General features: G+C 63.0%; 45 protein-coding genes and 2 pseudogenes. 32 read left to right on the plus strand and 15 right to left on the minus strand.

What is annotated here, in order from left to right:
* The first annotated feature begins 73 nt into the window (after nt 1–73).
* From ctrA to JC607_RS25790, 4 genes are all read left to right on the plus strand, one after another.
* Entirely contained in the window at nt 74–787 is a 714-nt protein-coding gene (gene ctrA / locus JC607_RS10165) for a response regulator transcription factor CtrA (RefSeq protein ID WP_198836815.1), read from the plus strand.
* Nucleotides 788–940: 153 nt separating this feature from the next.
* Nucleotides 941–3,223 carry an NAD-dependent DNA ligase LigA gene (gene ligA, locus JC607_RS10170; protein ID WP_198836816.1) on the plus strand — a complete coding sequence of 761 codons (2,283 nt, stop codon included), beginning with the start codon at nt 941–943 and terminating at the stop codon, nt 3,221–3,223.
* A complete protein-coding gene (recG, locus tag JC607_RS10175; protein WP_198836817.1) occupies nt 3,220–5,310 on the plus strand; it encodes an ATP-dependent DNA helicase RecG in 2,091 nt (696 codons plus the stop codon). Before ligA ends, recG begins: the two co-directional genes overlap by 4 nt.
* 150 nt (nt 5,311–5,460) lie before the next feature.
* Nucleotides 5,461–5,583, plus strand: coding sequence for a hypothetical protein (locus tag JC607_RS25790; protein ID WP_255532451.1), 123 nt, complete (start codon nt 5,461–5,463; stop codon nt 5,581–5,583).
* A gap of 160 nt (nt 5,584–5,743) precedes the next feature.
* On the opposite strand, the gene JC607_RS10180 is transcribed toward JC607_RS25790, so the two are convergent.
* Nucleotides 5,744–6,184, minus strand: coding sequence for an iron-sulfur cluster assembly scaffold protein (locus tag JC607_RS10180; protein ID WP_198836818.1), 441 nt, complete (start codon nt 6,182–6,184; stop codon nt 5,744–5,746).
* Nucleotides 6,185–6,275: 91 nt separating this feature from the next.
* Here JC607_RS10180 and hisI point away from each other — a divergent pair, with 91 nt between their 5' ends.
* A complete protein-coding gene (hisI, locus tag JC607_RS10185; RefSeq protein WP_198836819.1) occupies nt 6,276–6,635 on the plus strand; it encodes a phosphoribosyl-AMP cyclohydrolase in 360 nt (119 codons plus the stop codon).
* A gap of 29 nt (nt 6,636–6,664) precedes the next feature.
* On the opposite strand, the gene gluQRS is transcribed toward hisI, so the two are convergent.
* The 4 genes from gluQRS to gyrA form a co-directional block, all read right to left on the minus strand.
* Nucleotides 6,665–7,498, minus strand: a complete 834-nt coding sequence (gluQRS, locus tag JC607_RS10190; protein WP_198836820.1) for a tRNA glutamyl-Q(34) synthetase GluQRS — start codon at nt 7,496–7,498, stop codon at nt 6,665–6,667.
* On the minus strand, nt 7,486–8,814 hold the full coding sequence (gene trmFO, locus JC607_RS10195) for a methylenetetrahydrofolate--tRNA-(uracil(54)-C(5))-methyltransferase (FADH(2)-oxidizing) TrmFO (protein ID WP_198836821.1): 1,329 nt from the start codon (nt 8,812–8,814) through the stop codon (nt 7,486–7,488). Before trmFO ends, gluQRS begins: the two co-directional genes overlap by 13 nt.
* A 40-nt stretch (nt 8,815–8,854) precedes the next feature.
* Nucleotides 8,855–9,205: a DUF6614 family protein gene (locus tag JC607_RS10200; RefSeq protein WP_198836822.1), complete on the minus strand. Its 351-nt coding sequence runs from the start codon at nt 9,203–9,205 to the stop codon at nt 8,855–8,857.
* 99 nt (nt 9,206–9,304) lie between these two features.
* Nucleotides 9,305–12,097, minus strand: a complete 2,793-nt coding sequence (gyrA, locus tag JC607_RS10205; protein ID WP_198836823.1) for a DNA gyrase subunit A — start codon at nt 12,095–12,097, stop codon at nt 9,305–9,307.
* Between the two features lie 255 nt (nt 12,098–12,352).
* Between gyrA and JC607_RS10210 the strand changes: the two genes are divergently transcribed.
* The gene (locus JC607_RS10210; protein WP_198836824.1) at nt 12,353–12,667 is read left to right on the plus strand and encodes an usg protein; all 315 of its coding nucleotides are present in this window, start codon (nt 12,353–12,355) and stop codon (nt 12,665–12,667) included.
* Between the two features lie 45 nt (nt 12,668–12,712).
* Nucleotides 12,713–13,765, plus strand: coding sequence for a lysine-2,3-aminomutase-like protein (locus JC607_RS10215; protein ID WP_198836825.1), 1,053 nt, complete (start codon nt 12,713–12,715; stop codon nt 13,763–13,765).
* A 132-nt stretch (nt 13,766–13,897) separates the two neighbouring features.
* Here the strand turns inward: JC607_RS10215 and rocF are convergent, their stop codons facing one another.
* The gene (rocF, locus tag JC607_RS10220; protein ID WP_198836826.1) at nt 13,898–14,821 is read right to left on the minus strand and encodes an arginase; all 924 of its coding nucleotides are present in this window, start codon (nt 14,819–14,821) and stop codon (nt 13,898–13,900) included.
* Nucleotides 14,822–14,971: 150 nt separating this feature from the next.
* Here rocF and JC607_RS10225 point away from each other — a divergent pair, with 150 nt between their 5' ends.
* The 5 genes and pseudogenes from JC607_RS10225 (at nt 14,972) to ndk (ending at nt 18,736) form a co-directional block, all read left to right on the plus strand.
* Complete coding sequence (locus JC607_RS10225) at nt 14,972–17,095, plus strand: heme lyase CcmF/NrfE family subunit (protein WP_198836827.1); 2,124 nt, start codon at nt 14,972–14,974, stop codon at nt 17,093–17,095.
* The gene (locus tag JC607_RS10230; RefSeq protein ID WP_198836828.1) at nt 17,092–17,553 is read left to right on the plus strand and encodes a cytochrome c-type biogenesis protein; all 462 of its coding nucleotides are present in this window, start codon (nt 17,092–17,094) and stop codon (nt 17,551–17,553) included. The genes JC607_RS10225 and JC607_RS10230 overlap by 4 nt, the downstream gene beginning before the upstream one ends.
* A 117-nt stretch (nt 17,554–17,670) precedes the next feature.
* Nucleotides 17,671–17,979, plus strand: a complete 309-nt coding sequence (locus tag JC607_RS10235; protein WP_198836829.1) for a hypothetical protein — start codon at nt 17,671–17,673, stop codon at nt 17,977–17,979.
* Nucleotides 17,919–18,131 (plus strand): annotated as a pseudogene (locus JC607_RS26005) (2-(1,2-epoxy-1,2-dihydrophenyl)acetyl-CoA isomerase); the annotation flags it as partial. The gene JC607_RS10235 and the pseudogene JC607_RS26005, both read left to right, overlap by 61 nt.
* Nucleotides 18,132–18,313: 182 nt before the next feature.
* The gene (gene ndk / locus JC607_RS10245; RefSeq protein ID WP_112309394.1) at nt 18,314–18,736 is read left to right on the plus strand and encodes a nucleoside-diphosphate kinase; all 423 of its coding nucleotides are present in this window, start codon (nt 18,314–18,316) and stop codon (nt 18,734–18,736) included.
* A 102-nt stretch (nt 18,737–18,838) separates the two neighbouring features.
* On the opposite strand, the gene cueR is transcribed toward ndk, so the two are convergent.
* Both cueR and JC607_RS10255 read right to left on the minus strand, forming a co-directional pair.
* Nucleotides 18,839–19,252 (minus strand): Cu(I)-responsive transcriptional regulator, encoded by a 414-nt coding sequence (gene cueR / locus JC607_RS10250; protein WP_198836830.1) that lies wholly within the window; start codon nt 19,250–19,252, stop codon nt 18,839–18,841.
* Nucleotides 19,249–21,660, minus strand: a complete 2,412-nt coding sequence (locus JC607_RS10255) for a copper-translocating P-type ATPase (RefSeq protein ID WP_233092841.1) — start codon at nt 21,658–21,660, stop codon at nt 19,249–19,251. Before JC607_RS10255 ends, cueR begins: the two co-directional genes overlap by 4 nt.
* A gap of 169 nt (nt 21,661–21,829) precedes the next feature.
* On the opposite strand from JC607_RS10255, the gene JC607_RS10260 reads away from it, so the two are divergent.
* The 3 genes from JC607_RS10260 to JC607_RS10265 all read left to right on the plus strand — a co-directional run bounded on the left by JC607_RS10260 (nt 21,830) and on the right by JC607_RS10265 (nt 22,996).
* On the plus strand, nt 21,830–22,021 hold the full coding sequence (locus JC607_RS10260) for a heavy-metal-associated domain-containing protein (RefSeq protein ID WP_233092842.1): 192 nt from the start codon (nt 21,830–21,832) through the stop codon (nt 22,019–22,021).
* 214 nt (nt 22,022–22,235) lie between these two features.
* Nucleotides 22,236–22,370, plus strand: coding sequence for a hypothetical protein (locus JC607_RS25795; protein ID WP_255532453.1), 135 nt, complete (start codon nt 22,236–22,238; stop codon nt 22,368–22,370).
* A 209-nt stretch (nt 22,371–22,579) separates the two neighbouring features.
* A complete protein-coding gene (locus tag JC607_RS10265; protein WP_198836831.1) occupies nt 22,580–22,996 on the plus strand; it encodes a TfoX/Sxy family protein in 417 nt (138 codons plus the stop codon).
* A gap of 25 nt (nt 22,997–23,021) precedes the next feature.
* On the opposite strand, the gene JC607_RS10270 is transcribed toward JC607_RS10265, so the two are convergent.
* Nucleotides 23,022–23,456: an Rrf2 family transcriptional regulator gene (locus tag JC607_RS10270; protein WP_198836832.1), complete on the minus strand. Its 435-nt coding sequence runs from the start codon at nt 23,454–23,456 to the stop codon at nt 23,022–23,024.
* Between the two features lie 208 nt (nt 23,457–23,664).
* Between JC607_RS10270 and JC607_RS10275 the strand changes: the two genes are divergently transcribed.
* The 9 genes and pseudogenes from JC607_RS10275 to JC607_RS10315 all read left to right on the plus strand — a co-directional run bounded on the left by JC607_RS10275 (nt 23,665) and on the right by JC607_RS10315 (nt 38,693).
* On the plus strand, nt 23,665–26,070 hold the full coding sequence (locus JC607_RS10275) for a glycogen/starch/alpha-glucan phosphorylase (protein WP_370584782.1): 2,406 nt from the start codon (nt 23,665–23,667) through the stop codon (nt 26,068–26,070).
* Between the two features lie 24 nt (nt 26,071–26,094).
* Nucleotides 26,095–28,278 (plus strand): 1,4-alpha-glucan branching protein GlgB, encoded by a 2,184-nt coding sequence (gene glgB / locus JC607_RS10280; RefSeq protein WP_198836833.1) that lies wholly within the window; start codon nt 26,095–26,097, stop codon nt 28,276–28,278.
* Nucleotides 28,279–28,318: 40 nt separating this feature from the next.
* A complete protein-coding gene (gene glgC / locus JC607_RS10285) occupies nt 28,319–29,587 on the plus strand; it encodes a glucose-1-phosphate adenylyltransferase (protein ID WP_198836834.1) in 1,269 nt (422 codons plus the stop codon).
* Between the two features lie 67 nt (nt 29,588–29,654).
* On the plus strand, nt 29,655–31,106 hold the full coding sequence (glgA, locus tag JC607_RS10290; protein ID WP_198836835.1) for a glycogen synthase GlgA: 1,452 nt from the start codon (nt 29,655–29,657) through the stop codon (nt 31,104–31,106).
* Nucleotides 31,103–33,166 carry a glycogen debranching protein GlgX gene (gene glgX, locus JC607_RS10295; RefSeq protein WP_370584783.1) on the plus strand — a complete coding sequence of 688 codons (2,064 nt, stop codon included), beginning with the start codon at nt 31,103–31,105 and terminating at the stop codon, nt 33,164–33,166. Before glgA ends, glgX begins: the two co-directional genes overlap by 4 nt.
* 30 nt (nt 33,167–33,196) lie before the next feature.
* On the plus strand, nt 33,197–34,822 hold the full coding sequence (locus JC607_RS10300) for an alpha-D-glucose phosphate-specific phosphoglucomutase (protein WP_198836836.1): 1,626 nt from the start codon (nt 33,197–33,199) through the stop codon (nt 34,820–34,822).
* Between the two features lie 1,061 nt (nt 34,823–35,883).
* Nucleotides 35,884–36,113: pseudogene (locus JC607_RS10305) on the plus strand (transposase); the annotation flags it as partial.
* A 227-nt stretch (nt 36,114–36,340) separates the two neighbouring features.
* Entirely contained in the window at nt 36,341–37,711 is a 1,371-nt protein-coding gene (locus tag JC607_RS10310) for a class II 3-deoxy-7-phosphoheptulonate synthase (protein ID WP_198836837.1), read from the plus strand.
* Nucleotides 37,712–38,507: 796 nt separating this feature from the next.
* Nucleotides 38,508–38,693 (plus strand): hypothetical protein, encoded by a 186-nt coding sequence (locus JC607_RS10315; protein ID WP_198836838.1) that lies wholly within the window; start codon nt 38,508–38,510, stop codon nt 38,691–38,693.
* Nucleotides 38,694–38,835: 142 nt separating this feature from the next.
* Here the strand turns inward: JC607_RS10315 and JC607_RS10320 are convergent, their stop codons facing one another.
* From JC607_RS10320 to JC607_RS10335, 4 genes are all read right to left on the minus strand, one after another.
* Nucleotides 38,836–39,348, minus strand: coding sequence for a polymer-forming cytoskeletal protein (locus JC607_RS10320; protein ID WP_198836839.1), 513 nt, complete (start codon nt 39,346–39,348; stop codon nt 38,836–38,838).
* Entirely contained in the window at nt 39,338–40,678 is a 1,341-nt protein-coding gene (locus JC607_RS10325; protein ID WP_198836840.1) for a M23 family metallopeptidase, read from the minus strand. The genes JC607_RS10320 and JC607_RS10325 overlap by 11 nt, the downstream gene beginning before the upstream one ends.
* Nucleotides 40,679–41,105: 427 nt before the next feature.
* Nucleotides 41,106–41,945 carry a ferritin-like domain-containing protein gene (locus JC607_RS10330; RefSeq protein WP_198836841.1) on the minus strand — a complete coding sequence of 280 codons (840 nt, stop codon included), beginning with the start codon at nt 41,943–41,945 and terminating at the stop codon, nt 41,106–41,108.
* A gap of 7 nt (nt 41,946–41,952) precedes the next feature.
* Nucleotides 41,953–42,429, minus strand: a complete 477-nt coding sequence (locus JC607_RS10335; protein ID WP_233092843.1) for a peroxiredoxin — start codon at nt 42,427–42,429, stop codon at nt 41,953–41,955.
* Between the two features lie 455 nt (nt 42,430–42,884).
* Between JC607_RS10335 and JC607_RS10340 the strand changes: the two genes are divergently transcribed.
* The 8 genes from JC607_RS10340 to tsf all read left to right on the plus strand — a co-directional run bounded on the left by JC607_RS10340 (nt 42,885) and on the right by tsf (nt 53,815).
* Nucleotides 42,885–46,526 carry a hypothetical protein gene (locus JC607_RS10340; RefSeq protein WP_198836842.1) on the plus strand — a complete coding sequence of 1,214 codons (3,642 nt, stop codon included), beginning with the start codon at nt 42,885–42,887 and terminating at the stop codon, nt 46,524–46,526.
* Nucleotides 46,527–46,538: 12 nt separating this feature from the next.
* The gene (gene queA / locus JC607_RS10345; RefSeq protein ID WP_198836843.1) at nt 46,539–47,576 is read left to right on the plus strand and encodes a tRNA preQ1(34) S-adenosylmethionine ribosyltransferase-isomerase QueA; all 1,038 of its coding nucleotides are present in this window, start codon (nt 46,539–46,541) and stop codon (nt 47,574–47,576) included.
* A gap of 65 nt (nt 47,577–47,641) precedes the next feature.
* Complete coding sequence (locus JC607_RS10350; protein WP_198836844.1) at nt 47,642–49,033, plus strand: MFS transporter; 1,392 nt, start codon at nt 47,642–47,644, stop codon at nt 49,031–49,033.
* A 63-nt stretch (nt 49,034–49,096) separates the two neighbouring features.
* The gene (locus JC607_RS10355; protein WP_198836845.1) at nt 49,097–49,684 is read left to right on the plus strand and encodes a DUF924 family protein; all 588 of its coding nucleotides are present in this window, start codon (nt 49,097–49,099) and stop codon (nt 49,682–49,684) included.
* Nucleotides 49,685–49,789: 105 nt separating this feature from the next.
* A complete protein-coding gene (gene lpdA, locus JC607_RS10360; RefSeq protein WP_198836846.1) occupies nt 49,790–51,187 on the plus strand; it encodes a dihydrolipoyl dehydrogenase in 1,398 nt (465 codons plus the stop codon).
* A gap of 19 nt (nt 51,188–51,206) precedes the next feature.
* The gene (locus JC607_RS10365; RefSeq protein ID WP_198836847.1) at nt 51,207–51,785 is read left to right on the plus strand and encodes a methyltransferase domain-containing protein; all 579 of its coding nucleotides are present in this window, start codon (nt 51,207–51,209) and stop codon (nt 51,783–51,785) included.
* A gap of 252 nt (nt 51,786–52,037) precedes the next feature.
* Nucleotides 52,038–52,799 (plus strand): 30S ribosomal protein S2, encoded by a 762-nt coding sequence (gene rpsB / locus JC607_RS10370; RefSeq protein ID WP_198836858.1) that lies wholly within the window; start codon nt 52,038–52,040, stop codon nt 52,797–52,799.
* A 104-nt stretch (nt 52,800–52,903) separates the two neighbouring features.
* Nucleotides 52,904–53,815 (plus strand): translation elongation factor Ts, encoded by a 912-nt coding sequence (gene tsf / locus JC607_RS10375; RefSeq protein WP_198836848.1) that lies wholly within the window; start codon nt 52,904–52,906, stop codon nt 53,813–53,815.
* A 161-nt stretch (nt 53,816–53,976) separates the two neighbouring features.
* Here the strand turns inward: tsf and JC607_RS10380 are convergent, their stop codons facing one another.
* Both JC607_RS10380 and JC607_RS26010 read right to left on the minus strand, forming a co-directional pair.
* Complete coding sequence (locus JC607_RS10380; RefSeq protein ID WP_198836849.1) at nt 53,977–54,765, minus strand: LuxR family transcriptional regulator; 789 nt, start codon at nt 54,763–54,765, stop codon at nt 53,977–53,979.
* A 397-nt stretch (nt 54,766–55,162) separates the two neighbouring features.
* Nucleotides 55,163–55,591 carry a hypothetical protein gene (locus tag JC607_RS26010; RefSeq protein WP_198836850.1) on the minus strand — a complete coding sequence of 143 codons (429 nt, stop codon included), beginning with the start codon at nt 55,589–55,591 and terminating at the stop codon, nt 55,163–55,165.
* Nucleotides 55,592–56,354: the final 763 nt, after the last annotated feature.

Genomic DNA, 56,354 nt, shown 5'->3' on the forward strand with positions numbered 1-56,354 from the left:
AACCATGCATTAACCAGGGGATGCGAGTGTCGTTAACGAAAATGACCTGACAGCCCGGACCGGAGATTTCCATATGCGTATTTTACTTGTCGAAGACGATCCAACAACATCGCGCAGTATCGAACTGATGCTGACCCATGCCAACCTGAATGTCTATTGCACCGATATGGGCGAGGATGGGATAGATCTCGCCCGCCTCTATGATTACGACCTGATCCTGCTTGATCTCAATCTGCCTGATATGAGCGGGCATGAGGTTCTGCGCCAGATCAGGCTCGCGCGGGTGGAAACGCCGATCCTGATCCTGTCCGGATCGGACGATACCGAGAGCAAACTCAGGGGTTTTGGCTTTGGCGCCGATGATTATCTGACCAAACCTTTCCATCGCGAAGAACTGGTGGCGCGGATCCATGCGATCATCCGCCGCTCAAAAGGACATAGCCAGTCCACGATCCGGACCGGGCTGATCACGGTTAATCTCGATGCCAAAACCGTTGAATCCGAAGGAAAGGCCGTTCATCTGACCGGCAAGGAATATCAGATGCTTGAGCTGCTTTCGCTGCGCAAGGGAACCACTCTGACAAAAGAGATGTTTCTTAATCATCTTTATGGCGGCATGGATGAGCCGGAGCTTAAAATCATTGATGTGTTTATTTGCAAATTGCGCAAGAAACTGAGCGAAGCCACCGGCGGCGAAAGCTATATCGAGACCGTCTGGGGGCGCGGATATGTGCTGCGCGATCCGGAAGGGGACCGCAGCGACGGACGGCTCGCGGCAACGGCCTGATCGGGCACGCACCAGATTTGCCCGGGCAAGGCCGCTGTCCTGCGCTCGCGGAGTGACGGGGTTCGGCACGGCTGAGCCGGTGCCAGGCGCGTGAGGTGCTTTACCTCCTGATGGTCAGGTCCTAGGTTCGGGCCGAGCCGGGCGGAGGGGGCAATGGAAGCCAGAGCAGTCGAAGATCTCAGTGAAGCAGAGGCCCTGGCCGAGCTGAATGTGCTGGCGCAACAGCTTGCCGGCGCGAATCATGCCTATCACGCCGAAGATGCTCCGGTGATCAGCGATGCGGAATATGATCAGCTGAAGCGCCGCAATGCGGCGATCGAGGCGCGCTTTCCCGCGATGAAACGGGCTGACAGCGCCAGTGATCAGATTGGCGCGGCGCCGGCGGAAGGGTTTGGCAAGGTTTCGCATCGCGTCGCAATGCTCAGTCTCGAAAATGCGTTCGATGACAGCGATGTCTCGGATTTCGACGACCGGGTGCGGTCTTTCCTCAACCATTCCGGTGGGGTGAACTATACTGCAGAGCCGAAGATCGACGGGCTCTCGCTTTCCTTGCGCTACGAATCGGGTCGGCTGGTCCAGGCCGCGACCAGGGGCGATGGCGCAACGGGCGAGAACGTGACCGCGAATGCCCTCACGATTGCCGATATCCCGCATATGGTTTCCGGGGCCCCGGAGATTATGGAGGTGCGGGGCGAGGTCTATATGTCCCATGCCGATTTCGCGGCGCTGAACAGCCGCCAGGCAGAGCTGGGGGAGAAAACCTTCGCCAATCCGCGCAATGCGGCCGCGGGCAGCCTGCGCCAGCTCGATGCGCGGATCACCGCGAGCCGCCCGCTCAAATTCTTCGCCTATGCCTGGGGGGAGGTGTCGGCGCCGCTCGCCAACAGCCAGTCGGGCGCGATCCGGCGCCTCGCGGAACTGGGGTTCCAGACCAATCCCCTGACGCGGCTTTGTGCCGGGCCAGAGGACATGCTGGCGCAGTATCGCCATATCGGTGAATTGCGGGCCGGGCTTGGCTATGACATCGACGGCGTGGTCTATAAGGTTGACGATCTGGCGCTGCAGGCGCGGCTGGGGTTTCGCTCGACCACGCCCCGCTGGGCGATTGCGCATAAATTCCCGGCTGAACTGGCCTGGACCTGGCTTGAGGCCATCGACATTCAGGTTGGCCGCACCGGCGCGCTCTCGCCGGTTGCGCGACTGGTGCCGGTGACGGTGGGGGGCGTGGTGGTCTCGAATGCCACGCTGCATAATGAGGATTATATTCATGGCCGCAATTCGGCCGGCGAAGAGATCCGCGGCGGCAAGGATATCCGGATCGGCGATTTCGTCCAGGTCTACCGCGCCGGTGACGTGATCCCGAAAATCGCGGATGTCGATCTGGCGAAACGGCCCGAAGGCGCGATCCCCTATCTCTTCCCTGAGACCTGTCCGCAATGCGGCAGTCCGGCGATCCGTGCCCCCGAAGATTCCGTGCGCCGCTGTACGGGGGGGCTGATTTGCCCGGCGCAAGGCGTTGAAAGGCTCAAGCATTTTGTCAGTCGCAACGCGTTTGACATCGAGGGTCTCGGCGCGAAACAGGTAGAGCTGTTCTATCTCGACGACCTTTTGCCGGTGAAAACGCCGGCTGACATCTTTACGCTGGAGGCCCGCGACACCGCCAACCCTTTGCAAAAGCTGAAAAACCGCGATGGTTTTGGCGAGACCTCGGTCAGAAAGCTCTGGGCCGCGATCGACGAGCGCCGGACGATCGGATTTGAACGCTTCCTCTTCGCGCTCGGCATCCGCGATGTCGGTGAGGTGGCCGCGCGGGATCTGGCCCGGCATTACCAGTCCTGGACCGCCCTGGCATCCGCCATCGACATCGCCCATCCGGCTGCTTTGCGCCAGATCGCGGCGGATGAGGCCGAGGCGGAAGAGCGTATCGCCGCCCGTGCTGCGGGGCGGCGGGCGCAGCCGGCAAAGGCCCGTGCGGTGATCTGGGATCAGGATCCGCTGGACCCGGCGACGCTTGCCGCCTGGCAGGAGCTTTTGTCGATCGATGGGATCGGCGCGGTTCTGGCGGTCTCACTGGTGACCGCGCTGGCGCCAGGCGGGCATGAACGCCAGGCGGTCGATGATCTCGTAGCTCAGCTTAAAGAGATCACGCCGCCTGCGAAACGGGCGAGTCAAAGCCCGGTGGCGGGCCTGACCGTCGTTTTTACCGGCTCGCTTGAGAAAATGACCCGGGCCGAGGCTAAGGCCCGTGCCGAATCGCTCGGGGCGAAGGTTGCGGGTTCGGTTTCAGCCAAAACCGATCTTCTGGTGGCCGGGCCCGGCGCCGGCTCCAAGCTGAAGGAAGCGGCAAAGCTGAACATCCGCACGCTCGACGAGGATGGCTGGCTCGTGTTGATCGGTGATCTGGCGGCTGCTCAGCCAGGAGAGACCGGCGCATGAGCCGTCCGGAGGCGCTCTTTCCGCTTTTCGCGGATCTGGAGACGCTGGACGGCGTCGGTGCGAAAAGCGCGAAGGCGTTTGAGGGGCTGGCGGTCAGCCGCCCGAAGGATCTCCTGTACCTGCTGCCTTACAGCGGCATCGACCGCAGTCTGCGCGCCGGCATTCGCGACTATATTTTGCCCACAACGGTGACCATCGCGGTCGAGGTGCTGCGCCATCAACCGGGGCGCACCCGTTCGGCGCCGACAGTGGTGCAGTGCCGCGACGATGAGGGCGCGGCGCTGGAGCTGGTCTTCTTTCACGCGCGTGGCGACTACTTGCAGCGCATCCTGCCGGAGGGCGCGCGCCGGGTGATTTCCGGCAAGGCCGAGGCCACTGATTTTGCGATCCGCATCGTGCATCCTGATCACATGCTGGCCCCGGAAGAAGCGGGGAACCTGCCGGGATGGGAGCCGGTCTATCCGCTGACGGCAGGTATCACGCAGAAAACAGTGCAAAAAGCGGTGGCGTCGGCGCTGGCGCGGCTGCCGGATCTGGCGGAATGGATCGACCCCGGGCTGATGGCGCGCGAGGGCTGGCCCGCCTGGTCGGCGGCGATCGCGCAGGCCCATCGTCCCGCAAGCGCGCAGGATCTGGCGGCGGAAGATCCGGCCCGGGCGCGGCTCGCCTATGATGAACTTTTCGCGCATCAGCTGACGCTGTCACTTGCGCGGGCGCGGATGCGGCGCGGGCGTGGGATGCAGAGCCGGGGCGATGGAGGCCTGCGCGCGCGGCTTTTAGCCGGCTTTCCCTATCGGCCCACGGCCGCGCAGGAGCGTGCGGTCACCGAGATCGCCGCAGATATGGCCGCGCCTTTGCGGATGAACCGGCTGTTGCAGGGCGATGTCGGTGCCGGGAAAACGCTGGTGGCACTGATGGCGCTGGCGGTTGCGGTCGAGGCGGGCGGGCAGGGTGTGCTGATGGCTCCGACCGAGATCCTCGCGCGCCAGCATTATGAGGGGCTGGCGGATCTTGCAGGCCAGGCCGGCATCCGGATGGAACTTCTGACCGGACGCGACCGGGGCAGTGATCGGGCGGCCAAACTGGCGGCTCTTGCGGCGGGAGAGATCCAGATCCTGGTCGGCACCCATGCGGTTTTCCAGAAAGACGTGGTTTTTCATAATCTTCGTCTCGCGGTGATCGATGAACAGCATCGGTTCGGCGTGGCGCAGCGGATGGAGCTGGGCGCCAAGGGCGAGGCGGCGGACGTGCTGGTGATGACCGCGACCCCGATCCCGCGCAGCCTTGCTTTGGCCTCTTACGGCGATATGGATGTCTCGGTGCTGGATGAAAAACCGCCGGGCCGCAAACCGGTCAGGACAGTGCTGGTCACCACAAGCCGGATTGACGAGGTGGTGGCTCATCTGGCCCAGGCGGTGGCGGGCGGGCGTCAGGCCTATTGGGTCTGCCCGCTGGTCGAGGAAAGCGAGCTCGTTGATCTGGCCTCGGCCGAGGAGCGGTTTGCCCATCTGCGCGCCGCTTTGGGTGAGGGGCGGGTCGGGCTGGTTCATGGTCAGATGCCGCCCGCGGCCAAGGATGCCGCGATGGCGCGGTTTGTCGCTGGCGAGACCGGCGTTCTGGTCGCGACGACGGTGATCGAGGTGGGCGTGAATGTGCCCAATGCCTCGATCATGGTGATCGAACGCGCCGAGACCTTTGGCCTTGCGCAACTGCATCAGCTCCGGGGGCGGGTCGGTCGGGGGGCGGCGGAATCGACCTGCCTGATGATGTATCAGCCGCCGCTGAGCGAAAGCGGCGAGCGCCGTCTCAAGACCCTTCGCGATACCGAAGACGGCTTCCGCATCGCCGAGGAAGATCTCGCGATGCGCGGTGCCGGGGATCTGATCGGCACCGCGCAATCGGGCCTGCCCAGGTTCCGCGTCGCCGATCTGGAACGGCAATCGGCGCTGATGGCGGTGGCGCAATCGGATGCGCGCAAGCTTTTGCACGATGATCCGACGCTCGACAGCCCGCGCGGCAAAGCGGCACGACATCTTCTATGGCTGCTGGATCAGGACCGGGCGATCCGGCTTTTGACGGTTGGCTGAACCCGTATTCGGGGGCGTGGAGGCAGCCTCTGCATAAGGTACAACACCTGATACCTGTTATGTTCCCTAATGTTCTACTTTAGTTCTTTACAACTCATGAATCATATGAGAACAATAGGGCAACAAAACAGAGAGCAGGAGGAAGTGAAGATGATCGCCCGACTGAAAGCCGTTCGCCGCAGCGCAGATATCCGTGCGGCCGAGGATATTCTTGGCGTCGTCGCCCTCTTCGCGCTTTTGTTTGTTGCCCTCGCGCTGCCCGTCGCTGGTTAAGCGCATCCGAGTTTCTGCCTGCGGTCTGACCCCTGACATGCACCGGCCTTCTCTGTCCCGATCCGAAGGCCCCTGATCTGCACCTGTCCCGCAGATCCCCGCATGTCCCAGACACGCTTGACTTCCGCCGCCGTCGCATCCCGACGCGCGGCGGTTTTTTTTAGGCCTGCCGGGCTTTGTCGACGGCTTCGCAGGCGGCGTCGAGCACCAGCAGGATCGAGGCGTGACGATTGCGGAACTCCCGCGCGGGGGTCAGCACCGCGTAAAGATCGAAAGGCGCGGGCGGCGGTTCGGCACCGTCTTTCAGCATGGCAGCAACGGCATCGCGGGCCTGATGGAGCTCCTGAGCGCTGCGCCCGATCACGGCACGGCCAAAAATCGCGGCAGAGGCCTGGCCGAGGGCGCAGGCCCGCACCTCTTGCGCATAATCCGCAACCCTTCCGTCCTGCAGCGTCAGATCGACCGTCACTGTCGAGCCGCAGGTGGGAGAGCGCTTTTTCGCGCTGCCCTGTGGCGCTGCAAGCCGCCCGGCCAGCGGGATATTCGCCGCCAGGTCGAGGATCTTACCGGAATATAGCGAGATCAGATCGCTGTCGCTCATAGCAGTCGCCTTTGCCGATAGGCTGCCCTTGTGGCTTGCCTTGCCTGACGTCTATGTAATCGGACAGAGCGCCCGCGCCAAGGAGAAGACCATGAGCTTTGATCCCGCCAGTCTGAAATTCGATGCCAATGGGCTGGTGGCCTGCATCGCCCAGCAGCATGACACAGGCGAGGTGCTGATGCTGGCCTGGATGAACGCAGAGGCGGTGGCGAAGACGCTGGAGACGGGCAGGGTCACCTATTGGTCGCGCTCGCGCCAGGCGTTCTGGATCAAGGGAGAAAGCTCGGGCCATGTGCAGCGGCTGGTCGGGCTGCGGGTGGATTGTGATCGTGACTGTCTGCTGGCGCTCGTGGATCAGACCGGACCGGCCTGCCATACCAACCGGCGGTCGTGTTTTTATACCGGGGTCGAGACCGGGGATGAGGTCGAGTTGATGCAGCCGGTCCGCTGAGGCTGGCCTGCGCCTCCGGCGGGAGTATTTCAGTCAAGGGGAATGGGCAGGCCGAGCATCTGGCGGATGTCAGCGGGCGTGGCGCCATCCTCGCGGTATTTTGCCAGCGCCCGGGCGTCATCGCGCTTGGCGAGCCGTTTGCCGCTGTCGTCTCGGATCAGGCGGTGATGATGCCAGAGCGGTTCTGGCAGGCCGAGCAGGCGGATCAGGAGCGCATGGATGAAGGTGGCCTCGAACAGGTCTTCGCCACGGGTGATTTCGGTGATGCCCTGGGCGGCATCATCGGTCACGACGGCAATGTGATAAGAGGTCCCGATGTCGCGGCGCGCCAGAACAATATCGCCGATCTCAGCGAGCATCTGCGCAGCGTTGCGGCGATGAAGGCCCGGCCGGAGACCGGTATCGGTGAAGGTGGCCTCTCCGGCGCGCGCCATGGCTTTCGCCATATCGAGGCGGATCGCGCCGTTCTGATGGCCGGCATGGCGGCAGGTGCCGGGATAGACCGGTCCATCCGGCCCGATCACAGGTGCGCCTTCCTGTGGTGCCGAAAGAGAGGCGCGAATATCACCCCTGGTACAGATGCAATGATAGGTCAGGCCGGTTTCTGTCAGTTTATCAACGGCTTGATGGTACAGGCTGAGGCGCTCAGACTGCCGCAGGACCGGGGTTTCCCAGTGCAGCCCCAGCCAGCGAAGATCTTCATAAACGGCGGCCTCATAATCGGGCCGCGCGCGGGCGGTGTCGATATCTTCGATCCTGAGAAGAAAGCGATCGCCGCGCGCGGCGGCGGTCAGCGCGGCGAAAGCATGGCCCAGATGGAGCGGCCCGGTTGGCGATGGCGCGAAGCGGGTTACCCGAGCCATTCGGTGAAAGCGTCTTTCGCGCGATCGGTATAGGCCTTGTAGCGATCCTTGCGACCCCGGCGCCCGCCTTTGGCGTCAATCGGGGGGAAGAGGCCGAAATTGACATTCATCGGCTGGAAGGTCTTCGCCTCGGCGCCACCGGTGATATGGGTGATCAGCGCGCCCATCGCGGTATCGGCAGGGGGCGGCGGCAGATCCTGGCCCTTAATCTCAGCCGCGGCCATACGGCCGGCGAGCAGGCCCATTGCCGCAGATTCGACATAGCCCTCGACCCCGGTGATCTGGCCGGCGAAACGGATATTCGGCCGCGATTTCAGGCGCATCCGGTCGTCCAGCAGCGTGGGAGAGTTGATGAATGTATTGCGATGGATGCCGCCAAGACGGGCAAATGAAGCATTCTCAAGACCGGGAATCATTTTGAAAACAGCGGTTTGCGCGCCGTATTTCATCTTGGTCTGGAAGCCCACGATATTATAGAGCGTTCCGAGCGCATTGTCGCGGCGCAGCTGAACCACCGCATAGGCTTTGGTTTCGGGATCATGTTCATTGGTCAGGCCGACCGGCTTCATCGGCCCGAAGCGCAGCGTCTCGCGCCCGCGTTCGGCCATGACCTCGATCGGCAGGCAGCCATCGAAATAGCCCGCCGTTTCGCCTTCATGGAATTCGGTTTTCTCGGCGGCGAGCAGCGCGTCGATGAAAGCCTCATATTGCTCCCGCGTCATCGGGCAGTTGAGATAGGCCTTTTGTTCCTCTTCGGTCTCGCCCTTGTCATAGCGCGACTGGCGCCAGGCGACCGACATATCGACCGATTCCGCGTAAACGATGGGCGCGATGGCGTCGAAAAAGGCAAGGCTGTCCGCCCCGGTCTCGGCGCGGATTGCCTCGGCCAGAGCACCTGAAGTCAGTGGGCCGGTCGCGATGATCCAATGGCCGTCTTCGGGCAAGGCGCGGATCTCGCCGGGGGCGAATGAGATCATCGGATGCGCGCGCAGCCGTTCTGTCACCGAAGCCGAAAAGGCGTCGCGGTCAACGGCAAGCGCGCCACCTGCCGGCAGGCGGTGACGGCGGGCCATTTCCATGATCAACCCGCCCGCCGCCTGCATTTCCCAATGCAGCAAGCCGACGGCGTTCCGTTCGTCATCATCTGAACGGAACGAGTTCGAACAGACCATTTCGGCAAAATCGCCGGTGCGATGCGCGAAAGTGCCCAGAGAGGGACGCATTTCGTGCAGGACGACCGGGACGCCGGCCTCGGCCGCCTGCCAGGCGGCCTCGGATCCGGCCATGCCGCCGCCGATGATGTGGAGCTTTTCCATGGCTCGCGATGTAGCCCTGCCAGGGCGACAGTTCAACTCCTCAGATCAGGGCGATACGTTCGCGTTGCGCAGGATCGGGCCAGGGCCGGTAGAGGCCGACATCTGCATGGGCGATCATGCCATGCATCTGGTCGTAACGGCGCAGCGCCTCGTCATCGGTGGCGGCGAGACCGGCGAAAGCCGTGTCGAGGCCGGCAAGGCCAGGCAGCTCAATCTCCAGCAGGAAATCGGTATGCTGCCCCGAGGCCAGCCCCAGTTTTCGACGCAGGAGCCGCCAGTCGCTCACCAGGCCCTTGCCGCGCAGATGATCCATCCAGGCGGCAACGGCAGCCGCGAATGCCAGGGCCCGCGCCTCTGGCCGCAGCTCGATCAGGCAATGGTAGAGATGCACCGCTTCCTCCCTCGGGCCATCTGCCCGGATCGAGTGGAACAGCGAAAATTTACCATCAGGTTAAAATGAAACGGCCCGCCAAAGGGGCGGGCCGTCACATCATTCCGGATCGGTCCCGGGCGGCACGTCAGGGGCCGGCGTATCGGAGGATGGCGTATCGGGAACCGTCATGTCCGGTGCCTCGACACCCTCCTGCTCGGCGATGCGGGCGACCGAAACCACCTCTTCTTCGCCGCCGGTGTTCAGCACCTTCACGCCACCAGCCGACCGCGAGCGGAAAGAAATCTGGTCCACCGGCACCCGGATCGACTGGCCGGACGAGGTCGCGAGCATGATCTGATCGGAGAGATCGACGGGGAAGGAGGCCACCAGCGGCCCGCCGGGCATGGATTTGGCGAAGGCGGTCACGCCCTGGCCGCCACGTCCGCGCACCGGGTAGTCATGGCTGGACGAGAGCTTGCCGAGACCGCGCGCTGTGATGGTGAGAATCAGATCCTCGGCCGCCGACATTTCAGCATAACGCTCGGGCGAAAGCTGGCCCGCTGCGGCCTCTTCCTCGTCATCCGCCTCGATCTCTTCGGTCACACCCGCGACAAGGCGGCGCTGCTTCAGATAGGCGGCGCGTTCGGCCGGATCTGCCTCGAAATGGCGGATGATCGACATCGAGACGACCTTATCCTCGCCATTCAGGCGGATGCCGCGCACGCCGGTCGAGCCGCGCGATTTGAAGACGCGGATCTCTTGCGTCGAGAAACGGATGGCGCGGCCCGAAGCCGTCACCAGCATGACATCATCATTCTCATCGGCGATGGCTGCGTTCACAAGTGTAACGTTTTCAGGCAGTTTCATCGCGATCTTGCCATTGCGCATCACATTGGTGAAGTCCGACAGATCATTCTGCCGCACATCGCCATCCGAGGTCGCGAAGACAATTTGCAGCTTGTCCCACTCGTCTTCCGGCACATCGACCGGCATCAGCGCGGCGATGGAGACGCCGGGTTCGATCGGCAGGATATTGACCAGTGCCTTGCCTTTGGCATTGCGGCCCGCCACCGGAAGCCGCCAGGTCTTGAGCTTGTAGACCATGCCGGAGGTTGTGAAGAACAAGAGCCAGGTATGCGTATTCGCTACGAAAAGCGTCGTGACGACATCGTCTTCCTTGGTCTGCATCGAAGACAGACCCTTGCCGCCCCGGTTCTGTTGGCGGAACTCGGCCAGCGGCGTGCGCTTGATATAGCCGCCCGAGGTGATGGTCACGACCATATCCTCGCGCTCGATCAGATCCTCATCATCCATATCGCCTTCCCAATCGGCGATCTGGGTGCGGCGCGGCACGGCAAAGAGCGAGCGCACCTCGGTCAATTCATCGGAAATGATCCCCATGATCCGATCACGAGACGAGAGAATATCGAGGAAATCCTTGATCTTACCGGCAAGTTCTTCCAGCTCGTCGGTGACTTCCTTGACGCCGAGCGCGGTCAGACGCTGCAGGCGCAGCTCAAGGATTGCGCGGGACTGGGCCTCCGAGAGATTATAGGTCCCATCCTCGTTCATCTTATGGCCGGGATCGTCGATCAGCCGGATATAGGGCGCGATATCATGCGCGGGCCAGTTGCGGGTCATCAGCCGCTCGCGCGCCTCGGCCGGGTCAGCAGAGGAGCGGATCGTCGCTACAACCTCATCGACATTCGACACCGCGACCGCGAGACCGCAAAGGATATGGCTGCGTTCGCGCGCTTTCCGCAGCTCGAAAGCGGTGCGGCGTGCAACAACTTCTTCACGGAAGACAAGGAAATGGCTCAGGAAATCCCGAAGCGTCAGGGTCTCGGGCTTGCCACCCACCAGGGCCAGCATATTGCAGCCGAAATGCACCTGCATCGGCGAGAACCGCCAGAGCTGGTTCAGCACCACATCCGGCGTGGCATCGCGTTTCAGCTCGATCACCACCCGCACGCCGACCCGGTCCGACTCGTCGGCGATAGAGGAAATCCCCTCGATCCGCTTGTCGCGCACCGCTTCGGCGATCTTCTCGATCATCGAGGCCTTGTTGACCTGATAGGGGATCTCATCGACGATGATCGCCCAGCGGTCCTTGCGCAGCTCTTCGACATGGGTCTTCGCCCGGATGATCACCGAGCCGCGCCCTTCAAGATAGGCCTTGCGCGCGCCCGAACGCCCAAGGATCAGACCCCCGGTCGGAAAATCGGGCGCCGGAAGCATTTCCATGAGCGATTCCATGGAGATATCCGGGTTTTCTATCATCGCCAGCGTGGCGTCGATCACCTCGCCGAGATTGTGCGGCGGGATCCGCGTCGCCATGCCGACCGCGATGCCTTCGGTGCCGTTGACCAGCATGTTGGGGTAGCGGGCCGGCAGCACCGTCGGCTCGCGGTCCTTGCCGTCGTAATTGTCCTGGAAGTCGACCGTATCCTTGTCGATATCGGCCAGCAGAAAGGCGGCGGGCTTGTCCATCCGCACTTCGGTATAGCGCATCGCCGCCGGCGGATCGCCATCCATCGAGCCGAAATTCCCTTGTCCATCAAGGAGTTTCAGCGACATGCTAAAGGGCTGCGCCATCCGCACCAGCGCGTCGTAGATCGAGCTGTCGCCATGCGGGTGGTATTTCCCCATCGTATCGCCGACCGGACGGGCCGATTTGCGATAGGCCTTGTCATGGGTGTTGTTGCTTTCGTGCATGGCAAACAGCACGCGGCGGTGAACCGGCTTCAGCCCGTCGCGCAGATCGGGGATCGCGCGGCTGACAATGACCGACATCGCATAGTCGAGATAGGCGGTCCGCATCTCCTGGGTGATATCGACCTGCGGGCCGTGATAGACCGGCTTCTCAGGAGTTTCACCTGCGTTTTCAATATCTTCCGGAGTGTCTGACACGGTACGCCTTCTTTGTCACGGCCGGGCCTTTCGGGGACATGTCCCCTGGCCCGCATTTAGTTGGGCAGAAGTTACACCATACCAGCCATTGGGTGCAATGGTGGGAGCAATGGTCGGTGCAATGGACGGGGAGGTCTCCTGCCATCTCTGTTGTCATCACAGGGGCAAGGTGAGTGACAGATCATTGATTTTATTGACCTTATATTCATCTCTGTCATGCTTTCCTGAACGGGAGGACGAACGGAGGCAGAGGAAATGAAAGAAGGCGACAGGCGGATTGGCGACGGGCGGGCCGGTCAGGGGCTGGAAAGCGAAACCAGCCTCATGCTGAAAGGCTACGGGCTCACCACGGCCGAGATTTTCTACCGGATGCCGGATTACCGGTCGGTGCTCAACACGTTCATCTGGCAGACCTATGATCTGGCGCCGGATTACCCGGAGCTGTTTCGCTTCATCGAATACTGGCAGACGAATATCGAGGGGCCGCTGCATTCGGTGCGCTTCACCCATCGCCGGCAGATCGGGCCGGCGGAATGGCGCAAGGTGACGGCGGAACTGCGGCTGCAGTAAAGCCCGCGCTTGCCGGGAGGCGCGGGTGAGGCTATTGCCCGCGCCATGAATGACCAGTCTCACCCCGGCAAGGCGCAGGCTCAGGGCGCGCTGACCACTGTTGACGGGCTGATCCGCGAGGGTCTGAGCCCCGGGGCCCAACGGGCTGAGCTCGAACAGGTCGCGGCGGAATTCCGGGTGCGGCTGAGCCCCGGGATGCGGCAGATCGGATCTGAGGCTGTCCGGGCGCAATTTCTCCCTGATCCGCGCGAGCTGACCATCCTCCCGGAAGAGCTGATCGACCCGATCGGGGATGACGCGCATCGCCCGGTGCCCGGCCTGACGCATCGTTACCCCGACCGGGTGATCCTGCACACGACCCAGATCTGCGAGGTCTATTGCCGCTTTTGCTTCCGACGCGAGGCGGTGGGGGAAAACGGTCAGCTGGAGGAAGCGGAATTCGTCCGCGTGCTCGACTATCTGCGCGACCATCCGCAGATCTGGGAGGTGATCCTGACCGGCGGCGACCCGCTGACCCTGTCCGCACGGCGCCTGAAGGATATGCTGGCGCGGCTGGCAGAGATCCCAAGTGTCGAGGTGATCCGGTTCCATACCCGCATCCCGGTCGTGGCACCGGAGAAGATCACCGACGACCTGACGCGGGCGATGCAGATCCGCCCGGTGGTCTGGCTGGTGCTGCATACGAACCATGCCGACGAAATTACCCCTGCCGCCAGCGCGGCACTCGCACGGCTGACCCGGGCGGGCGTGCCGCTCCTGTCACAGACGGTGCTCCTGAAGGGGATCAATGCCGATCCCGACACGCTGGAACAGCTCTTCCGCGCTTTGATCCGCAACCGGGTGAAGCCCTATTACCTGCATCACCCCGATCTCGCAAAAGGAACCGGCCATTTCCGTCTGAGCCTGCAAGAGGGTCAGGAGATCATGGCCGCGTTGCGCGGACGAATCTCTGGCACAGCGCTGCCGACCTATGTGCTGGATATCCCCGGCGGCTTTGGAAAGGTTCCGGTTGGCCCTGGCTATCTGCAAGACCATGGGGATGGCAGCTGGACCGTAACCGACCCCCAGGGGCGCGACCATTCCTACCGGGATCTCTGACCCCTGGCCGGGGAAGCCTCCGGCGGGGATATTTAAGGACAGAAAATATGCTGTTTCATTTTCTGTCTCTAAATATCCCGGGGGCGTCCTCGCGAAGCGAGGACGGGGGCAGCGCCCCCTTTCCGGCGTAAGTCAGGTGGTGCGTGTGGGTCTGTCGAACACTTTCCTGCCCATCAGCGAGCCGACCAGATCTACCATCAGCCGCGTGGTCATGCCGCGATCATCGAGGAAAGGGTTCAGTTCCACCAGATCGAGCGAGGTCACCAGCGCCGATTCATGCAACAGCTCCATCACCAGATGCGCCTCGCGGAAGGTGGTGCCGCCGGGCACGGTCGTGCCGACAGCCGGCGCGATGGCGGGGTCGAGGAAGTCGACATCGAGGCTGACATGCAGCATCCCCTTGACTGCGCGCACATGGTCGAGGAATTCCCGCAGGGGCGCCACGATGCCGCGCTCGTCAATCACCCGCATATCGTTGATCTGAATGGCGCGTTCCTGCATCGCCGCCTGTTCCGCCTGATCGACCGAGCGGATGCCGAACATGCAGATCCGCTCGGCAGGCACCGGTGCGGGGAAGGGCGGGAAGCCATCAAAGCCATCGCGCCCGTTGATATAGGCCAGCGGTGTGCCATGCAGATTGCCGCTGGTTGTGGTCAGGGGCGTGTGGAAATCCGAATGCGCATCCAGCCAGAGGAGGAAGAGCGGTCGCGCTTCCGCTGCGGCCCAGGCGGCCGCTCCGGCGACCGAGCCAAGCGCCAGGGAATGATCGCCCCCCATGATCACCGGAAGGCCGCCATCCTTCAGCGCATCCTCCACGGCCACCTTCAGCGCCATGGTCCAGCCGACGGTTTCGGTCATCTGATCCACGGCAGGATTGGCGCAGGGCACCGCCGCCAAGGGCGTCGCCGTGACATCGCCGCGATCTTCGACCTCATGGCCCTCCGAGGCAATCGCGCGCGCGAGCCCCGCCACACGGTAAGCCGGGGGGCCCATCAGGCAGCCTGGCCGGCGCTGGCCCGAATCGACCGGGGCTCCGATAAGAATGATGCGGGTCATGTGGCCTCCGGTGAGTTTGCGCTATCCTGGCACCTCCTGCGGCCTCATTCCAGCCGGGGCGCGACCGATAAGCGCAGGAAGGTGATGCGACCGGGTATTGGAGCCATGCACCGGGACGGTTAGGATGCCCGCCGATAGGGAGACAGCCAGATGTTGATCGAGCTGGGGCATTTTGCCCTGATCCTGGCGCTGATGGTGGCGCTGATACAGACCATTCTGCCGCTTTGGGGGGCGCATCGGGGCAATCATATGCTCATGGCGCTGGCCGGGCCTGCGGCGGTGGTGCAATTCGCGCTGGTCGGCTTTGCCTTTGCGGTACTGGTCCATGCCTTTGTCACCTCGGATTTCTCGGTGGCGCTGGTGGTGTCGAATTCGCATTCGCTGAAACCGATGCTTTACAAGGTCTCGGGCACCTGGGGGAATCATGAGGGCTCGCTGCTTTTGTGGACGCTGATCCTCGCGCTGTTCGGGGCCTCGGCGGCCTGGTTCGGTGCTGGCCTGCCCGAGCGGCTCCGCGCCCGCGTTATCGGGGTCCAGGGCTCGATCGGGGTGGCGTTTCTTGCCTTTATGATCCTGACCTCGAACCCGTTTCTCAGGATGGTCGAGGCGCCGATGGACGGGCGCGATCTGAACCCGTTATTGCAGGATCCCGGCCTCGCCTTCCATCCGCCGTTTCTCTATCTCGGCTATGTCGGGCTTTCGATGTCTTTCAGCTTTGCCATTGCGGCGCTGATCGGGGGCAGGGTCGATGCGGCCTGGGCACGCTGGGTCCGGCCCTGGACGCTGGCCGCCTGGATTTTCCTGACCATCGGCATCGCGCTTGGGTCCTGGTGGGCCTATTACGAGCTGGGCTGGGGCGGGTTCTGGTTCTGGGATCCGGTCGAGAATGCCAGTTTCATGCCCTGGCTCCTCGCCGCCGCGCTGTTGCATTCCGCCATTGTGGTCGAAAAGCGCGAAAGCCTGAAAGCCTGGACCATTCTTCTCGCGATCCTCGCCTTCGGGTTTTCGCTGATCGGCACCTTCATCGTGCGCTCCGGCGTGATCACCAGTGTGCACAGTTTTGCCTCGGACCCCGAGCGCGGCGTGTTCATCCTTGCGATCCTTGGCTTTTTCACCGGCGGCGGCCTGGTCTTGTTCGCCTTGCGCGCCGGCACGATGGAGGCGAAGGGCGTCTTTGGCCTCGTCTCGCGCGAAAGCGCGCTGGTGGCGAATAACATCCTGCTCGCGGTGGCGGCTTTCGTGGTCTTTGTCGGCACCATGTGGCCGCTATTTGCCGAACTGGTGCTCGGCCGCGTGATGTCGGTGGGCGAGCCCTTTTTCAATGCTGCTTTCACGCCGTTCTTTGTGGCACTGGCGCTGATCCTGCCCTTTGGCGCCATACTGGCCTGGAAGCGAGGCGATTCCGGCCGGGTCATGGCCGACCTTGGGCCGGCGGCGCTGGCGGCGACCGGGGTCGCGGTGCTCTCGCTTGCCCTGCTGGCGGGCCAGGGGATGATCGCGGCTGTGGCGCTGGTGGGGGCGGGCGCAGGGCTGGCCACTGTCTGGAAACAGATCCCCGCGCGGTTTCGGGCGCGTCTCCCGCTTCTGATGCTGGCGCTGGCGGTGCTGGGGCTCGTCTGGGCGGTGCAGACCGGGCGCTCGGCGCTCGGGCCTTTGGGCGTGATGCTGGGCTCCTGGGTGGTCTTTGGTGCGCTGACCGATCTTTGGGGGCGCAGCGGGCGCGGCGGTGACCGGCTTGGCCGCCTGCTGCGGCTGCCGCGTTCGGAATGGGGCAAGGTCATGGCCCATGCCGGAATGGGGGTCACGGTTTTCGCCGTCTCAGCCCTGCTGGCCTGGAAGGTCGAGGAAATCAGTGTCGTCAAAGAAGGCGAGAGCTTCCGCCTTGGCCCGTATGATGTGCAGCTGGCCGATGTGCGCGAGGTGCGCGGCCCGAATTACATCTCGACCATGGCCGAGATGGTGGTGACGCGGGGCGGCGCGCGGGTTGTGGTGCTTTACCCGGAAAAACGGGCCTATCCGGTGCAGGGGATGCCAACGACCGAGGCCGGGATTGATTATGGCTGGTTGCGCGACATCTACCTGGTGATCGGCGACCCGCAGGAGGGCGGCGGCTGGGCGGTCCGCGCCTATATCGAGCCCTTTGCCAACTGGCTTTGGGGCGGCTGCCTGATGATGGCATTTGGCGGTCTGATCAGCCTGACCGACCGGCGTTACCGGGTGGCCGCGAGCGGGGCAAAGGCTGCGCCCAAAGCCGCAAAGGTGCCAGCGGAATGAGGCTTAGGGCGTTTTTCATCGCGGTGCTGATGCTCCTGGCGGGGCCGGTTCTGGCAGTACAGCCCGATGAGATCCTGCAGGATCCGGGCCTTGAAACCCGGGCCCGCATGATCAGCCGCGAGATCCGCTGCCCGGTCTGCCAGGGCGAGACCATTGACGATTCCACGGCGCCGATCAGCCGGGATCTGCGGCTGATCATCCGTGAAAGGCTGCTGGCGGGCGACAGCAATGATGAGGTCATCGACTTCGTGGTGGAGCGCTACGGCGAATTCGTGCTGTTCAAGCCGCGCGCCTCGGGCTGGAACTGGGTTTTATGGCTCTCGGGGCCGGTGGCGCTGCTGGCTGCGGCGGGCGGGATCTGGCTGTCACGCCGCCAGCGCCAGGCTGCGCCGCCCGGTCCGCCAGTGCCGCTGAGCGCCGAAGAAGAGGCGCGTCTGGCCGAGATTCTGAAGGACTGACGCGGCGTCCCGCTCGCTTTTTGCCTGGCCCTGACTTCGGCTTGCGTGCCTCGCAGATGGCCGCAAAGGTGCTCCTTCGACCGGTCGCAGCAGCTGCTAAAGCGGCGAGTGACACTCATGCTGAACCGACCCTGGGTGATGACTTTCATCGAAGATGCGGCGCAGGGGGCGCGTGTCATCGTACTGACCGGCGAGGGCCGCGCGCTTTGTTCCGGTCCGGATCTGCCCGATACCAAGGACATTGCGGCGGCGGATTTCGGGATCGTTCTCAATGAGGCCTATATGCCGCTCCTGCGCCGGACCATCGACGCGCCCTTGCCAGCGGCACCCCTTGGCTGCCGGGTCAGATCGGGTTTGCCCCTGCGATGGCAGCGGCGCTTTGTGCCGAAAGGATCACCGCGCGCCAGGCAGCTGACCGGGGCATGACCCGGGAGGCGGAGCCGGATGTCAGTTTTGCTGCCATGGCGGCGGCGCGGGCGGCGCATCTCGCCAACCAACGGATCCGGGCCTGTCATGCGGTGAAACAGGCGCTCCTGGCGAGGTTCTTGCCTGATCTTGCGCCGCCGCCGGAGAACCAGATGCGGCTGCGGGGCGATCCGGGCCAGAGCGCAGATGTCCGCGACGGGGGGCGACGTTTCTGGAAAATCTCCTGGTGCGCTTTGGTGGAGCGCGAGCGCCACTTTCCTTTGATACATTCCCATGCTAGCAGCGCGCCCACACACGGGCCGCATCTATGGCCCCCCAGAATTTGGAGAGCCCCATGGCCCTTGAGCGCACCTTCTCGATCATCAAACCCGATGCCACCAAACGCAACCTCACCGGCAAGATCGTCGCGAAATTCGAAGAGGCCGGCCTGCGCGTCGTCGCGTCGAAACGCGTGCAGCTGACCGCCGCCCAGGCTGGCGAATTCTACGGCGAGCACCGTGAGCGCCCCTTCTATGGCGAACTCGTCTCTTTCATGATCTCGGAGCCGGTGGTTCTGCAGGTGCTGGAAGGCGAAGGCGCGATTGCGAAAAACCGCGAAGTGATGGGCGCAACCGATCCGGCCGCTGCGGCTGACGGCACCATCCGCAAGGAATTCGCGCTGTCGAAAGGCGAGAACTCGGTTCACGGCTCGGACAGCCCGGAATCGGCTGCCCGTGAGATCGCCTTCTTCTTCTCGGGTCTTGAACTGGTCGGCTGAGCCGCCGGTGGAACAGGAGCCGAAATCTTAATTAAGATTTCGGCACAAATTCCTGCTCAGGAATTTGAGCGCGCCTCTGGTTCAGGGGCGCGCCTTTTTTGCTCAGGCACAGCAGTCTTTGCCGGATGACCTGTCTGAGGCGAGGCCCGCGAGGATCGGGCAATCGGGCCGGTGATCCCCGGCGCAGGCGCTGACAAGGTCTGTAAGCGTTGCCTGCATCGCCTTCAGCTCTTCGATTTTCGCCGCGATCTGCGCGAGATGGCTTTGCGCCAGCGCTTTTACATCGGCGCTGGCCCGCGACTGATCCTCATACAGCGCCATCAGCGCCCGGCATTCCTCGATGGTGAAGCCAAGCGAGCGGGCGCGGCCCAAAAAGGCGAGCTTGTGCAGGTCGCTTTCGCGAAACGCGCGATAGCCATTGGCGGCGCGCAAGGGGCGGATCAGGCCGATTTCCTCGTAATAGCGGATGGTTTTTGCGGGCAGGCCGGCACGTGCGGCCACATCTTTGATGTTCATTGCACAGCCCTCACAAAGCGCAGCCGCAGCGCATTGGTCAAAACAAAGACCGACGACAGAGCCATTGCCCCCGCCGCCAGCATGGGCGAAAGCTGCGGGCCGCCGAAGGGCACCAGCACCCCCGCCGCCACCGGGATCAGCGCGGTATTATAGCCGAACGCCCAGATCAGGTTCTCGCGGATATTTTTCATCACCGCGCGGCTGAGCCGGAGCGCCGAGGCCACCGCCAGCGGATCGCCCCGCATCAGCACGACATCGCCCGCCTCGATCGCCACATCGCTGCCCGATCCCATCGAGATCCCGACCCCGGCTGCCGCCAGCGCCGGCGCGTCATTGATGCCATCGCCGACAAAAGCGCCACCGATCCGGCTGACGATCTCTTGCTTGCCTTCCGGCAACACGCCGGCATGGACCTCTTCGATGCCGAGCCGGGCGGCGACATGGCGCGCGGCCGCTTCGGTATCGCCCGAGATCATCGCCGGCGTCACGCCCATCTCTTTCAGCGCCGCAATGGCGCGGGCCGAGCTGGGTTTCAGCTGATCCGCCACCCGGATCAGAGCGGTCACCTCGCCGTCTTTTGCGACAAAGACAAGGCTTTCGCCGCGTGCGGCGGCCGCATCGGCACTGGCCGTCAGCGCCTCGGGAATATGGTCGAACATCCGTGCGGCACCGACGGCGATGCGGCTTTGCCCGACAAGCGCCTCGGCACCGTAGCCGGGGCGGGTGGCGAAGTCGCGCGCGTCCGGGATGGCACCCGCGGCGGCGGCGAGGATCGCATTTGCCAGCGGATGTTCCGAGCCGCGCTCGACCGCCGCCGCGAGGGGCAGGAGGGTCGCGTCGCCCTCGATCCCGACCACACGCGGGCGGCCTTCGGTCAGCGTGCCGGTCTTGTCAAAGCTGATCCGGCTTTGATCGGCAAGCCGTTGCAGCGCCTCGCCACGCCGGAACAACACGCCCATCTGTGCCGCGCGGCCCGTGCCGACCAGGATCGAAACCGGGGTTGCGAGGCCCATCGCACAGGGGCAGGCGATGATCAGGACCGAGACCCCCGCCACCAAAGCCCGGGCCACATCGCCGGTCAGCGCAAGCCAAAGACCAACCGTCACCGCAGCCACCGCGAGCACCGCCGGCACGAACCACATGGTCACACGGTCGATCAGCGCCTCGACCGGCAGTTTCGATCCCTGGGCTTCCTCGACCATGGCGGTGATGCGGGCCAGCACCGTATCTGCCCCCACCGCTGAGACCTCGATCACCAGCGCACCATTGCCGTTGACGGTGCCGCCGGTCACGCGGTCGTCAGCCGTTTTGGCCACCGGAAGCGGCTCGCCGGTGAGCATGCTTTCATCCACCGCAGACATGCCCGAGATCACCCGCCCGTCGACCGGCACCCGTTCCCCGGCGCGCAGTGCAACCCGCATCCCGGGGGTGAGATCCGCGACCGCAATATCGGTCCCATCTTCAAGCCGCGCGGTTTTGGGCTGCAGGCCGATCAGGCCGGCAATCGCGGCACCGGCACGACCACGCGCCCGCGCCTCCATCGCGCGCCCGGCAAGGATCAGCGCCACGATCACGGCGGCGGCTTCGAAATAGACGGCGCGGGCGCTTTCGGGAAACAGCCCGGGCAGGGCCAGAACCAGCACCGAATAGGACCAGGCCGCCAGCGTGCCAAGCGCCACGAGGCTGTTCATATCGGGGGCCGCCCGCAACAGCGCCGGGATGCCTTTGACGAAAAACCGCCTGCCGGGGAAGGCCAGCACAAGGCTCGCCAGCACGAATTGCATCAGCCAGATCCAGGTCGTGCCAAAGGTCATATGCAGCCAGTGATGGAAGGACGGAACCATATGGCCGCCCATCTCGGTCACAAAGACGGGCAGGGTGAGCCCCACCGCAATCAGCGTATCGCGCCAGAGGATCCGTTCGTCCCGTCCCGGATCCGCCGGGGCCGCCGTTTCCAGCGGAACCGCTTTATAGCCCGATTTCGTGACTGCGCGCGCAAGGGCGGCCGGGTCGGTTGCCTGCCAAAGCTCGACCGTCGCGCGCCGTGTCGCCAGATTTGCCGTGGCCGAGATCACGCCCGGCTGCGCCTTCAGCACCCGCTCCACCCGGCCGGTGCAGGAGGCGCAGGTCATGCCCTCGACCGAGAGCTCGACCGTCACGGGTTTGACCGGATAGCCGATTTTCGCGACGCTGGCTGCAAGGGCCTCCGGATCGGCCGGGGCGTGATAGCGCACCTGCGCCTCGCCGGTGGCGAAATTGGCGCTGGCCTCTTCGACGCCAGGCACGGCTTTCAGCGCGCGCTCGACCCGGCCGGTACAGGAGGCGCAGGTCATGCCCTCCAGCTGCAGGCGGGCGAGGCTGGTCGCGTCGGCTTCGGAATGGCGCGGGGGTGTCAGAGTACTGGTCATGGAATAATCCCTTTCGGGCAAGACATATGAGGCTTCCCGTCACGGGAAGGTCAAGGCCCCTGGCCAGGAAAATGTCATGCGGCTTTTGCATGGCTGGTTTGCGCCATTCCGGGGCTTGACCTTACCCCTGCGGGAAGGCGCATATCACCGTGAAAGACAGGAGATCCCCATGATCAGACTTTCGGTTCCCAATATGAATTGCGGCCATTGCAAAGCCTCGGTGGAGGCGGCGCTGAAGCCGATTGCGCAAAGCGTCGAGGTCGATCTGACCCTGCGCGAGGTGAAGGTTGAGGGCGCAGATGCCGGTGCGGCGATGGCGGCGCTGGACGAGGCAGGCTTTCCGGCGACGATGCTTGCCTGAGCCGGGCCTGACGCGGCTGGCGCCGTTAACGGGACGCCAGCCGTGCGTATTTTCCTCATTTTGCCCGTCTGAGTGGCACTGACTGTGGCGAATGCCGCACATGTGAACATTCACGGGGGATTGGTGCCGAATCACCCACTTGTATAGTGTTTCGCGAAAGCGCAAATGAGGGTTCAGAGCAGCCTCGCTGCTTTGTACCTCGTGGAGCAGTAAAATGGCGACGAAACAACAACCTCAGCAGGGTGGAAGCCAATCCCCCGCACCCCAGCAGCAACAGCAGCAGCAGCAGGGCAGCAGCCCGCAGCAGCAGGGCGGGAAAACGATATTCACGGACTGGGCCTCGATCTGACCCCATCCGGCTGATCGGTGGGATGACCTTTGGTCGGAACGCCGGAACAGAGAACAGGGTCGGCCCCGGGGGGCCGGCCCTTTTGCGTTTCGCAAGGGTAGTGCCTGCGCGTGCATCTCGGGCGTCCTTTTCGGGCAGGGCGGTTTTGGCCCTGGCCTGGATCAGAGGCGGGGCTTGCGGCTCGCCGTCGGGGCTGCGAAACTTGCGCCATGACACAGCCAGAGCCTGAACAGTCCAGTCCTGAATGCTCCGGTCCTGAACGGGGCGGCCCTGAGCGGGGCGCTGGCGGGGACGCCGTCTCGTCGATTCCAAATCTTGGGCCGGCGACCGAGGCCGCTTTCGCGCGCGCCGGGATCCACAGCGCCAGCGAATTGCGCGCGCTTGGGGCGGATGAAGGCTATCGCCGCCTGCTGCTGTCAGGCAGCAAACCGCATTTCATCGGCTATTATGTCATCGTGATGGGCCTGCAGGGGCGGCCCTGGAATGATTGCAAGGGCGATGAGAAAAAGGCCCTGCGCAAACGGTTTGATGCGATCTGCAAAGAGACGCGCAATTCCGACAGCGGCCGCAATCTGGCGCTGGATCAGGCGCTGCGCGATATCGGCGTGGTCGCGAAAGCGGGCTGAGCGAAGCCCCCTGCGCCGTTTTGCTTCAGGCGACGCGCAACTGGCGGGCGAGGGCGTCATTGCCATCCACAAGATCACTGAGCCGCGTGGCATCGAGCTTTGCATAAAACGCATCCAGAGCCGCGTTGAGCACACAGGTCAATCGGCAGGTTCCGGCCAGCGGGCAGTCGCCCTTTTGCGGACCGATGCAATCGCTGAAGGCCAGAACGCGTTCGAATTTGCGAAACACTTCGCCGACCGTCACCTCTTCGGGCGGGCGCGCCAGGGTCAGCCCGCCCGACCGCCCCCGAATGGTCTTCAGGAACCCCTGTTGCGCCAGCAGATAAATGACCTGGGCGAGATGGTTCTCCGAGGCATTGCAGGCCTGGGCGATCTCGGTCCGCCGGACAATCCGGCCGGGGTTCACGGCACAAAACATCAGGGTCTTCATAGCGAGGCTCGTGCGCGTGGTCAGATGCATTCCCGGGTCTCCTGGATGATGAATAGCCCGTAGTTTCGGGGCTCGGGACCGGGCCGCGCCATGACATAGATCAGATATGCCTTTTTGAGTGGCGTTTTTTCAGGCCAGGGAGGGGCAGAACTGGCTCAATATGCAGATGCAGCATTGCGCTTGAACTGCGCCGTCTGTTCATATGGGCCGTAACCGTTAGCGAGACAGGTGTTCCCAGGTGACCGACTCCAGCCATTCTTTCAGCGAGCTTCTGCCCGGCGACCTCTCGTCCGACATTTTGCGGCATCTGACATTCACCCTGGGCAAAGATGGCGCCAATGCGAGCCTCTATGACTGGCGGATGGCGCTGTCTTACGCGGTCAGGGACCGGATCGTTGAGCCCTGGTTCAAATCGACCCGCAAGACCTGGGCCACAGGGCATAAGCGCGTCTGCTATCTGTCGATGGAGTTTCTGATCGGGCGGCTGCTGGAAGATGCGATCACCAATCTCGGGCTTTACGACCAGGCCGATCAGGCGATGGCGGCGGTGGGGATGGATCTGCGCGCGCTGATCGGGAACGAGCCGGATGCGGCGCTCGGGAATGGCGGGCTCGGGCGGCTTGCGGCATGTTTCATGGAATCGATGGCGACAGTGGGTTGCCCGGCTTACGGCTATGGCATCCGCTATGAACATGGGCTGTTCCGCCAGCTGTTCGAGGGAGGCCGCCAGGTCGAGACGCCGGAAGACTGGCTGAGCCAGGCCCATCCCTGGGAATTTCCGCGCCCCGAAAGCGCCTATCTGATCGGATTCAAGGGCGAGATCACCAGGAAAGACGGCAAACAGGTCTGGATCCCCGGTGAGACGGTTCTGGCCGAGGCGCATGATACGCCGGTGATCGGCTGGCAGGGCAAATGGGCCAATACGCTGCGCCTTTGGGCGGCGAAACCGACCACGCAATTTGACCTGGAACGGTTCAACCGCGGCGACTACGCCGCCGCCGCCGAGCCCGAGGCCCTGGCGCGCACGCTTTCGCGCGTGCTTTACCCCGATGACACCACCTATCAGGGCAAAGAGCTGCGGCTGAAACAGGAATTCCTGCTGACCTCTGCGGCACTTCAGGACATCATCCGCCGCTTCCTCACCGCAAACAGCAATCTGCGCGATCTGCCGAAACATGTGGCGATCCAGATGAATGACACCCATCCCGCGATTGCGGGGCCAGAGCTGATCCGGCTTTTGACCGACGAACACGGGATGGATTTCGCCGATGCGCTGGAAACGGCACAGGGCTGCCTCGGCTATACAAACCACACGCTGCTCCCCGAAGCGCTGGAACGCTGGGCGACATTCACCTTCGGCAATGTCCTGCCGCGCCATATGCAGATTGTCGAACGCATCGATACCTGGCACCGCGATACCTATAATCCGCCGCATTATATTGGCATCGTGAAGCACCACGAAGTCCGGATGGGAGAGCTGGCTTTCATCACTTCGCATAAGGTGAACGGGGTTTCGGCGCTGCATTCGGAACTGGTGAAAAAGAACCTCTTCTCCGAGTTGAACGCGCTGCATCCTGGGCGGATCATCAATGAAACCAATGGTGTAACCCCGCGTCGCTGGCTGAAAATGTGCAACCGCCCGCTGGCCGGCCTGATCACCGACACCATCGGCGAGGGCTGGGAGGATGATCTCGACCGGCTGAAGGATCTTGAGCCGCATGTCGAAGATGCCGGGTTTCGCGGGGCCTTCCATGAGGCCAAGCGCCTCAACAAGATCCGGGTCTCGAACCGGATCGGCGAGGCTTACGGGATCAGGGTCTCGCCGGATGCGATGTTCGATGTCCAGGTGAAGCGGATCCATGAATATAAGCGCCAGTTGCTGAACATCCTGGAAACCATCGCGCATTGGAACAGGCTCCGGACCGGGCAGATTGCCAGTCCGGTGCCGCGGGTCAAGATCTTCGGCGGCAAGGCGGCGCCCGGCTATGCGGTGGCGAAAGAGATCATCCGGCTTATCAATGACGCCGCAGAAGTCATTAATAATGATCCGAAAACCGGCGATCTTCTGAAAGTGGTCTATCCGCCGAATTACAATGTCTCGATGGCGGAATGGCTGGTTCCCGCGGCTGATCTGTCGGAACAGATCTCGACCGCCGGCAAAGAGGCCTCTGGCACCGGTAATATGAAATTCATGATGAATGGCGCGCCGACCATCGGCACGCTGGACGGCGCCAATGTCGAGATATTGCAGGAGGTGGGCGCGGAGAACTTCTTCCTCTTCGGCCTGACCGCCGAAGAGGTGATCGAACGGCGCAAGGAGGCGGACCATGAGCGCCACGCCATCGAGGCAAGCCAGGAGCTGCAGGACGCGCTGCAGATGATCGCCGAGGGGCGTTTCTCTCCCGATCAGCCCGACCGCTATCACGGCATCGTCCATGGCGTCTGGCACCATGACTATTTCCTCGTCTCGTCGGATTTCGCCTCTTATCACGCGGCGCAATCCCGGGTGGATGCGGCCTTTGCTGACCCGGAGCGCTGGACCCGCATGGCTGCCTTAAATACGGCACGCAGCGGATTTTTCTCGTCAGACCGGACAATCCGTGGCTACATGAAAGATGTGTGGAATGTGACTTCGGCATTGTAAGCCGGTTGAAGGGAAGGCCCAGCGATGGGAACAGAGGCCGGATTGCCCGATGATGTGGATGCCCGTGCGATAGCCGAGGGCCGTCACGGCGATCCTTTTTCCGTTCTCGGGCTGCATGATTTTGCGGGCCGCTGGGTCCTTACTGCGTTCATGCCCGATGCCGCGCGTCTGATCGTGGTGACACCGGGGGGCGAGTATCGGGCCAAAGCCTGGCCTGGCGTTCCGGGGGTCTTCACCTGCGAGGTGCCGGGCTGGTCGGGTTACCGGCTCCGGGCCGAAGGTGCGGGCTGGTTCTGGGAATATGACGACCCCTATGCCTTCGGGCCGGTGCTGGGCGAGATGGACGAATATCTCCTGGGGGAAGGCAGCCATCAGCGGCTCTGGCAGGCGCTTGGCGGCCATCTGATCACCCATGAGGGCGTTGAGGGCGCGCATTTCGCGGTCTGGGCGCCCTCGGCGGAACGGGTCTCGGTGGTCGGCGCCTTCAACACCTGGGACGGCCGCCGGCATGTGATGCGGCAGCGCGGCCAGACCGGCATCTGGGAGATTTTCATCCCCGGACTGAAAGAGCGCGAGAGCTATAAATACGAGATCCGGGGCCAGGGCGGCCAGATCCTGCCGCTGAAATCCGATCCGGTCGGTTTTGGCTCGGAACATCCGCCGGCGAATGCCAGCGTCTTGCGGCGCCTGCCGGGCGCGCATGAAGAGGGCGCCTGGCCTGAGATCCGGGCAAAGCGGAATTCCGTCGACGCGCCGATTTCGATCTATGAGGTTCATGCAGCCTCATGGCGGCGGGCAGAGGGCGGGCGGATCCTGTCCTGGGCGGAACTTTCCGAACAATTGCTCGGTTATGTCGAATGGATGGGCTATACCCATATCGAGCTTTTGCCGGTTTCCGAATATCCGTTCGACGGATCCTGGGGCTATCAGCCGATCGGGCTTTTCGCCCCAACCGTGCGCCATGGCACGCCCGACGAATTCCGCGCTTTCATCGCCGCTGCGCATCGGCGTGGCATTGGCGTGATCCTCGACTGGGTGCCCGGCCATTTCCCGACCGATCCGCATGGGCTGGGCCAGTTCGACGGCACCGCGCTTTATGAGCACCAGGACCCGAAGGAGGGCTTTCACCAGGACTGGAACACGCTGATCTATAATTACGGAAGGGCAGAGGTCTCCAACTACCTGATATCAAACGCACTTTACTGGCTGGAGGTCTACGGCGCCGACGGGCTGCGCGTCGATGCCGTGGCCTCGATGCTCTATCGCGACTATTCGCGCGAGGCCGGGCAGTGGGTCCCGAACAAGGATGGCGGGCGCGAGAATTATGAGGCCATCGCGATGCTGCGCGCGATGAACTCCGCCGTCTATGCCCATTGCCCCTGGGCGATGACGGCCGCCGAGGAATCGACCAGTTTCCCCGGCGTCTCACGGGCGGTGGATCAGGGCGGTCTGGGGTTCGGGTTCAAATGGAATATGGGCTGGATGAATGACAGCCTGGATTACATGCAGCTCGACCCGGTTTACCGGAAATATGACCACAATAAGATGACCTTTGCCTCAAGCTATGCTTACAGCGAAAATTTCGTGCTGCCGATCAGCCATGACGAGGTGGTGCATGGCAAAGGTTCGATGATCGGCAAGATGCCGGGGGAAGGTGAACAACAGTTCGCCAATCTGCGGGCGTTTTACGGCTTCATGTGGGGGCATCCGGGCAAGAAACTGCTGTTCATGGGCCAGGATTTTGCACAAGGCCGTGAATGGAACCATGATCGTGGCCTTGACTGGGATCAGGAGACGATCCCGGCCCATCGCGGCGTGCAGCTCTGGTTGCGCGACCTGAACCTCCTCTATCGCGACACGCCGGCGCTTTACCGCCATGACACGCGGCCCGAGGGGTTTCGCTGGCTCCTGGCCGATGAGGCGGAGGCATCGGTCTTTGCCTGGGCCCGCTTTGGCGATGCCGGGGACGCGCCGGTCGTGGTCGTCTGTAACATGACCCCGGTCGAACGCAGGGTCAGGCTGGGCCTGCCCGGCGATGGCTTCTGGCGCGAAAGGCTCAACAGTGATGCGGCGGCCTATGGGGGCCAGGATCGCGGCAATCTCGGCGGTGTGGTCACTGAGGAAATCCCGGCTCAGGGCGAACCGGTTTCGGCCATGGTGACCCTGCCGCCCCTGTCATCTGTGTTTTTGGAACGAGTGATCGCGTAACGGCCCGGTCTGACAAACCGCCATTTCCGGGGAGGGGAATATGAAGGCAAGAGTGAACAAGAGACTGTCGGCCCAGGCCATGGCCTTCGTGCTGGCAGGGGGGCGGGGATCGCGGCTGAAAGAGCTGACTGACCGGCGGGCGAAACCGGCGGTCTATTTTGGCGGCAAGCAGCGGATCATCGATTTCGCGCTGTCGAATGCGCTGAATTCCGGCATCCGCAAAATGGCGATTGCCACACAATACAAGGCCCATAGCCTGATCCGCCATGTCCAGCGCGGCTGGAGCTTTTTCCGCGCCGAGCGCAATGAATATCTTGACGTTCTTCCTGCCAGCCAGCGCATGGATGAGGTGAACTGGTATCGCGGCACCGCCGATGCGGTGGCGCAGAATATCGACATCATCGACAGCTATAACGTCCAGTATGTGGTGATCCTTGCCGGGGATCATATTTACAAAATGGATTACGAGATCATGCTGCAACAGCATGTCGATACCGGCGCCGATGTGACGATCGGCTGTCTGACCGTGCCGCGCGAAGAGGCCTCGGCCTTTGGCGTGATGGCGGTTGATGGCCAGATGCGGATCACCGATTTTCTGGAAAAGCCCGCCGATCCGCCGGGGATCCCCGGGGATGAGGCACATGCGCTTGCCTCGATGGGGATCTATGTTTTCGACTGGGCCTTCCTGCGCGATCTTTTGCTGCGCGATGTGGTCGACAGCAATTCCAGCCATGATTTCGGCAATGATCTGATCCCGGCGATTGTGAAACATGGCAAGGCGATGGCGCATCGATTTGCCGACAGCTGTGTTACAACGGGGATCGAGGATGAGCCCTACTGGCGCGATGTGGGCACGATTGACGCCTTCTGGCAGGCCAATATCGACCTGACCGAATTCGTGCCCAAGCTGGATCTTTATGACCGCGACTGGCCGATCTGGACCTATGCCGAGATCGTGCCGCCGGCGAAATTCATCCATGACGAGGATGGGCGGCGCGGTCAGGCGATCTCGTCGCTGGTTTCGGGGGATTGTATCGTCTCGGGGTCTGAGGTGCGGAATTCGCTGTTGTTCACCGGCTGCCGGGCGCATAGTTTTTCGGTGCTGGAACATGTGGTTGCGCTTCCGCGGGTGGATATCGGGCGCAAGGCAGAGCTGCGGAATTGCGTGATCGATTCCGGGGTGATGATCCCGGAGGGGCTGGTTGTTGGCCACGATCCCGACGAGGATGCGCGCTGGTTTCGCAGGAGTGAAGGGGGCGTTGTGCTGGTGACACAGGCGATGCTCGACCGGCGGGCGCGCGCGATGTGACGGGTGACGCCGGGGGTTTCACACCCCCGGACCCCCGTGGAGTATTTCAGTCAGGAGGAAGATCCGGATGGGCGGTCGGGTTTTGTCAGTGGCCTCGGAGGCGGTGCCTTTGATCAAGACCGGCGGGCTGGCCGATGTGGTCGGCGCGCTGCCGGCGGCGCTTGCGGGGGCGGGCTGGGAGATGCGGGTGATGCTGCCGGCCTATCGGGCATTGCGCGGGCTGTTGGCCAAAGGCGGCGGCTTTCGCGAGGTGATGCGCGAAGAGAGGCTTTTTGGCGGCGAGGCCCGGGTTTTTGCCGGTGAGGCGGGCGGGCTTTCGTTGTTCTTGCTGGATGCGCCGCACCTGTTTGACCGGGAGGGCGGGCCTTATCATGGCCCGGGCGGCGATTGGAGCGATAATCCGCAACGCTTTGCGGCTTTGTCTTTTATGGCGGCGCGGGTGGCGCGCGAAGGCGTCCAGCTGGCCCGCGGCAAATCCTGGAAGCCGGATGTCTTGCACGCCCATGACTGGCAGGCGGGGCTGGCGCCGGCCTATCTGGCCTATCACGGCTCGGGCGGCTGCGCCTCGGTGATCACGGTGCATAATATCGCCTTTCAGGGCCATGCACCGGCGCGTCTTTTGAGCGAATTGCGGCTGCCGGCGGCGGAATTCCATGCCGATGCGCTGGAATATTACGGCGGCCTGTCTTTGCTGAAGGCCGGGCTGATCACGGCGGACCGGATCACCACGGTCTCGCCAAATTACGCAGCTGAGCTGATGCGGCCGGAATTCGGGCTGGGGTTGCAAGGCGTGCTGGCGGCCCGCAGCGCCGTGGTCTCGGGGATTCTAAACGGGATCGATACCGAAATCTGGTCGCCGGAGGCCGAAGTCGTGAACGCCTATTCGGCGACATCTCTGTCCGGCAAGGCAAAAGCGCGGGCGGAGTTGCAGTCCGAATTCGGGCTCTCGGTGCCGGGGCCACTTGCGGCGCTGGTCTCGCGGCTGACCGATCAGAAGGGGGTGGATCTGCTGCCGGCCGCCTTGCCGGATTTCATCGAAGGCGGCGGCGGACTTGCGGTGCTTGGCTCGGGCGATGCCGAAGCGGAGGCGCAGATGCTCTCGCTTGCGGCGCGCTGGCCAGGCCGGGTTTCGGTCAGGATCGGTTATGATGAGGCCCTGTCGCACCGGATGTTTCAGGGCGGCGACGCAGTTCTGGTGCCCTCCCGGTTCGAGCCATGCGGGCTGACGCAGATGTATGGGCTGCGCTATGGCACGATCCCGGTCGTCGCCGCCGTGGGCGGGCTGGCCGATACGGTGATCCCTGCCTCGCCTGCGGCGCTGAATGCGGGTGTGGCGACCGGGATCACCTTCTGGCCGACCGATGTTCTGGCGCTGGCCCAGGCGCTCAGGCGGCTGAACGCGCTTTATGCGGATCAGAAAATCTGGAGCCAGCTGCGCCGCAACGCGATGGCCCAGGAAAACGGCTGGGCCGGATCTGCGAGCGCCTATGCTGCGCTTTATGAGGGGATGCTGCGGTGACGGACTTCGTCACCGGCGCCGGGCAGCCCTTTCCGATGGGGGCAAGCCTGACCGCAACCGGGGTCAATTTCGCGAGCTTTTCCGCCAATGCGACGGCGATTGAGCTGTGTTTGTTTTCGCCCGACGGCAGCCGCGAAGTCGCGCGGCTGCCCTTTGTCGAACGCAATGGTGATATCTGGCATCTTCATGTCGGGGGCCTGGGCGCGGGCGCGCTTTATGGTTTGCGCGTTCATGGTCCCTGGGCGCCGGAGGACGGGCATCGCTTTAACGCCAATAAACTGCTGATCGACCCCTGGGCGCGGGGGCTGCATGGCCGTTTCCAATGGGATGATGCCGTTTTTGGCTATGTGACCGGCGATCCGGCGGGGGATCTCAGTTTTGACAGCCGCGACAGCGCGGCGTTCATCCCGAAATCGGTGGTGACCGCGCCGCTGCCGGTGGCGGATCATCCCCGGCCCGGTCACAGCCTGGCCGACAGCGTCATCTGTGAGGCACATCTGCGTGGCGCGACCATGCTGCATCCGGGTGTGGACGAGGCGCTGCGCGGCACCTGCGCGGGGTTCGCATCGGATATGGTGATCGGCCATCTGACCCGCGCGGGTGTGACCGATGTCGAATTCCTGCCGGTCCATGCCATCGCCGATGAGCGGTTCCTGATCGCGAAAGGGCTGAGGAATTACTGGGGCTATAACACGCTGAACTGGTTCGTGCCCGAGCCGCGTTATACCGGCCCGGGGGGGATGCAGGCCTGGCGCGAGATGGTCACCCATCTGCACCGCGCCGGGATCGGGGTGATCCTTGATGTCGTCTATAACCATTCGGCGGAAAGCGACGAGCATGGCCCGCATCTGTCGCTGCGCGGTCTCGACAATGCGAGCTTTTACCGGCTCGCGGGCGGGCGCCATTATGCCAATGACGCAGGGACCGGGAATACGCTCGATCTGACGCATCCGATGGTGTTGCGGCTGGTGATGGACAGCTTGCGCTACTGGGTCGAGACCGGGCTGGTCGACGGCTTCCGCTTTGACCTTGCAACCGTGCTGGCGCGCGAGCCGGGGGGCTTTGACCCGGGCGCGGGTTTTCTGGATGCGTTGCGCCAGGATCCGGTTTTGGCAAAGGTGCGGCTGATCGCCGAGCCCTGGGATATCGGACCCGGAGGCTACCAGCTGGGGGGCTTTCCGCCGCCCTTCAGCGAATGGAATGACCGTTACCGTGACGGGGTGCGCCGGTTCTGGCGCGGTGAGCCAGGGCGCGCTGCCGACCTGGCCGGGGCGCTGCTGGGATCGGCGGGGGTGTTCGATCATTCAGCAAGGCAGGCAACGGCTTCGGTCAATTTCCTCACAAGCCATGATGGCTTCACGCTGCAAGATCTTGTCAGCTATAGTGCAAAGCATAATGAGGCCAATGGCGAGGGCAATCGTGACGGCCATTCCGACAATCACTCCGACAATATGGGTGTCGAGGGGCCGAGTGATGACCCGGTGATCCGGGCCGCGCGGGATTTGCGCAAACGCAACCTGCTCGCGACGTTGTTCCTGTCGCAAGGCGTGCCGATGTGGCTGATGGGCGATGAGATCGGCCATAGCCAGGGCGGCAATAACAATGCCTATGCCCAGGACAATGCCATCACCTGGGCAGACTGGAGCAAGGCAGATCAGGCGCTGACCGCTTTTGTCGGTCGTCTCGCCGCACTGCGCCGCGCGCATCCCGAACTGCGCCAGCATCGCTTCCTCCATGGCAAGATCCGCGCCGATGGGTTTCGCGACGTGATCTGGCGCCGTGCCGATGGGCAGGAGCCGTCGGCCGGGGATTGGCAGGATCCCGAATTTCGCTGTCTTTGCCTTGAGTTGCGCATGACAGCGGAGGGTGGAGAGCCGGGCCCCGGGCCGCTTTTTCTGGTCTTCAACCCGGGCGGGGACTTGCCGCTGAGATTGCCCGCAACGCAGCAGGGCTGGCAGCTGGTGCTTGACACCACGCGCCCGGATCTTACAGCTGGTGCGGCACCGGATACGGTGCCGGCGAATGCGGTTCTGGTAATGATTCCAGCCTCTTCCGTCTGAAAGCGCCCGTATTCCCCGAGGAGAGAGCGGATGAAACTGACCGTTGCGACCACGCCCATTGCAGGCCAGAAGCCCGGCACCAGCGGGTTGCGCAAAAAGACCCGTGTTTTCATGGGCCCGCATTACCTGGAGAATTTCATACAGGCGCTGTTCGATGTGATTGGTGCCGAGGGCAAGACCTTTGTGCTTGGCGGCGACGGGCGCTATTTCAACGACCGTGCGGCTCAGGTTATCTTGCGGATGGCTGCGGCCAATGGCGCGGCGAAAGTGATCATCGGCCAGGATGCACTTTTGTCAACGCCGGCCGCCAGCCATCTGATCCGGCTGAACAAAACCGATGGCGGCATCATTATGTCCGCAAGCCATAATCCCGGCGGCCCCGATGAGGATTTCGGCGTTAAATTCAATATGCCCAACGGTGGCCCCGCGCCGGAATCGGTAACCGAAGCCATGTTCGCGCGCAGTGGGGCCGTCAGCGCCTATCATATTTTCGAGGCAACCGATGTCGACCTGTCATCGCCCGGGCTCCGGCAGCTTGGCGAGATGGTTGTCGAAGTTGTCGATCCGGTCGCCGATTATGCCGATCTGATGGAGACCCTGTTTGATTTCGACGCGATCCGGGCGCTGTTCGGCGCGGGTTTCCGGATGCGGATGGATTCCATGTGTGCGATCACTGGCCCCTATGCTGTTGAGATCCTAGAAAAAAGGCTCGGCGCCGCTGCCGGAACCGTGGTTAATGCGACGCCTTTGCCGGATTTTGGTGGCATGCATCCTGACCCGAACCCGACCTGGGCCTCGGATCTGATGGATGAGATGATGGGCGAGGAGGCGCCCGATTTCGGCGCCGCCTCGGATGGCGATGGCGATCGCAATATGGTGGTCGGGCGCGGGATCTATGTCTCGCCCTCGGACAGTCTGGCGGTGCTTGCGGCAAATGCACATCTGGCAAAGGGCTACAAGGCGGGTCTGAAGGGGGTTGCGCGCTCGATGCCGACCTCGGGCGCGGTGGACCGGGTGGCGAAACATCTGGGCATCGGGGCCTATGAGACCCCGACCGGCTGGAAATTCTTTGGAAATCTGCTGGATGCGGGCCGTGTTACACTCTGCGGCGAGGAGAGTTTCGGCACCGGATCCGACCATGTGCGCGAGAAGGACGGGCTTTGGGCGGTGCTCATGTGGCTGAATATCCTCGCGGTGCGCAAGCAAAGCGTGGCCTCGATCCTCGCCGCGCATTTCGCGCAGTTCGGGCGCAATTACTATTCCCGCCATGATTTCGAGGCGGTGGATTCCACCCGTGCCGATCAGATGTTCCTGACGCTGCGTGAAAATCTGAAAGCCCTTCCTGGTCAAGTGGTTGCCGGCCTGTCTGTAACCGCAGCCGATGATTTCGCCTATCATGATCCGGTTGATGGTTCGATGTCGCAAAAGCAGGGCATCCGGGTGCAGTTCGGCGACGGCACCCGGGCGGTCTACCGGCTTTCGGGGACCGGTACCGAGGGCGCTACGCTGCGACTTTACCTTGAAGCCTTTGCGCCCGGCCCCGAGGGCCTTGACAAAAATCCGCAGGAGGCACTGGAAAACGTGATCCGCGCAGCACATAAAATCGCGGATATTCAGGGCTTTACCGGGAGAACCTCGCCTGATGTCGTCACCTGATCGCAACACCCGCCCGGCATTTCGCCCGGGCGGGTCCAGCATAGGCGGGACGATTTCAGGAACAGATTTCAATGGTCCCCGCGGTTTGAGGCCGTTGCCCGGCAGATTGCTGACCTGACCCCTGGATTTCAGACCGCAATCAACATCGGTATCCTCGGTCCGGGCGTGCTGATCGGCGCGCAGGATCCGCCCGGCGCTCTGGATCATTTGCCTGTTGGGGGCCTGGCGGTCTTGGGGATCCTTTGGCTGGATTTCGCAGCGGCAATCACCGGGATGGTGGAGACTGGGCTTTTCAGGCTGTGGTTCATGCTTTGTCAGGAGGAAGCGAAGGCAGACAGGCCGGCGGGGGAGTTTTTCCTGTGCGGAGGGCCAGGGGGCTTTTTCGGGTTGGCCCTGATGGTCTGTGGGCTTTGCATCGCCCCGCTGTGCCACCCGCGCCGCAGAGGCGCGGATCGACGGCGCGATGGCGTAAGCCCCGCAAACAGCGCTCCGCCCTGTGCATGGTTCATCAGTATCAGCCCGTCCTTCAAGGCAGGCAAGGTAAACGGACTGATGTCGCGAACATTGCCGCGCGGCACGGTGGGCAGGCTCCGGGTGTCGGCATGGCCCGCCAGCGCATATTCGACGCGCTCAGCCCCGCCCGCCGGCACTGAGGCGAGGGTCAGCGTGATCTGTGCCGGGCCAGTGACAGCGAGGGCCGAGACGGCAATTTCGTTCTCCCGGGCATAAAACCGGAAACCGTTTGCCGCAGTGCTGTGTCAACGACCAGAGGCGGCACCGGCACCTGCCAGCAGATCACAACCGAGGTGCTGTTGCGCCTGGCCGCGAGCATGCGGGAGCATCGGGCCTTGCCGGCTGGCTTCCACTGCACCTGCCCGCGGGTGCGATCATGGTCGCAAAATGCGAGGGCAAGCGGGTGGATTGCCTGCCGCCCATCGCCGAAACCGGCAACGGATTCGAAGCCACCGAGGCCGTACAGATCTCCTTCTCTGCTGGACTGACCTGCCACGGGATTTTTCCTCCACCAGTGACCAGAGACCTTCCGAGGGAAGGGACGGAGGATGAAGCGCACAATACGAACCGAAGAGCCGATCATCGGCATCCTGCGGGTCGAGGCGGACAAGCAAACGGTCCGGTGGACCGTTTGCCCGACGAAGGTGAGACGGGGGCGAATTATGCCGATCTGTGCCGCAAGCACGGGATGTCGGAGGGCAGGTTCTGCGCCTGGACGGCGAAGTATTCCGGGATGACGGTGTCAGCGGCTAAACGGCTGAAGGCGCTGGAGGACGAGCAGGAAGGTCGGGCCAGAACGGCCCATATGAAACAACGGAATGTGGATGCGGAAAAGAACCCGCCCTTGCGCCCTGATCTGACCTGTGAGCCCCTGTGCGGCCTGACCGGTGCCGGCTGCGGCGCGGGCTTTGCATCCGGAGCCCGGAAGGCCTATATGCGATCCTTGTTACCGCTGTCAGCACGGGTTGAGCCGTTCGGAGGAATGTTATGGGCGAGGCGAGGAAGATGCAGGGAAGCTGGACGAAAACCGACTGGCGTGCTTTGCCGAGGATCCAGATGCCCGATTATCCGGATCAGACCGCACTGAACGCCGCCGAGGCGCAGCTGGCTAAATACCCGCCGCTGGTTTTCGCGGGCGAGGCGCGGCGGCTGAAAAAGCAACTGGCGCTGGCAGCCGAGGGCAAGGCGTTCCTGCTGCAAGGCGGCGACTGCGCCGAGAGCTTTGCGGAATTCAGCGCCGATAGTATCCGCGACACCTTCCGCGTCATGCTGCAAATGGCGGTGGTGCTGACCTGGGGCGCGAAAGTGCCGGTGATCAAGGTGGGCCGGATGGCGGGGCAATTCGCCAAGCCGCGTTCGGCCCCGACCGAGGTGATCAACGGGGTCGAGCTGCCATCCTATAAGGGCGACATCATCAACGGCTTTGATGCGACCCTTGACGCCAGGACGCCGGATCCAAACCGGATGCTGCAGGCCTATACCCAGGCGGCGGCGTCTTTGAACCTGCTGCGCGCCTTCTCGACCGGCGGCTTTGCCGATATCCACCGCGTGCATTCCTGGACTTTGGGCTTTGCCGAACATGACAAGGCCGAGCAATATCGCGCCATGGCCGCGCGCATCTCTGACGCGCTTGATTTCATGAACGCCGCCGGGGTCAATTCGGAAACCGCGCATCAGCTTTCGGCGGTGGATTTCTACACCAGCCATGAGGCGCTGCTGCTGGAATATGAAGAGGCGCTTTGCCGCATCGATTCCATCTCGGGCCAGCCGGTGGCAGGATCGGGTCATATGATCTGGATCGGCGACCGCACCAGGCAGCCGGATGGCGCGCATGTCGAATTCTGTCGCGGTGTGCTGAATCCGATCGGGCTGAAATGCGGGCCTTCGACCACGGCCGAAGATCTCAAAGTGCTGATGGCAAAGCTGAACCCGGAAAACGAGCCGGGCCGTCTGACCCTCATCGCGCGCTTTGGCGCCGGCAAGGTCGGTGATCACCTGCCGCGTCTGATCCAGACGGTTCAGGCCGAGAGGGCCAATGTCGTCTGGTCCTGTGATCCGATGCATGGCAATACGATCAAGGCGGCTTCGGGCTACAAGACCCGGCCCTTTGACTCGGTCCTGCGCGAAGTGCGTGAGTTCTTCGCGATCCACAAGGCCGAGGGCACGGTACCGGCGGGCGTCCATTTCGAGATGACCGGCCAGGATGTCACCGAATGCACCGGCGGCCTGCGCGCGGTCTCGGATGAAAACCTGGCGGATCGCTATCACACGGCCTGCGACCCGCGCCTCAATGCCTCGCAATCGCTGGAACTGGCCTTCCTTGTTGCAGAAGAGCTGACCCGTCAGCGCGAGGAAACCCGTCGCGTCGCGCTCTGATCTTTGCCGGGGGAGCCCTCGGGCTCCCCCAATAACGGGCCTGAACAGTCCGGGGTGGTTATGGCGGCAGCGCCCCCCCGGGGGCTATAGGATGCGCAGACGCTGTTCTTGCATATTGGCCGCGCCAAAACCGGCGCTTCTGCATTGCAGTTTCAATTGCGGCTTATGCGAAGAAAGCTGGCGGCACTGGCGATCTTTACCCCTGTCGACCGGTTTCAAGAGGGTGAGCCAGGGAAGTATCGCCCGGGCCTGGCACCAGAACTCTGCGAGCAGCGACGCGGAAATCGAGGCATTGCGCGAGAGCTTCGAAACTGAGAACGCCCCTTTGACGGTTCACGGTCAGTTCGGAAAGATTCAGGAACATCACGACGCGGGGCTGGCCTGATTATGTCTTCCGTCAGGATGAGCCGGATTTCTACAAAATTTCAGTTTCTTGCACACCCGAACAATTCTCCTGCCGGTTCGCAAAATTCAACTAGCCTCGGTTCTTTGACTTCTGGAGCGCTTTTGGTGACCGCGCGATTTTCATCGGCTATGAGGCCGAAATTGCCGCGAATGGCTCGCTCCTGCCTCGTTTTGCACAGGAGATGGGCGTTGATCCCGGCACCACGCGGTCGCCAGAATGGTTTTCAAACCGCTCCATCAGCGGCAATCTGCTGATGTTCAAACTGCTGGTAAATTCGACCGTCGGCCACCGGGATGAGTTCAATCTGGCTTTGCAGCGGCTGGCCGCGCTGAACCCGCGCTATGCGGGCCGGTTTTACATCGGAGACGCTATGGCGGCTATAATGCCGCTATGTCCGCGCGCATCGGTGAGCCACCTTTGGTGGGGTTCAGCGATGCGCTGCCGATCTTCCAGGAAGAACACTGGCGCGAGGATCTGGAGTGTTTCCTGTCGGATTTCCACTTTCAGCATCTGCGTGAAATGCCCGAATTCCAGCGCCTTCCGCCGCCGGGTCTGATCCGGTCCATGACCGGCTGACAGCCGTCAAACGGCTGATTCTTGCGCAGTCGAACGCGCGCCCCTGAAGATTTGGGATCGCCAGACGCGAACGGCCCTCCTTGGCAGGAGGGCCGATACCAAAAGTTGGTCTGTTTGCTGGCGAGGTCCCGCGCGGCTCGGATCAGGGGGCTTCAGGTGCTGCTGCCGGTTCCGCATGATGCGGCGCCTGGAGCGCGGCCGAGGCACGCCCGGTCGAGAGCGGATCTTCCTGGCGCTGAACCGACCCTTCGAAATGGGCGCCCGATTCGATGGCAATGGTCTTGTGGATGATGTCGCCTTCGACACGGGCGGTCGAGGTCAGGCGGACCTTGAGGCCGCGCACGCGACCGATCACACGGCCATTGACCACGATATCGTCCGCCACGATCTCGCCACGGATGGTGGCGCTTTCGCCGACGGTCAGCAGATGGGCGCGGATATCGCCTTCAACGGTGCCTTCGACCTGGATATCACCCGAGGTGCGCAGGTTGCCCACAACGGTCAGGTCCGACGAGAGGACCGAGGCCACAGCCTTGCCCTTGGGCGCCGAGGGGGTGAAATCCATGGAAGGTTTCGACACGGGGGCCTCCGGCGCCTTGGGTTTGTCAGCTTCGGGCTTGGCGCCCGTTTCGTTGATGCGGCTCTTAGAAAACATTTCTCGCTGCCCTTATGAAGGTCATCGGGTTCACGGCAGTGCCCCCTATGCGGACTTCGTAGTGAAGATGAGTGCCGGTGGACCGGCCTGAATTGCCCATATCACCGATCTGGTCGCCACGCGACACCTTTTGTCCGACCTGCACACGGATCTGTGATAAATGGGCGTAGCGGGTTTCGATGCCAAAGGCATGCCGGATCTTGATCAGCCGCCCATAGCCATTCTGCCAGCCGGCATGGATGACGGTGCCTTCGGCGGTGGCGTAAATGGCCGTTCCATAGGGGCCGGCGATATCGGTGCCTTCATGCATCCGCCCGCCGCGCCCGAACGGGTCCTCGCGGCGGCCAAAGCTCGAGGTCCAGCGCACATTGCCCGAGGTGATCGGGGTGGCAAAGGGCGCTTTCCAGGCCGCGAGACGGTAGAGATCCATCTCTTCCATATCTTTCAGGATCGCATTGGCGCGTTTCTCACCATCGCTCAGCGGCCCGCCCATGGTTGAGGCGCTGATCGGCGAGAGCGGTCCGCCCTGGCCGGAATAGCCCTTTCTGACCGTGGCGATCATGTCATCGGGGTTCATGCCGGCGGCCCGGAACATCTTTTCCAGCGGCTCGACCGAGACCGTCACCGCATCTTCCAGTTTGGTAAAGATCGCGTCATGGCGCAGCTCAAGCGCGCGGCGGTCTTCCAGGGCCAGCGCAAGCTCTTCGCGCGCGGTATCGGCCTCGGCCAGGCGGGTATCGCGTTCGCGGGCGGTGGCCTCCAGCTTCGTCGTCAGGAAATCAAGCGTCTCGCCGGTGTCGCGGATGCGGCCGATCTCGGTTGTGGCGCCACCTTGTTCCCCGAGCATCCCGGTCAGTTTCAAAACCTCGGCCCGCGCTTCGTCGCGTTCGCGGATCACGCCGCGCAGGCTGTTTTGCACGACATCAATGCCGGTCTCCAGCTCGCGGCGGCGATCTTCCGAGGCCAGGAGCATCTCCTGCATCCTGGAAACCTGTTCCAGGGCCGAATTGAACCGCTCCTGCGCCTGGGCGGCATCGGTCACCCGCAGATCGCGGTCTGCCGAGAGGATGGCAAGCCGTTCCTCGAAGATCATCCCCTGGCGCTGGCTTTGTTCGCGCGAAGAGCCGGCGCCGATGGATTGCATCATGAAAATCGAGGTCGCGACGATGGTCCAGGCAATGGCGAGGGCGCCAAAGACCACCACAAAGGCCTGGGTGGCGGGTCTGAGCCGCAGATAATGGGTGCCGTGATCGGATTTCAGATAGAGCCGCTGTTCGGGAAAGACCGATTCAAGCGCCGTATTGATCCGGATGGCCAGTCTTGCGAGCACGCGGCATTCCATCTTTAAGAGCGCCCGTTCCGCCTTTTTTCCCGGCTTCACAAACCGGGACCCGGAGGGGCTGGTGTCAGTCTGACCCGCTTTCCGCGTTACTGGCGCGAAAGACGGGCGAGGTGTGGTCATGCGGGCCGGAAGCCTGGCTCCGCCCTGGAACAGGTCCGGACGATCCGGAAAAAACAACACCATCCGCAAAAACATCCGGGCAGGCTGGAGCGTGAGTCGCACCGCCCCGCCTCGGGTCAGACGTGATTAGCGGCGCAAGGGCCGGCTCGCAATATTTGCGCCATGTGTCCGCGCCGCGGCGGCTGAGCCTTGCCTGTTCCCGGCGGAAACTTGCCGATCAGGGCCGGAAAACCCAAAGATTTTCGCGGATGTATGGAGGCTGGTTCAGGGGGTAACCGGCAGGCTGCCCGGCGCCTCAACCCCTGTCGGTCAGATCATCCTCCGTCAGCGGCCAGTAAAAATCCGGCGGCAGCCCGGCCTCGGCGCGTTTTTCCTCGTTGAAAGGGGGCTTCAGCTGGCCGTGGAAATAGCGCCGCACCAGGGCGTGGAACACGTCTTTCGGGTCGGCCCCGTCGCGACCGCAAAGCCAGTTGAACCATTTCGAGCCATAGGCGACATGGCCGACTTCCTCGGCATAGATCACCTCGAGCGCCTCAAGCGCGCCGGTCTTTTCGCCCTGATCCCGGGCGCGCTGAAACACCGAGATCATCCCCGGCGTCACATCAAGGCCCCGCGCCTCCAGCACCATCGGCACCACGGCGAGACGCCCGAGAAAGTCCTCCGCGGTGTCTTCGGCGGCCCGCCACATGCCGGCATGGGCGGCCATGGCGCCGTAAAAGCTGCCCATCTCCTCAAGCACATCCGACAAAAGCGTGAAATGTTTCGCTTCCTCATCCGCAGCTTTCACCCAGTCATCATAGAAGCCGGGCGGCATCGGATGGGCGGCAAAGCGGGCGATGATATCCCAGTGCAGATCGACCGCATTCAGCTCGATATGGGCCAGCGCATGAAGCAGCGCGGCACGCCCTTCCGGGCTTCCGGTGCGGCGGCGCGGCACATCGCGCGGGGCCAGCAGATCGGGCTTTTCCGGCCGGGCCGGTCGCAAGGGCGGGTCTGCCCGGCCAATATCCGGCGCCTGGCCCGCCGCGCGGGCGGCGAACCAGGTTGCGGCATGACGCCGGCTGATCGCCGCTTTCGCGCGCCCCTCTGCCGTGGTCAGAACCTCGACCGCCATTTCCGACAGCGTCAGCGCCATTCCCGGTTCAGCCCTGCAGAGCGCGGGCGGCGGCCAGCACCTCTTCGGCATGGCCCTTGACCGAGACTTTCGGCCAGACCCTGGCGATCCGGCCATCTGCGCCGATCAGAAAGGTCGTGCGGGTGATGCCCATATAGGTCTTGCCGTAATTCTTCTTCTCCCCCCAGGTGCCGTAATCCTCGCTGGTCTGTCCCCCGGCATCAGAAGCAAGGATGATCCCCAGCCCGTGTTTGCGGCAGAATTTGTCATGCGCGGCGACGCTGTCTTTCGAGATCCCGATCACCGTGGTGCCGGCAGCCGCGAATTCCGCCGCGAGGCGGGTGAAATCCTGCGCTTCGAGCGTGCAGCCGGGCGTGTCATCCTTCGGGTAGAAATAAAGCACCACTTTGCCCGGTGCGAATTGCGACAGCGAAACCGTGGCGCCGCCATCACGGGGCAGGGTGAAATCCGGGGCCTTATCGCCTTCAGTCAGGGTCGTGGTCATTTCGGTCCTTTCCGGCATCTGCCCGGCTCTGATATCTGGCCCGTTGCGCGACCAGTCGACGCGACCGGGCAACGCGACCAGGCAACTCCCCGCGCGGGCGGGGCCTGTGGCCTCACGGGGCTTTGTGTTTCCCCGGGCTTCGCGCCAGGATAGGGCGAAGCGGCTGCCGGTTCCAGAGGGGTAACCAGGCCGCAGGCGGCGAGGTCCCGGGGGAACAACGCGGGTCTCTGGAAGAAGCCGCAGGAATGAAGGGCAAAGAGTCGGTGACCGTGGAAAGCAGGACGCAGCGGGACAGCACCGGAGAAAGTGCCGCGAACCGGGCACCCCCGGACCAAAGCTCTGAGACTACGGCGCCTGCCTCTCCAGATGAGACTGGGGCCGGCGCCATTTCGGCGGATTCTCACATTTCCGAAGCATCTGAAGCCAGCGGCCGCCCGGGCGATACGCCCCGCCCTTTGGCTGATCCCGCTGCCTGGCCTCCCGATCCGACACTGTGGGAGGAAGACGGCCAGGCAGTGGTGCCGCCGGCGCAGCCGCTGGTTGCGGGCCGGCTTGCCACAGCCATGACTGGCGGGCGGCCAGAGCAAATCGTGCAGCCCGAACCCATGGCCGGGCCTGCGCCTGAAACCCCTGGCCGAAAGGGCTTTCTGGCCCGCAGGGCAGAGGCAAGGAGGGCACGGGTTGAGAAAAGCCGCGCCAGGATCGGACTGCGCCTTGTCATCGTCCTTCTCGGGCTTGTCGCCTTTGTCGGGCTTGCGGGATTTGTTCTGCTCGGGCGCAGTCTGACGCTGCCGGTCTGGGCCGTGGCCTCGATCGAACAGCGGCTGAACGATCAACTGGGCCAGAGCCATCTGCCCGAAGGCAGCGCGATCTCGCTGGGAGAGGTGACGGTAATGGTCGCCCGCGACCTGTCGCCGAGCTTTTTCCTGCACGATCTGCGGCTGATCGACAGCAAGGGCGCGTCAGTGCTGTCGCTGCCGGAACTCAGGATCGAACTGGCACCGGCGCCGCTGCTGACCGGCCGGATCCGGCCCAGCCTTGTGCGGATGACCGGGGCACAGATTGCGGTGGCCCGCGATGCCGATGGCCGGATCGCGCTCAGCTTCGCCGGGCTTTCGGGCAGCCCTGAAATGGGGACGCCCGCCGAGGTGCTGGATGCCCTGGACCGCATGTTCTCGACCGGCACGCTCAGCGATCTGGCGCTGGTCGAGATCGACGGGCTGGCGCTGACGCTGGATGATGCGCGGGCGCGGCGGAAATGGGAACTCGGTGATGGCAGGCTGGTGATCGCCAACAAGGCGGAAAGCCTTTCGGGGGAATTGTCGCTGACGCTTTTGACCGGAGCGGAGCCTGCCCGGGCGATGCTGGCGGTCGAAACCTCGAAAGCTGACAGTTCGGCGCGGTTTTCCGCGACCGTGGACCATGTGGCCGCGCGCGATCTTGCGGTTCAGGCGGCACCGCTTGCGGCTTTTGCGGTGCTGGATGCACCGATTTCCGGGCGGCTGAGCGGCACGCTCGATGCCGAAGGCAAGCCCGGATTGCTGGAGGGGCGGCTTGAGCTCGGGCCAGGGGCGCTGGATCCGGGCGTCTTGCGTCCGGCCGGCGCAGAGGGCGCCCGGCCTGAGCAGGCGGCGGGAGAAGGCCGCGATCAACCGGCACAGGCGGATGGCACAGAAGGCAATGGCCCACCGGCGCCGCCGCGCCCGTTTGAATTTGAAAGCGCCGTGATCGAGCTGCGCTATGATGCCGGACTGCAGCGGGTGTTTCTGGATGAGGTCAATGTCCAGAGCCCCTCGCTCCGGGTCACGGCAACCGGGACTTCGGATCTGATGGATGACCGGGGCCAGCCCGTCGCGCCGGGGGCCTTGCCGAAAGCGGTGGTGACGCAGCTGCGCATTGGCGAGTTGAAGGTCGATCCGGATGGGCTGTTCGAGGCACCGGCGCGGTTTTCCTCGGGCTCGGCGGTCTGGCGGCTGCGGCTTGACCCCTTTGCCGTCGAGATCGGCGAGGTGGTTTTGAGCGAGGGAGAGGACCGGCTGGTTCTCTCGGGCCATGCCCGCGCCAATATGGATGGCACCTGGGCGGGGGCGGTCGATGTGGCGCTGAACCGGATCTCGACCGAGCGGCTGATCCGGCTCTGGCCGCTGATCGCGGTGCCGCGCACGCGGTCCTGGCTTGCCGAGAATGTCGGCCAGGGCGAATTGACCGATGTGGCCGCCGCTTTGCGGTTTCGCAGCGGCGAAGAGCCGCGTTTCGCGCTGGATTACGAATTTTCCGGCGCCGAGGTGCGGGTGGTGAAATCGCTGCCCCCGATCCGCAATGGCAGCGGCCGCGCGGCGATCCAGGACAACAGCTATACCCTGGTGATCGAAGAGGGCGAGATCACCGCGCCCGAGGCCGGCGCCGATGGCGCGCGGATCCATGTCGATGGCTCGATGTTCCGGGTGCCCGATATCCGCAAAAAGCCCGCCGATGCCGAGGTGCGGCTGATTGTCGATGCCGGGCTGACCGCGACGCTCTCGCTTCTGGATCAGGAGCCGTTCCGCTTTATTTCAAAAGCCGGGCGTCAGGTCGATCTGGGCGAGGGCAGGGCGCTTCTGGTGGCCGAGCTGCGCTTTCCGCTGAAGCCAAAGCTGTTGACCGGGGACATTGCCTATGATGTCACCGGCCGCATCCTCGATTTCCGTTCCGACCGGCTGGTGGCCGGCAAAGAGATCCGCAGCTCCGATCTGGCGGTAAAGGTCACGGCGGCAGGGATGGCGGTTTCGGGTGAGGGAACCCTTGCCGGCGTCCCGGTCGTTGCGCGCTATACGCAGCCGTTTGGCAAGGATGCGGCGGGCAAGGCGAATGTATCCGGCACGGCGCGGCTCAGCGATGACGGGCTGCGCCGCCTGGGGGTGCAGCTTCCGAAAGGCTGGATTTCGGGCGAGACGCGGGCCGCGATTGACCTCGCGCTGCCCAAGGGGGAGCCCGCAAGGCTGGTTCTGAAAAGCGATCTCAAGGGGCTTGGCCTTTCGCTGCCGCCGGTCGGCTGGAGCAAAGCGCGTGACAGCACCGGGCGGCTGTTGGTCGAGGCGGTGCTGGGTCAGGCCCCGGAAGTCACCAGGCTGGAACTGAACGGGCCGGGCCTCAGCGCAAAGGGGCGGCTGACGACCAGGGCGAATGCCGGGCTCGACCGCGCCAGTTTCCAGGAGCTGAAAGTGGGTGGCTGGCTTGATGCTGCCGTCGAGCTTACCGGGCGCGGCAAGGGCGCCGATGTGGCGGTCAAACTGACAGGCGGTACGCTGGATCTGCGTGAATTGCCCAAAAGCAAGCCGGGTTCAGGCGTGGGGGGCGCGGATGCCGGTTCTGACGCGATAGAGGTCAATCTCGACAGGCTTGTGGTCACGGGCGGCATATCCCTGACCGGGCTCTCGGGCAGATTCACCATGCGCCAGGGCGGGCTGGATGGCGGGTTCGTGGCTTCGGTCAATGGCAAAAGCCGGATTTCCGGTGCGACCATCCCCTATAAGGGCGGCACGGCAGTGCGGGTCACCTCGGAGGACGCGGGCCGGGTGATGGCGGCGGCCGGGCTTTTCGATATGGGGCGCGGCGGCTCGCTTGATATGACCATTCAGCCCAGGGATAAGCCGGGCCAGTATAGCGGCGTGGCGAGCGTCAGCAGCTTTTCAATCCAGAATGCCCCGGTCCTGGCCGAGCTGCTTTCGGCAGCTTCAGTTGTGGGCCTGCTGGAGCAGCTTCAGGGCGGCGGCATCCAGTTTTCCGAAGGCGATGTGTCGTTTATCATCCTGCCGGAAGGCGTTCAGATCGCCCAGGGTGCGGCGGTTGGCGCCTCGATGGGGATTTCCTTCGCGGGTTTTTACCATTCCGCCAGCAATTCGATCGACATCCAGGGCACGATCTCGCCGATCTATCTGCTGAACGGCATCGGCCAGATCTTCAGCCGCAAAGGCGAGGGGCTGTTCGGCTTCAACTACCGGCTTGCGGGCGCCGCGAAAAATCCGCAGATCAGCGTCAATCCGCTGTCGATTCTGACGCCGGGAATGTTTCGCGACATCTTCCGCCGGCCCGCGCCGGTGCTGAAGGGCGCCGGCTGAGGGGCGAGGCAGATGCAGCTGTCCGATTTCGATTTTCACCTGCCAGAATCTCTGATTGCGACCCGGCCCGCGCGGCCACGGTCTTCGGCGCGGCTTTTGCTGGCCGAGGGCGGCGGGATCCGTGATCTGCATGTGCGCGACCTGGTCGATATTTTCCGCCCCGGCGACCGGCTGGTTCTGAACAATACCAAAGTCATCCCGGCGCGGCTGACCGGCGCCCGCGCGCGCGGTGACGCGGTGGCGAAGATCGAGATCACGCTGATGGAGCCTTCCGCCACCGGCGGCTGGCGCGCGCTTGCGAAACCTCTGCGCAAGGTGAACCCCGGCGAGGTGATCCGGTTTTCCGACCAGTTCTCGGCCGTGGTGGCTGAGAAAAGCGAGACCGATCTTCGGCTGGAATTCTCGCTCAGCGGCGCCGATTTCGATGCGGCTCTGGCTGCGGCAGGCTCCATGCCACTGCCACCCTATATTGCCGCAAAACGCGCGCCAGATGCCGCCGATAATGACGATTACCAGACCGTCTTTGCCCGCCATTCCGGCGCGGTGGCAGCCCCGACCGCGAGCCTTCATTTCGACGAGGCCCTGCTGGCGGCGCTGCGTGCCAAAGGCGTGAATTTCACCGAAGTGACGCTGCATGTCGGCGCGGGCACATTCCTGCCGGTCAAGGTCGAAGACGTCAAAACCCATAAGATGCATGCCGAATGGGGCGAAGTCCCGGCCCTGGCCGCCGCCGAAATCGCCGCCACGAAGGCCGCAGGCGGCCGGGTGATCCCGGTCGGCACCACAGCGCTCCGGCTGATCGAGAGTGCGGCCCGCGAGAGCGGCGAAATCGCGCCCTGGTCGGGCTGGACGGATATTTTCATTTACCCGGGTTTTACCTTCCGCGTGTCGGATGCGCTGATGACCAATTTCCATCTGCCGAAATCGACGCTTCTGATGCTTGTTTCGGCGCTTATGGGACAGGACAGGATGCGTGAAATCTATGATCATGCCATCATGAACCGCTATCGCTTTTTCTCTTACGGCGACTCGTCGCTGCTGGTTCCATAACACCGCCCGCCAGCCCCTCCGGCCCGTCCGGTGGAGCACAAGCCAATGCCTGACCGGAGCATGTGATGCTGAGAGTCCTTTACACCACCTGGCCTTTGCTTCTGGGGGTGCTGCTGCTGATGGTGGGGAATGGGGTTCAGGGCTCGCTTCTGGGCATCCGGGGCACGATGGAGGCCTTTACCACCTTCCAGCTGTCTTTCGTGATGTCGGCCTATTTCCTCGGCTTCCTGCTGGGCTCGCGCTATGTGCCGGGAATGTTGCAGCATGTCGGCCATATAAGGGTGTTTGCGGCGCTTGGCTCGCTGATCTCGGCGGTGCTGGTGCTCTATCCGATGGTGATCCACTGGCAGGCCTGGGCGCTGATGCGGGTGATCATCGGCTTTGGCTTTGCCGGCGTCTATATCACGGCGGAAAGCTGGCTGAACGATACCGCAACCAATGAGACGCGCGGCCAGGCCCTGTCGGCCTATATGATTGTGCAGATGGCCGGCATCATCTCGGCCCAGGGGCTTTTGGCCTTTGGCGATCCCTTTGGCTATGATCTCTTCCTGATCCCCTCGGTGCTGGTGTCGCTGGCCTTCCTGCCCTTGCTGCTGGCAACCTATCCCAGCCCCAGTTTCGAGACCGGACAGCGCCTGGGGTTCCGCGAGCTGTACCGGATCTCACCCCTCGGCTGCGTCGGTATTTTCCTGATCGGCGGGGTGTTCTCGGCGATGTTCGGGATGGCGGCGGTCTGGGGTTCGGTGAGCCTGTTGTCGGTGGGGCAGATCGCGCTGTTCACCTCGGCGCTCTATATTGGCGGGCTGATCCTGCAATATCCGATCGGCCGGCTTTCGGACCGGATCGACCGGCGCAAGATCATCGTGTGGCTCTCGGTGGTGGCAACTGTGGTCATGGCAGTGGCGACGATTTTCCCGCTGCCCTTCCCGGTCTATCTGGTGGTCGCGGCGCTTTTGGGCGGCATCACCTATCCGATCTACGGGCTGATCATCGCCTATACCAATGACTACCTCTCGAAAGAGCAGATGGCAGCTGCCTCGGCGGGGCTTTTGTTCATCAACGGCGTTGGCTCGATCTTTGGCCCGCTGATTGTCGGCTGGCTGATGGGGCCTGACGTGATGGGGCCGCGCGGTTTCTTCTTCTTTGTCGGGGTGCTTTATGCCGCACTGGCAGGCTATGCCGCCTGGAGGATGACCAAGCGTGCGACCCCGGTCGTGACCGGCGCCTATGCCAATATCGCGCCTATGGCCTCTGCGGTCGCCTCGGTCGCGGCGGTTGAAAATGCAATCGAAATCAACCCCTCGCCCGAAAATCCCGAAGCCGCCGCCGAAGCCGCGCAGGCCCTGGTCATCCAGCGCGATCAGCCCGTGCCGCCGGCATCGGAGGAGAGCGCGCCGCAGCAACAGGGCGACCAGGCGGCGGAAGATCGGGAAAATCCCGGTCAGCGCGATGCCTGAGGTTGCACCCTGGCGCCCCCGCTGACACTCTGGCCCGAAGACTGGCCGTCAGCGGAGGTGAAGATGTCCGACCCGATCGAAGTGCTGCAATTCTGGATCGAAGAGATCGGCCCCCAGGGCTGGTATGCCGGCGGCGAAGAGATTGACGATGCCTGTGCCAGCCGGTTTGGCGAGTTGTGGCAGGCGCTGCAGGATGGCGGGCTGGAGCATTGGGTCGATGGCGCGGCCGGAACCCTGGCCTATCTGGTGATCGCCGATCAGTTTGCCCGTAACATCAACCGGGGCCGGGCAGAGGCTTTCGCGACCGACCCGCAGGCACGGGCCGCCGCCCGCCGCGCGCTGGACGAGGGCTGGGATCTCGACGCCCCCGAACCCGAACGCCAGTTCTTCTATATGCCGTTTGAGCATTCCGAGGATCCGGAGGACCAGGCGCTGGCGGTGCAGCTTTTTACAGAGCGTATGCCGGAAAACCCCGAAAGCCTCCTTCATGCCCGGGCGCATCAGGAAATCATCCGCCGCTTTGGCCGTTTTCCCTTCCGCAATGCCGCCCTCGGGCGCGAGACGACGGAAGCAGAGGCCGAATTCCTCGCAGCCGGGGCCTATCCGGCGCTGGTAGCAGAGATCCGTGGCAGCCATGCATCAGACGCATAGGGTTGCGGCGCCAGCTTTGTTGCTCGGTTAAACGAGATTGTTTAAGGGTGAACCAGTTTTCCTGGGGGCGTTTTCCCAGGGCCAGTTCTTCTGAGGGAGGCGGAAATGGCAGACTCGAATTTCGACGTGGTGGTGATCGGCTCCGGCCCCGGCGGCTATGTGGCGGCGATAAGGGCGGCGCAGCTGGGCCAGAAAGTCGCGGTGGTCGAACGCGAAAATCTGGGCGGCATCTGCCTCAACTGGGGCTGTATTCCGACGAAAGCGCTGCTGCGCTCGTCCGAGGTCTTCCACCTGATGCATCGCGCGAAGGAGTTCGGGCTCAAGGCCGAGGGGATTTCCTATGACCTGCCGGCGGTGGTCGCCCGCTCGCGCGGCGTGGCGAAGCAGCTTGCCGGCGGCGTCGGCCATCTTCTGAAGAAAAACAAGGTCACCGTGATCATGGGCACCGCGAAGCTTGCCGGCGGCGGCAAGGTGGCGGTCACCACCGACAAGGGAGCCGAAACGCTGGTCGCGAAAAACATCATCCTGGCCACCGGCGCACGCGCACGCGAGCTGCCGGGGCTGGAGGCTGACGGAGATCTGGTCTGGTCCTATCGCCACGCGCTGGTGGCCAAACGGATGCCGAAAAAGCTCCTCGTCATCGGCTCCGGCGCCATCGGCATCGAATTCGCGAGCTTCTTCAACACGCTCGGCGCACAGACCACTGTGGTCGAGGTGATGGAGCGGATCCTGCCGGTCGAAGACGCCGAGATTGCCGCCTTCGCGAAGAAGCAATTCGTCAAACAAGGCATGAAGATCCTGGAAAAAGCGGCAGTGAAAAAGCTGGACCGCCATCCCGGCAAGGGCGTCACAGCCCATATCGAGATCGCTGGCAAGATCGAAACGCAAGAGTTTGACACCGTGATCTCGGCAGTTGGCATCGTTGGCAATGTCGAAAATCTGGGCCTGGAAGAGCTGGGCGTCAAAATCGACCGCACCCATGTCGTGACCGATGAATATTGCCGCACCGGGGTGCCGGGCCTCTATGCCATCGGTGATATCGCGGGTGCGCCCTGGCTTGCGCATAAAGCCAGCCATGAAGGTGTCATGGTGGCCGAACTGATCGCGGGACAGCATCCGCACCCGATCAAACCGGGATCCATCGCCGGCTGCACCTATTGCCATCCGCAGGTCGCCTCTGTCGGCCTGACCGAGGCAAAAGCGAAAGAGCAGGGCTTTGAGATCCGCGTCGGCCGCTTCCCGTTTATCGGAAATGGCAAGGCGATTGCGCTTGGCGAACCCGAGGGGCTGGTGAAAACCGTGTTCGACGCGAAAACCGGCGAACTCCTCGGCGCGCATATGGTCGGCGCCGAAGTGACCGAGCTGATCCAGGGCTACGTCATCGGCCGCACGCTCGAGACGACCGAGGCGGAACTGATGGAAACGGTCTTCCCGCATCCGACACTTTCAGAGATGATGCATGAATCTGTGCTCGATGCTTATGGGCGCGCTATTCATTTCTGAGAGATATTGAGGAGGCCAGATGGCTTCGCTGAACCGGATTGTGATGCAGAAAATCAGCCTGCAATGGCTGGAGGATCTGGAACCGGCGAAACTGGACGCGGCGGAAATATCCGGAAACTGGGGCGAACGCCTCGGTTTCCGCAGCCATCGCGCCTTCCACTACCCCGACAACGATCCCTGCACAGGCCCGTTCCGGGATGAGGCGGGCAAGAAATACAAGTTCGATATCATCCTCGCCAATCAGGTCTGGGAACATATCGAGCGCCCCTACACCGCCACCCGCAATGTCCATCGCATGTTGCGCCCTGGCGGCTGGTTCTGGCTCGCCGTGCCGTTTTTTGTGCCATATCACGCGGTTCCGGTCGATTGCTCGCGCTGGTCGGCGCTCGGGCTGAAAAATTTGCTGATCGAAGCCGGGTTTGAGGAAGACAGCATCATGTCGGCCCAATGGGGCAACCGCGCCGCAGCCCTGCGCAATCTGGAACAGGACTGGCCACCGGAAGCTGCGCCCGATGACGATCTGACAAATGATCCCGAATTCCCGCTGGTGGCCTGGGCCATGGGGCGCAAACCGGCAGGCCGTGACGCCTCTGACTGAGCTGCGCCTCCGGCGGGAGTATTTGCCTCAAGAGGAAATGCCGGCTTCCTCTTGAGGCAAATACTCCCCGCGGAGCGTCCCGCAGCTGCGATGGCGCGTGGGGACTTGCACATTGTGAAACCCACAGCTATACGCGCGGCACTTCACAGGCGGAGGCGGGCCTATGCGGGGAGACATCCTGCACAGGTCCACCGGTTGGGGCATCTGCTCCTTGATCCTCCGCTCAGGCGCAAACCGGAAAGGTATTTGGACATGGCGCTCCCCGATTTCTCCATGCGTCAGCTCTTGGAAGCTGGCGTTCACTACGGTCACCAGACGCAGCGCTGGAACCCGCGTATGGCCGAGTATATCTATGGCGATCGCAACGGTATCCATATCGTTGACCTGACCCAGACCGTCCCGCTGCTGGACCAGGCTCTGAAAGTCGTGCGCGATACCGTCGCCAAAGGTGGCCGTATCCTCTTCGTCGGCACCAAGCGTCAGGCGCAAAAGCCGATCGCCGAAGCCGCTGAAAAATGCGCTCAGTATTACATGAACCACCGCTGGCTCGGTGGCACGCTGACCAACTGGAAGACCATTTCCCAGTCGATCCAGCGTCTGAAGCAAATCGACGAGACCCTTGCAGCAGGCGCAGAAGGCCTGACCAAGAAAGAGCGTCTGAACATGGAACGCGACCAGTCGAAGCTGCAGGCTTCGCTTGGCGGGATCCGTGAAATGGGCGGCGTGCCGGATCTGCTGTTCATCATCGATGTTGGCAAAGAAGACCTCGCCATCCTCGAAGCACAGAAGCTGGGCATCCCGGTTGTCGGCATCGTCGACACCAATAACTCGCCCAAAGGCGTGAACTATGTGATCCCGGGCAATGATGACGCGGCCCGCGCGATTGCGCTCTATTGCGACCTGATTGCCCGCGCTGCTCTGGACGGGATGTCGGCTCAGCTCGGCGCTGCCGGCGTTGATCTCGGCGCTCTGGAAGCGGCGCCGGAAGAAGAAGCCACCGCTGAAGAGGCCTGACAGGGCGCAGGGGGCGCATTTGCCCCCGCCACTGTCACCGGGTTGTTGCGCGGCGGGGATAGCCCCGCCGTGATCCGTTTCTACCTTTCCGAAGGAGCTGACCTATGAGCATCACCGCAGCAATGGTGAAAGAACTGCGCGAATCGACCGGCGCAGGCATGATGGACGCCAAGAAGGCGCTGACCGAAGTGAATGGCGACATGGAAGCCGCCGTTGACTGGCTGCGCACCAAGGGCCTTGCGAAAGCCGCCAAAAAGGCTGACCGCGTCGCGGCCGAGGGTCTGATCGGGGTGACCGTGGCCACCGGCAAGGGTGTCGCCATCGAGATCAACTCGGAAACCGACTTCGTGGCAAAGAATGCCGACTTCCAGAAACTCGTGCGCGAGATCACCGAAGTCGCTCTGACCACCGCGAACGATGTTGAAGTTCTGAAAGCAACCCATCTGAACGGCAAGCCCGTTTCGGAAGTGCTGACGGATGCCATCGCGCGTATCGGTGAGAACATGACGCTGCGCCGGATGCATGTGCTGGAAGGCGATACCGTCGTCTCCTATGTCCACAATGCGGCTGCTGACGGCATGGGCAAGATCGGCGTTCTCGTGGCGCTGAAGGGCGATGCTGCCAGGGCACAAGAGATCGGCAAGCAATTCGCGATGCATATCGCGGCCACGAACCCGCTCTCGCTGTCGGAAGCGACCCTCGACCCGGTCATCGTCGAGCGCGAGCTGCAGGTACAGACTGCCAAGGCACTGGAAGAGAACGCATCCTCGGGCAAGCCGAAGCCCGAGCAGGTGATCCATAACAACATCATCCCGGGCCGGATGAAGAAATTCCTCGCTGAGAACACGCTTCTGGGCCAGGCTTTCGTCATCAATCCCGACCTGACCGTTGAAGCGGCTGCCAAAGAAGCCGGCGTCGAGATCACCGGCTATGCCCGCGTGGCGGTTGGCGAAGGCATCGAGAAAAAAGAAGAAGATTTCGCCGCTGAAGTCGCCAAGACACTGGCTGGCAGCTGATCTTCCGGATCCTTTACGGGATCCATTTCATCCGGGGCCGTACCGCAAGGTGCGGCCCTTTTCCGTTCAATGACTCTAAAATGCTGGCAAATGTGGCTGGCATCCCTTTGCCTTTACTGACCAATCCGGTGGCTGTCCGGCAGACCGGCAGGGCAGGAGGGTCAGCTGGCGGCCTGGGCCAGCGGCTCGGGGAACTGCTGAAAGATCATGTTCAGGAGCGCGCCTTTGGCCACCGCCTGAGCCGTGGTCTCAACCGCCAGCGCATCACGTGCGAGGCGGAGGTGTTTTTCCACCATCGCCGGCGAAACCCCCATCAGCAGCGCCACATCCTGGGTGGTCTTGCCATCCGCCACCCATTCCAGCGCCTCACGCTGGCGCGGGCTGAGCGTGCGCGCTTTTGAGAGCTGCGGCAGCTGCACGATCCGCAGATGCATCATATGGGCGATGGCGCTGATCTCATCGCCGCGCCCGGCAAAGATGCGCTCGACATCGGCGTGGTCGAGATTGGTATCGGCGATCAGCCCAAGCGCCCCTTTGGCACGGCTCGATGCTTCCGGGAAGCTGACCGTTATGCCAGCTTTGATGCCGAGTGCGTTGTTCTGACGTACGATTTCCGCTTCTTCCGGCGCGAGTTTGCCGGCGGCAAAAGCGTCATGCACCCATTTCCAGGTGCGGATCCCGGAATTGCGCTCGGCCCAGCGGAAAACCGGGCTGCGGCTGAAAAGACCGCTTTCAAAGTAACGGCGGGCATACTCCTGGTTCATCGTGCTGAGAAACAGCGCATCATCCGGGTCGCCGATCGTCTTGAGGTGACGAAAGCGGGTAAAGCCGTAATTCGCCCGGGCAAAGCCCATTGCGGCAAAATGCCGGGTCGCCACCTCCCAGGTTTCATCAATGCTCGCCGATTGCGCGATATCGCCAAGGAGCTCGAGGACTGAACTGCGGGTCATTTGGGCCTCCGTTGGCGTAGCGGTATGGGAGCCGCCAGGCCAGTTGCTACTGGTAACTTGCTTCTACCTATGCAGACGCCCGCAACCTGTCGAGCCTTGGTGAGCTTTGCAGAAAAATGTGACGGAAGATGTCATATTTCTCGCTGTGGCGGGGATCTTCCGGCGGGCGCGCAGTCGGAAATCTGATATATATACATATATTCAATGAGTTATTGGAAAGATATGAAAGGAAACATATCGTCCTGAGGCGCGGTGCAAATCCTGTAGAACAAACGAAATTGCGCCCCTTGCTTGAGCGTCTCCCCGGGTCCTGACAGTTCTCGGGGATGCTTAAGCGGCTTTTTTGCCTCCTGACCGGATTCGTTTCTGGTGAGTAAGACGACGTCGGGCGGCTGCCTCAGGCCGTAGTCTGACCCGCTCTCTTGCCTCCGGGTCCCTTATCACCACATCTGGCGAGGTATCGGTCCAGACGGGGCCCAGTGCCCCAAGGCCCAGCCTCATATCGATTGGCCAGGTTCGTCTCCTTTGCCAGGTCGGATATGTCTGGCCCTCCAGAACCACCACAGACATCCCCGAATACGATTTTCTCGGAGGTTCGGCCGGCCATCAGCATTGTAATTTCCGCTTCAATGTCACTCAGGCAGCCTGGGTGTTCCGGAGCAGCTTGGCGGGTTCTGCCACCATCTCTCGTCAGCATGACACGCAGGATCTGATAGCCCAGACTCTGGCCAACGATCGTGTGGCCGCATTCATGAATGGCAATGCGATGCAACAGATCTGATGCTGCCAGCGGCTCATTGACGAGAAGTTTCCAAAGCTGCCGCATCTGCAGAGTGGTGCCGCATGACCGCGCGTCCGCGCGGGCGGTCCGGATGTCAGCATCAATCGAGGCAGCCGAATTTCCAACCGCATTCCGCGCGAGATCCTGGAGAGGCAGGAGATGTATTGCAGGTTGCAGATCGATACTTGACGATTTCCCAAGTCGATGGGCGGCGAATAAGGAACTGCCTAACGGGCTGGAAGATGCTAAGGCGGGGCAGTGTTGCCGCCTCGGTCAACGAAGCTACGGACACTCTGCGACTATTAGCACAGCGACCAGATCGTCTTTTCGTCACGTGGACGCTTAAGGACGAATTGCCTTGGCACTTCCAAACTGACAATCTGCCGACATTTACGCACCTAAATGAAGATTGGAACGCGCATCCGAACGATGCCGGTCTCAAGATTGAGCAGAATGGTCAAACGCTATTAGTCCATATACGAACAAATCCATATGCCTATCGTGAATACGAGAATTTACCTGCTGTCACAGTCTGCTTCAAAGGTTCTGAGCGGTATCGTGTGACATCAGTAAATGACCATGGTTAGTATGAGGGGCAATGTCGTTTTAGCGGGCTCGCGCCTTCATGGGGCGAATTCTACGAAATTGCTGGTGACACCCGAGACGACATGGACCTCACGCCTTGGATCGCATTGGGAGGATCTGGAACGCGGCATTTTCACTTCTACCTCAGAGAGGCTTTGTTGCGCTATCCCTCTGATCTGCGGATTCATGTTTGTGAGTCAGCGGGTTAGATTGGCGCCATGAG

This window comes from Paracoccus sp. IB05, from assembly GCF_016405985.1.
Lineage (GTDB): Bacteria > Pseudomonadota > Alphaproteobacteria > Rhodobacterales > Rhodobacteraceae > Pseudogemmobacter.

Excerpts from the sequence above, each read along its gene's own strand:
- JC607_RS10225 (WP_198836827.1), top strand. The coding sequence starts at position 14,972 with ATGTTGATCGAGCTGGGGCATTTTGCCCTGATCCTGGCGCTGATGGTG.
- JC607_RS10335 (WP_233092843.1), bottom strand. The coding sequence starts at position 42,429 with ATGACCACGACCCTGACTGAAGGCGATAAGGCCCCGGATTTCACCCTG.
- glgA (WP_198836835.1), top strand. The coding sequence starts at position 29,655 with ATGGGCGGTCGGGTTTTGTCAGTGGCCTCGGAGGCGGTGCCTTTGATC.
- JC607_RS10380 (WP_198836849.1), bottom strand. The coding sequence starts at position 54,765 with ATGACCCGCAGTTCAGTCCTCGAGCTCCTTGGCGATATCGCGCAATCG.
- JC607_RS26010 (WP_198836850.1), bottom strand. The coding sequence starts at position 55,591 with ATGCGGCAGCTTTGGAAACTTCTCGTCAATGAGCCGCTGGCAGCATCA.
- ndk (WP_112309394.1), top strand. The coding sequence starts at position 18,314 with ATGGCCCTTGAGCGCACCTTCTCGATCATCAAACCCGATGCCACCAAA.
- JC607_RS10310 (WP_198836837.1), top strand. The coding sequence starts at position 36,341 with ATGCAGGGAAGCTGGACGAAAACCGACTGGCGTGCTTTGCCGAGGATC.
- cueR (WP_198836830.1), bottom strand. The coding sequence starts at position 19,252 with ATGAACATCAAAGATGTGGCCGCACGTGCCGGCCTGCCCGCAAAAACC.
- JC607_RS10215 (WP_198836825.1), top strand. The coding sequence starts at position 12,713 with ATGAATGACCAGTCTCACCCCGGCAAGGCGCAGGCTCAGGGCGCGCTG.
- JC607_RS10260 (WP_233092842.1), top strand. The coding sequence starts at position 21,830 with ATGATCAGACTTTCGGTTCCCAATATGAATTGCGGCCATTGCAAAGCC.
- tsf (WP_198836848.1), top strand. The coding sequence starts at position 52,904 with ATGAGCATCACCGCAGCAATGGTGAAAGAACTGCGCGAATCGACCGGC.
- JC607_RS10180 (WP_198836818.1), bottom strand. The coding sequence starts at position 6,184 with ATGAGCGACAGCGATCTGATCTCGCTATATTCCGGTAAGATCCTCGAC.
- ctrA (WP_198836815.1), top strand. The coding sequence starts at position 74 with ATGCGTATTTTACTTGTCGAAGACGATCCAACAACATCGCGCAGTATC.
- JC607_RS25795 (WP_255532453.1), top strand. The coding sequence starts at position 22,236 with ATGGCGACGAAACAACAACCTCAGCAGGGTGGAAGCCAATCCCCCGCA.
- queA (WP_198836843.1), top strand. The coding sequence starts at position 46,539 with ATGCAGCTGTCCGATTTCGATTTTCACCTGCCAGAATCTCTGATTGCG.
- JC607_RS10365 (WP_198836847.1), top strand. The coding sequence starts at position 51,207 with ATGGCTTCGCTGAACCGGATTGTGATGCAGAAAATCAGCCTGCAATGG.
- ligA (WP_198836816.1), top strand. The coding sequence starts at position 941 with ATGGAAGCCAGAGCAGTCGAAGATCTCAGTGAAGCAGAGGCCCTGGCC.
- JC607_RS10230 (WP_198836828.1), top strand. The coding sequence starts at position 17,092 with ATGAGGCTTAGGGCGTTTTTCATCGCGGTGCTGATGCTCCTGGCGGGG.
- JC607_RS10350 (WP_198836844.1), top strand. The coding sequence starts at position 47,642 with ATGCTGAGAGTCCTTTACACCACCTGGCCTTTGCTTCTGGGGGTGCTG.
- JC607_RS10270 (WP_198836832.1), bottom strand. The coding sequence starts at position 23,456 with ATGCATCTGACCACGCGCACGAGCCTCGCTATGAAGACCCTGATGTTT.
- JC607_RS10355 (WP_198836845.1), top strand. The coding sequence starts at position 49,097 with ATGTCCGACCCGATCGAAGTGCTGCAATTCTGGATCGAAGAGATCGGC.
- rpsB (WP_198836858.1), top strand. The coding sequence starts at position 52,038 with ATGGCGCTCCCCGATTTCTCCATGCGTCAGCTCTTGGAAGCTGGCGTT.
- glgB (WP_198836833.1), top strand. The coding sequence starts at position 26,095 with ATGGGAACAGAGGCCGGATTGCCCGATGATGTGGATGCCCGTGCGATA.
- rocF (WP_198836826.1), bottom strand. The coding sequence starts at position 14,821 with ATGACCCGCATCATTCTTATCGGAGCCCCGGTCGATTCGGGCCAGCGC.
- JC607_RS10265 (WP_198836831.1), top strand. The coding sequence starts at position 22,580 with ATGACACAGCCAGAGCCTGAACAGTCCAGTCCTGAATGCTCCGGTCCT.
- lpdA (WP_198836846.1), top strand. The coding sequence starts at position 49,790 with ATGGCAGACTCGAATTTCGACGTGGTGGTGATCGGCTCCGGCCCCGGC.
- glgC (WP_198836834.1), top strand. The coding sequence starts at position 28,319 with ATGAAGGCAAGAGTGAACAAGAGACTGTCGGCCCAGGCCATGGCCTTC.
- JC607_RS10320 (WP_198836839.1), bottom strand. The coding sequence starts at position 39,348 with ATGTTTTCTAAGAGCCGCATCAACGAAACGGGCGCCAAGCCCGAAGCT.
- JC607_RS10300 (WP_198836836.1), top strand. The coding sequence starts at position 33,197 with ATGAAACTGACCGTTGCGACCACGCCCATTGCAGGCCAGAAGCCCGGC.
- recG (WP_198836817.1), top strand. The coding sequence starts at position 3,220 with ATGAGCCGTCCGGAGGCGCTCTTTCCGCTTTTCGCGGATCTGGAGACG.
- hisI (WP_198836819.1), top strand. The coding sequence starts at position 6,276 with ATGAGCTTTGATCCCGCCAGTCTGAAATTCGATGCCAATGGGCTGGTG.
- JC607_RS10255 (WP_233092841.1), bottom strand. The coding sequence starts at position 21,660 with ATGACCAGTACTCTGACACCCCCGCGCCATTCCGAAGCCGACGCGACC.
- JC607_RS10210 (WP_198836824.1), top strand. The coding sequence starts at position 12,353 with ATGAAAGAAGGCGACAGGCGGATTGGCGACGGGCGGGCCGGTCAGGGG.
- JC607_RS10235 (WP_198836829.1), top strand. The coding sequence starts at position 17,671 with ATGCTGAACCGACCCTGGGTGATGACTTTCATCGAAGATGCGGCGCAG.
- JC607_RS10330 (WP_198836841.1), bottom strand. The coding sequence starts at position 41,945 with ATGGCGCTGACGCTGTCGGAAATGGCGGTCGAGGTTCTGACCACGGCA.
- trmFO (WP_198836821.1), bottom strand. The coding sequence starts at position 8,814 with ATGGAAAAGCTCCACATCATCGGCGGCGGCATGGCCGGATCCGAGGCC.
- JC607_RS10315 (WP_198836838.1), top strand. The coding sequence starts at position 38,508 with ATGTCCGCGCGCATCGGTGAGCCACCTTTGGTGGGGTTCAGCGATGCG.
- gluQRS (WP_198836820.1), bottom strand. The coding sequence starts at position 7,498 with ATGGCTCGGGTAACCCGCTTCGCGCCATCGCCAACCGGGCCGCTCCAT.
- JC607_RS25790 (WP_255532451.1), top strand. The coding sequence starts at position 5,461 with ATGATCGCCCGACTGAAAGCCGTTCGCCGCAGCGCAGATATCCGTGCG.